Below are 55731 nucleotides of genomic sequence, written 5' to 3' on the forward strand. Positions count from 1 at the left end.
TTGATTTGATCCAGTAATAGACAGACACATGTGCGCAAGCAGAAATGCAATCGCACAGACTAAGTCGCCTAGCTGGGACCAAATAAGTCATACACAACAATACACAGCTTGTACTTGCGCTCAAGTAGGCCAAAGGCCGGTAGCGCACATAAGGCGCTCAAGTAGGCCAAAGGCCGGTAGCGCACACAAAGCGCTCAAGTAGCCGAATAGGCGGTAGCGCACTTAAAATGTGACTTGGACAACACCGTTGCTTAACAAAGCAACACGATCTTTAGCCGTTTATTCGGTTTGGTGATCATAGCACGAGTGAAACACCCGGTCCCATCTCGAACCCGGCCGTTAAGCACCGTTGCGCCGATGGTACTGCATCTTAAGGTGTGGGAGAGTAGGGCATCGCCAAACCTAATAAACGACTAAAGATCAAAAACATCTCTCAAAACGATCACTCAAATAATACCCCTAGCGCGGGATGGAGCAGCCCGGTAGCTCGTCAGGCTCATAACCTGAAGGTCGTAGGTTCAAATCCTACTCCCGCAACCAATATTACCAAAACATATCAATACGATCGCGCCCCGAGGGGCGCTTTTTGCGTTCGCACCCAGACACCGCTGGAAGCACTGTGGAAGCAAACGAAGCCAAATCAAATCGTGGCCACAAGGCAACATCAGCAACGTAAATAAAACTTGAAAACTAAGGCCCATTCCGGACCTTCACCTACCTGTGGGCGTGCTGCAGTGCGGCCCGCATAGCGGACATTGCCCCATGGGCGCATTATTTCGGCATGCTTGACGGCTGCATCACGGGACAAAACAGCCGCTCATCTTGGCTCCGCCATGTCTGCTCTTGTCTGGCTTGGACTTCACGCCATATGTTTTTTAACATGCGATACATAGACATCTCATTTTTCCCACCAAGAGTGTCTCGCACCCATGAGGTCTGCGGGGCAGGATCGTATGTTTTTACTTTTGCGCTGTTGGCCCACTATGGTCGGCTTGGGTTGTGGATCCGAGAAGACTGGGATGTGCGGCGGGTTAACCCTACGGGCTTTTCTGATTTTCGGACCCTGCTCATTTAACCATCTGCAATGCAAATGATCAGTTCGAAACATTGGCTCTGGCCGAAGAAGCTTTGCGATCTGGGGCCGTTTCGCTGGTGGCGATGCAGTAGAGCCAACCTTAGGGCCTGACCGAAGGGCGGCGGTTGCAGCTGGCTGCGCGGGATGGGAAATCCACGGGGCTAGCCATTATTCCCGAAGGTATGGGCAGTAATGCTGCTGAAACGCGGTGGCACGGCATGCCAGCAGCTGACGCAAGCGCCGCGCAGGACTCGACTCTGCAGCCTTGGAAGATTAATAAGAACAAATAGGGAACATTTGGTATTTGGCATGTTCGATGGGATTCAGCGTCGTGTTGTCTCGCTTTGGTTTCCTCGCCTTGCGAGTGACCGGGTTCTGCGGCTGCGCCCGGTTGAGGGACCATTTGCAGTGACGCTGAAACACCAAAATGTCAACCGGATTTACTGCCTCAATATCGCCGCGCTGAAAGCGGGTTTGCATCCGGGCATGTCTTATGCGGATGCGCGGGCCTTTTGTCCTGATCTGCAAAGCTGCGTGGCAGCGCCGGACCATGATCTTAGGTTTCTTCAAACCCTGCGCCGATGGGCAACAGGCTATTGCCCTTGGGTGGGGCTGGAGGGTGCGGATGGGCTGATATTGGATGTGACCGGATCAGCGCATTTGTTTGGTGGTGAGGCGGCCATGCTGTCTGACATACACAACCGCCTGATGCGTCGGGGGATCTCAGTGCAGATCGGTCTAGCTGATACGCGCGGGGCTGCCTGGGCCTTGGCCCATTACAACCCAGGGATTGCACCGTATGGGAGGGCTTTGGAAACGGTAAAAACCTTGCCCGTGGCGGCGCTGCGCATTGATGAAAAAATGTCCATCGCATTACAGCGCTTGGGGTTGCGCAGCATTGGCGATTTGGCCGGGGCGGAACGCGCGCCGCTGGCGCGCCGGTTTGGCCTAGAGTTGCTGCTGCGGCTTGATCAGGCGCTAGGTGCACAGCCCGAAGAGATTTCCCCGCAGGCCGAACCGCCGCATTACGCGGTGCGGATGACGTTGCCGGAACCGATTGGCCTGCTTTCGGATGTGATGGCAGGCATAGAACGTTTGCTGCATCAGCTTTGTCGCAAGCTGGAAAGACAGGAGATGGGCGCGCGCAAATTATGCGTAACTCTGCGTCGTGTCGATCAGGACCATCAACAGGTGGAATTGCGCCTTGCCCGGCCTTTGCGTGATGCCAAACGCATTTTACCCCTGTTTGAGCGCGGCCTGGCAGGGGTCGATGCCGGGTTTGGCTTTGATATGCTGCGCCTAGAGGCCACGCAGGCCGAGGCCGTAGCTGTGCAACAGATCAGCCATGTATCGGGGGCAGGCAAAGACCAGCTGGATGATCTGATAACACGCTTGGGGACACGCATTGGGTTAGAGAATATCCAGCGTTTCCTGCCTGCTGACAGCCATATCCCCGAGCGTAGTTTCACCATCGCCCCTGCGGCCTATTCCGCACCCGCCCATGGCTGGAGTGTTGTTCAGCCACGACCAATTTGCCTGTTCCCGCCAGAACCTATTGCTGGCACAGGCGCAACCCCGCCCGCGCGCTTTCGTTGGCGGCGGATGTTCCTGACCGTGGGGCGTGCGATTGGGCCAGAACGGATCGCGCCGGAATGGTGGCTTGAGGATGACAATTGGCGCTCGGGTCTGCGGGATTACTGGCGTGTTGAAACCACGCAGGGGCGCAGGCTGTGGCTGTTTTTCACGCCGCAAAATCCGGGCTGGTTTGTGCAGGGGGAGTTCGCATGAGCGACGTGAAACTCCCCCACCGTCCGGGCGAAGCCACGCGCCGCGACCCGCCGAAAGCTGCGCCGCACTCGCAGGACTATGCTGAGCTCTGCGTGACCACAAATTTTACCTTTTTAACCGGCGCATCACACCCCGAAGAACTGGTCGTGCGCGCCGCCGAGCTGGGGCTGGCTGCGCTTGCGATCACGGATCGAAACTCTCTTGCAGGCGTGGTGCGAGCCTGGTCTGCATTGAAAGAGCTGAGGCATGAAACAGAGGGTGTGGTGCATATTCGCGCACAGCAGCGCATCGACTCCTCCTCGCGCCAGCAGATCGGAAGCGGGGAGACAATTGACAAGCCATTGATCACAAAACTGCCCAAGCTCATCGTGGGCTGCCGTCTTGTAGTGCAGGACAGCCCGGTGGAGTGGACTGCGCTTCCGCGTGATCGCAGGGCCTATGAACGGCTCACACGTTTGCTGACCTTGGGAAAACGGCGGGCCGAAAAGGGAGAGTGCATTCTATATACCAAGGATCTTCTAGAAGCCTGTAAGGGTATGATTTTGATCGCTTTACCCGGACAAAACCTGCGCCGGGCCATTGCGATCATTCAAAAATTTGCCCGCCAGTTTCCGAGCCATGTCTTTCTGGGGGCTGCACCGCGCTATGATGGCAGCGACCAAGCCTATCTGACCCTCTGCGCACAGGTTGCGCTGCGTGCCTCCACCCCTATGGTCGCCGTCGGAGATGTTCTGATGCATCGCGCAGGTCGCCGGCAGTTGGCGGATGTGCTGACCTGTATGCGCGAACATATCACGATTGATCAGATCGGTACCCGTGCGCTCGCAAATGGGGAACGGCGTCTGAAGGCAGGGCAAGAAATGGCGCGGGTCTTTCGCAATCACCCTGCCGCGCTGCGCCGGACAGTGGAGATCGCGGATAAATGCAGTTTTGACCTCGCAGAGCTGTCGTATGAGTACCCCCATGAGGAAACGGAAAGTGAAACGCCACAGGCCCGACTGGAGAGGCTCGCATATGAAGGGCTGGGGCGGCGATACGGTGATAACCCGCCAGATCGCGCCTTGGAATTGATGGCTAAAGAGCTTGCTGTCGTTAAAGAGTTGAATTTTCCGGCCTATTTTCTGACCGTGCATGACATTGTGCAATTCGCCAAATCGCAAGGCATTTTATGTCAGGGGCGCGGCTCGGCGGCCAATTCGATCCTTTGTTATCTCTTGGGTATCACGGATGTCAGCCCGGACATGATTGCCATGGTGTTTGAACGCTTCGTGTCAAAATACCGAGGGGAGCCACCGGATATTGACGTAGATTTCGAACATGAGCGCCGCGAAGAGGTGATCCAGTGGATCTATGAGAAATACGGTCGCCACCGTGCCGGGCTCTGTGCGACAGTCATCCATTTCCGCACACGCGCTGCAATCCGCGAGGTCGGCAAGGTCATGGGGCTATCGCAGGATGTCACTGCAGGTCTGTCCAGTCAGATCTGGGGTATGAGCGATGGCGGCGTGGATCTGGACCGCATTCGCGAACTTGGACTTGACCCGACGGATGGTCGCTTGATGCAGACCATTCGTCTGATTGGCGAGATCATTGGCTTCCCGCGCCATCTGTCTCAGCATGTCGGCGGCTTTGTCATCACCGCGGGGCGATTGGACGAACTGGCCCCAATTGAAAACGCGGCAATGGAGGACCGCACGGTGATCTGTTGGGACAAGGATGACATTGATGCCTTGGGGATTTTAAAGATCGATGTGCTGGGACTGGGCATGCTCAGCTGTATCCGCAAATCCTTTGAGTTGCTGGAGCAGCACGATAAAATCAAGCATGACATAGCATCGGTTCCACAAGGAGATACCGACACCTATGATATGCTCTGTCGCGCCGATGCGGTTGGCGTGTTTCAGGTGGAAAGCCGGGCGCAGATGAATTTCTTGCCCCGCATGCAGCCCCGAGAGCTTTATGATCTGGTGATTGAGGTTGCCATCGTTCGACCTGGCCCCATCCAAGGGGATATGGTGCAACCCTATATTCGCCGCCGCAATGGTTCAGAAAAACCCGAACCTTTTGGTTCTGCGTTGGAGGAGGTCACACGCCGCACTCTTGGCGTGCCACTCTTTCAAGAACAGGCGTTGCAAATCGCTGTGGTGGGGGCAGGGTTCACCCCAGAAGAAGCGGACCACCTGCGCCGCTCTTTGGCCTCTTTCCGGCGCATGGGCACGATCGGAAACTACCGCGAGAAATTCATCAAAGGCATGCTCAACAATGGGTACAGCCCCGAGGTTGCCGAACGCTGCTTTGGCCAGATCGAAGGCTTTGCAGACTATGGCTTCCCTGAAAGCCACGCTGCTGCTTTTGCCATGCTGGCCTATGTGTCGGCTTGGCTGAAATGCCATCACCCCGCGATATTCGCCTGCGCTTTGCTGAACTCCCAACCCATGGGGTTTTACGCCCCGGCCCAAATCGTGCGGGATGTGCGCGAACATGGCGTGGAAATCCGCCCGATCTGCGTAAACCGTTCTGAATGGGACAACACGCTTGAACGCCGCTCTGATGGTGCCTTGGCTTTGCGGTTGGGTTTGCGTCAGATCAAGGGTTTCAAACAAGAAGATGCAGGCTGGATTGTGGCAGCGCGGGGCAATGGTTATCAGGACCCCAATGCGCTCTGGCTGCGCGCGGGCCTGAAGCCAGATGTTCTGACGCGATTGGCAGAAGCGGATGCGTTTTCTGACATGGGCCTTACCCGGCGGGACGCACTTTGGCAGGTGAAAGCGATCAAGAGTTCCAAACCTTTGCCGCTGTTCAATGATCCCATCGATGGGGAGGCGATCACAGAACCGACTGTGCCGTTACCCAATATGCATCTGGGCGAAGAGGTGGTGGAAGATTACGTCTCCACCCGTCTGAGTTTGCGCGCCCATCCCATGGAGTTGCTGCGCCCCATGCTGCCCGGCCTCGTGACACATGCGTCTTTGCAAGACGTTGCCCTTGGCCGATACAGTGTTTGCGGCCTGGTCATCACCCGCCAGCGCCCCGGTACTGCATCCGGCGTGATTTTCATGACATTGGAAGATGAAACCGGGGTCAGCAACGTGGTGGTCTGGCCCAAGGTATATGAACGTTTTCGCCGGGTTGTGATGGGCGGGCGGCTGTTGCGCGTCACGGGCTATTTGCAACGCGAAGGGATTGTCGTGCATCTCATCGCGCAAGAGGTGGTGGACCTGTCACATAAACTGTCTGAATTGGGTCATCCTCAACCCGAAGCCCTCACCACCGAGGGCCCGCGTGCTGATGATACCCCCAAAAACACCCGCTACCCCACCCGCGCAATGCATCCCCGCGATCAGGCCAAACGACTGTTTCCAAGCCGGGACTTTCATTGAGAGCTGACATTTATGAAGTGCGCAGCACCAAGCACTTTGGGCTCGAACCGACCTGCGGCGGCGCAGAAATGCTCCCTGTTCCGGGCCCCTATGAGTGTCAGCTTCCTATGTTGAAGAGTTATCGGCTCCCACCTGCTTGGACCTGTCGCGGTTTGATGCCGCTCCTTTGATAGCATTTACTGCCCCAAAGGAGACTGACTATGGGACTGAAACGAACTGACGAATTCCGCCAAGATGCTGTGCGTATTGCGCTGACCAGTGGGCTGACGCGCAAGCAGGCGGCCGATGATCTGGGCGTTGGCATGTCGACGCTGAACAAATGGATCACAGCACATCGAGACACGAACGTGGTTTCACAAGAGGATTTAGAGCTGGCCAAAGAGAATGAGCGGCTTCGACGTGAGATCCGGCTTCTCAATGACTTGCAAGGATCAGGAAACAGTCTGGGGGACTGTTTCCCCGCAGCAAGAGGGAAATCCTAAAAAAGGCCACCCAGTTCTTTGCGGGCCTAAAGCAATGAGAATTAGGTTTGTCCAAGAGCATAGGGCCCACTTCCCAACCAACCGTTTGTGCGGTGTTGTCGGCGTCAGCACACGCGGGTTACGCGCATTCCGTAACCGTCCTGCCAGCCGAAGACAGCGGTCTGACTTGGTCACGCTTGCACATATCAAAGAGCAATCCCGTCTCAGCCTTGGCAGTTATGGTCGTCCTCGCATGACTGAAGAGTTGAAAGAGATCGGTCTGGATATGGGCCACCGCCGGGTTGGCAGATTGATGCGCCCGAATGGTATATCCGTCGTCAGAACCCGTAAACACGAGGTCACCACAGACAGCGATCATAAGTTCAACATTGCGCCGAACCTGCTGATCGTGACTTCACCGCCAACGCGCCGAACCAGAAATGGGCCGCTTACCCTCAAAACAAAGGCCATGGGCGGTATGACAATCTCGTTCAAGCCGACTGTCATTGTAATTCCAGCGCTAAGACACTATATACAGGGTACAAAGTTGTGGTTTTCTTCGGCAGAGGCGTATCGCCTGCCAGAGCGGACGACGATCTTCTATCATCAAAATTCAACTGTCACGTGCCACATCAAGGCAATGACGTTTGGGAAGGGTGCCGATGTTATCGCGCGCGACTGCATCGGTCTTGCCTTAAGTACATGCAACTTTGGCGGCTGCACTTGCCCCAGCATTGCGGCCACATATGAATAGCGCGGTGCCAATCAGCACAACGTCGATACGCCTCTGACACCAAATCGTGTCAGCGTAAAAATAGTGAGGCGGCGCTTTCCCCGTCAAAGGATCAAAAATGACTTTTCCAGAATGGACCAAACCAAGCATCTACGGTGCTCTGGTCGGGGCGATTGCGATTTCTATCATCGGCTTTACCTGGGGGGGCTGGACAACAAACAGCAACGCCCAAACCATGGCAAAGGACTTTGCGACTGACGAAGTGACGTTGGCCATGGTTCCGCTCTGCCTCGGCAATTCGGCGGCAGATCCCGAACGTACTGAAAAGCTCGCAGTTCTTCAGGGTCTCACTGGCTTTGGCCGTTTGAATGCCATGATGGACACCGGCTGGGCGATCCGCCCGGGCTCAGAGGCCTCAGACCGCCGACTTGCAGGCGCTTGTCTCGCGGGGCTTGAGTTGGATGCGTCATAATTCCAACGTGTCAGTTCCTTGGTCAGATGTCGCCTGCATGAGCCATGGGTTGACGGGGCTCACATTACCTTGCCGCTTTCTCTTTGGGCCAATTTTCGCGCTGTTGGCTTTCATCTTGCCTGCGATTTCCCAGACCATGCCCGAAAACGCCCGCGAACAAAGCTATGGCGACGGCTGGGAATGCAACATCGGATATCGACGGGTTGGCGACATTTGCGCCGCGATCGTGATCCCAAAAAATGCCTATGAGACAAACCGCACCTATGGGTCCGGATGGGACTGTCACCACGGTTTTAGCAAGGTCGATGAGGCCTCCTGCGTCGCCGTCGTTGTGCCCGAAAATGGGTTTCTAGATCCTTCGGGCAAGCGCTGGCACTGTTCGCGGGGCTTTTTCAAAACCGGCGAAAGCTGCCAAGAGGTTGTCGTGCCGGACAACGGGTATCTCATAGAGACGTCCGATGGGTCGGGGTGGGAATGTGCGCGCGGATTTGAACAGGTTGAGGACAGCTGCACAGCTATTGCGGTTCCGATCAACGGATTTCTAAATGGAACGCGCTATGGTCGCCGCTGGTCATGTGAGCGCGGTTTTTTCGAGAAGGATGGCCTTTGCGCGGCCGTCGTCATCCCGGAATTCGCATTTTTTGACGATGCATCTTACGGCAAAGGGTGGAAATGCCAGCGGGGGTATCAAGCATCTGGGACACGCTGCGAGGCGATCAATATCCCTGAAAATGCCCATCTGGACAGAACTGGAAACCGCTGGGAGTGCAACCGGAATTTCCAAAAATCCAGGGGTCTGTGCGTTCTAAATAACTGAGCGCACGACGTCCAATTCCTCGCTTCAACAGTCAGGCCGGCGACAGTCTCGCCTTCAAAAGGAAATACTATGAAATCCGAAATTCACACGGTAGATACCGGCCGCCGCCCCATCAGCGGTGATCAGGCTCTCCCCAGAACCGATGCCATATCGGCACAGACCAATGCGCTCACGCAGATCCCGACGGCGGTTGTGTTCTGTGAGGGCAACTTTGCCAAAGTTGATGGCAAGACGGCCAACGGGCTTGTGCGCCATTCAGAAGCCTACAGGATCGTCTCGGTCATCGACAGCACCCACAGCGGTGAGAATAGCGGCGCGGTTCTTGATGGTGTGCGCAACACCATACCCGTTCTCAAGGACCTGGATGCCGCCGTCGCCCACGAGAGCTTCATGCCGGATACGTTTATCTATGGAATGGCCCCGTCAACTGGGCGGCTTTCGACAGCGGATCGTGATGTTGTGCTGGATGCAATCGGACGTGGTATGAACATCGTCTCTGGCCTGCATGAGTACCTGAGTGATGATGCCGAAATTGCGCAAGCCGCATTGGAAAATCAGGTCACTATTCGCGACATCCGTAAACCTAAGCTCAGCAAAGACATGCGGTTGTTCGATGGCAGCGTCGCAAATGTTGAGGCGTTGCGGATCGCTGTTCTTGGCACGGATTGCGCCATCGGAAAGCGGACGACTGCGACGGTTTTGGCCGGTGCATTGAATGCGAAAGGCATCAAGACCGTGCTGGTTGGGACCGGCCAGACGGGTTTAATGCAGGGCGCAAAATATGGCGTGGCCATGGATGCGATCCCGCCCCAATTCTGCTGCGGCGAACTTGAGGGCGCGATTGTTGCCGCCTCGGAGGCCGAGCAGCCCGATGTCATTTTAATCGAGGGCCAAGGGGCGCTCAGCCATCCCGCGTTTTGCACATCCGCCTTTATCCTGCGCGGCAGCCAACCCGACGCTGTTATCCTGCAGCACGCCCCAAAACGCGCCCATCGCTGTGATTTTCCCAATATGCCAATGCCGACGCCCGCCAGTGAGATCGCTTTGATCGAAGCGTTTTCTGACACCAAGGTCATAGGCGTTACTCTCAATCACGAAGGCATGTCCGAGGCTGAGATCACAACCACGATTGCCAGCCAAACTGAAAAGCTGCGCCTGCCAGTAACCGATGCGCTCAGCAGGCCATCGGCACGTTTGTTGGCGCTGGTTGTTGATGCTTATCCCGGTCTGCAGCAACGAACGCCCGTGGCTGCAATTTGAATAGCCCGCGCCTGGAAATTGATCTGCAAAAGATACGCCACAATACGCGGACCATTGTCGAGCGGCTGAAGCGGCGCGGCATCCGTGTGACGGCAGTGACCAAAGCTGTATGTGGTCATCCGGCTATCGCCCGGGCCATGCTCGACGGTGGCGCAGAGGGGCTGGCTGACGCACGGTTGACCAATGCAAAACGGCTCCGCCAGGCAGGAATGACGTGCTCGATCACCCTGATCAGAACGCCGATGCTCAGTCAGGTCGATGACGTGGTGCAGGTTTGCGAGACGAGTTACAACACAGAGGGAGCGGTGATCGCAGCCTTGGCCATTGCAGCGCGCCAGCAAAACACGGTTCACGGCGTTATCCTGATGGTCGAATTGGGTGATCAGCGCGAAGGGATCAGGCCACAGGACCTTGGCGCTATGGCGCAGCATGTGGTGGATTTGCCCGGTGTGGCGCTAAAAGGCATTGGGGCGAACTTTGCCTGTCTGAGCGGCATTGCTCCGACTGCGGCGAAAATGCAGGCGCTGACTGCGCTTGCCAATGACATCGAGGGCCAGTGTGGCCCATTCCTTGAAACGGTCTCTGGCGGCAATTCTGCCACCTTGCCTTGGGCACTTGAGCGACATGCCATTGGCCGGATCAACGATCTGCGCCTTGGAGAAGCGATATTGCTTGGTGTGGACCCGGTCACAGGAGATCAGATTGGCGGCCTGTTTTCAGATGCCTGCACGCTTATCGCCGAAGTCATCGAGGTAGACGTTAAGCCGATGCAACCTTCCGAAAGCCTCGCTGACCGTCCAAAGGCAACCACTCAGCCTGCGCCCGACACATTCGGAACAACGCGGCTTATTCTTGCTATCGGGCAACAAGACTCGGATATGGCCGGGCTTTCGATGCTTGTTGGCACCACACTTATCGGCGCGACAAGCGATCACCTTGTTATCGGCATGAAAAATTCAGCGCTCAGCGTTGGATCGGAAATGCGATTTCAAATGGATTATGGGGCTTTGATGCGCGCCACGGCCGCCCCGGATATTCAGATACATTTACGCAATGACCGACCTGCGCAAAACGCACCTGGTGCCGGTGGCCCAGGCACACGCCTGGCATCGGTTTGAGCGCGCTGAATTACGCGCGCCCCAGATGAAACCAGAAGGAGAAACTCAAATGGCAAAGCTCACAAAATCAAGCCTGTTCAAAACGCAAATTCCCAAGGCGGAAACGGCGATGGATAAGACAACCCGGATCGTACGAAAAATGGTCGAAGAAGAGGCCCAGCAACGGCAAGCCAAAATCGACCGTTTGCGGATTGCGCGCCTCGAACGCGAAGCCAACACCCCGGCAAAGCCGACCCGATAAAGCAAATTCGTCTATCAAACGCGCGCTTGGCAATACCCTCCTAATGCATGTTCCCAGCTAACTTGGGCGCGCGATATCACGCGCAAAGGATCCACCATGCCGCGCGCAGACGAGAGCGCCACAAAAGTTCGCTATATCTGTCAGACATATACGGCATGACGGAGCACGCTCACCAAATATGGTTAGGTCATCAGTCCCCCCCCCCTTATTTCAATGTCCATCGCTGCGGGGCGTTGAAGACGGAAGGCCGAGCTAAAGCCTCTACACCTCCAAGAGCATCGCACACTGCCTAAATTCTAGGCAATGGGTCGCCCATCGCGGGGGGAGCAGACGTTCTGGCGGCAGGCAGAGGTGCCGTGTTGATTCAGCCCTTGAGGCAGGCGGGAGGTTTGGGTCAATTTGGGCAGTATGACTGCAGCACCACAGAACACGTTTGATGCCAAGCTGACCAAGCTTATCGGCCAGATCTATCCCGACATCGATGCCGCCCAACTCAAGCAGATGATTGTGGAGGCCTTTTGGCCCGGCGAGTCTGCGCCGCGCAAACGGGCACGGCGGCCGGGCAACAATCAGTGGAGCGAGCAAGACGCGCTGCTGATCACTTATGGCCATTCCATTCAGGACGGCGAGCATAAGCCGCTGGACCTCTTGCATGATTTCCTATTGCGCCGCCTCAAGGGCGTGCTGAACAGCGTGCATATCCTGCCGTTTTTTCCGTTCACCTCGGACGATGGCTTTGCTGTCACCGATTTTTACGCGGTGAACGCACAGCTGGGCGATTGGCCGGACATCAACCGTATTGCTGATGGTTTTCAGCTGATGTCGGATCTGGTGCTGAACCATGTCTCAAGCCAGGGGGCGTGGTTCAACGCCTATCTGCAGGATCAGCCGCCTTATAACCAGTTTTTCTTTGAGGCCTCGCCCGAGGATGATCTGAGTGACGTGGTGCGGCCCAGAACGACCCCTTTGTTGCAACAGGTCGAGACGATTAATGGGCCGCGGCATGTCTGGTGTACGTTCAGCCATGATCAGGTGGATCTTGATTTTCGCAACCCCGAAGTGTTGCTGGAGTTTCTGCGGATCATCCGCCTGCATGTCGACAACGGCGTGCGCATCATCCGGCTAGATGCGGTCGCGTTTCTGTGGAAAGAGGCCGGCACGCCCTCCATCCACATGCCGCAGACCCATGCGGTGGTGAAGCTGATGCGACTGCTGTGTGATTTCGCTTCGGAAAAGATCATTCTGCTGACGGAAACCAATGTGCCGAAAGCCGAGAATATGAGCTATTTCGGCGATCGTGACGAAGCGCATATGATCTATAATTTCCCGCTGCCGCCGTTGATCTTGCATGCGGTGCAGTCAGGCTCTGCCGAGCGGCTGCGCAAATGGCAAAGCGGCATGCCGCCGGCCCCGATGGGCTGCGCCTATTTGAATTTCACCGCCAGCCATGATGGCATTGGCATGCGCCCGGTTGAGGGGATTTTGCCCGCCGAGGAACAGGCCAAGATGATTGATACCATTGAGAAGGTGGGCGGGCTGGTGTCCATGCGCGCGCTGCCAGATGGCGGCGAAGCGCCCTATGAGATCAACACAACCTTCTACGAGGCCACCCGCCGCACCTTTGCCGGTGAGGATGCGCATCACTTTGAAAGGTTTCTCTGCGCGCAGACCATCCCTATGTCGCTGGAAGGGATCCCGGCCTTTTACATCCATTCGCTGCTGGCGACACCAAATGACCTGGATCAAGTGCAGCGGCGCGGGATGAACCGGGCGATCAACCGGCACAATTGGCATTACCCGGATTTGAACGCGCTGCTGGATGATCCGGACACACCGCAGGCGCGGGTGCTGGGCGCGCTTTCAGAACGTCTGCGCATTCGCAATCAGCAACCGGCGTTTCACCCGAATGCGACGCAGTTTACCCTGCCGCTGGAGGACAGTGTCTTTGGCGTCTGGCGGCAAAGTCTGGATCGGCATCAGTCGGTCTTTGCGTTGCACAATGTCAGCGCCGAAACGGTTGAGCTTTCGCATCTGTCGATGAACCTGATCGAAGATGAAATCTGGGTTGATTTGCTGAGTGGCGAGCCCGTGGATATGTCCAAGGGCACGCTCACTTTGGCACCGTATCAATGCCGCTGGATCACCAATCGCGGCTGAAGCTTAGAAGTCCGCCTCATCTGCGTGCGCTGCAGCCGTCAGATCCGCCAGGAAGGTCGGATCCGCGGAATGGACGCGGTTCCAGGTGGTGATAAAGGGGGTTTCATAGGGGTTGTCCAGAAACACCTGACCGGCGCGCATGATGCTTTCGGCGAAAAGCTCAATGGCTTGTTCTTCTTTGTGGCGATCCAGTTCAAGCCCGTTCAGGCGGGCGTCGTTGTAGTAGGCTTCCAAGAGGTCGAGTGCGCTGCGATAATAAGTGGCTTTCAAGGTGCGCAGGACATTGGGCGTAAAGACGGTGCCATCCGCTGCGAGTTTGCGGAAGATGGCTTTGCAGATGTCGGCGGACATCCGGTTGAGGCCCTTGGTGGCCTCTTCCGGCGACAGTTCCTGATGTTTGTGGTCATAGGCATCTGCGATATCCACCTGACAGACCGCCTTGGGGGCCAGATTGCGCCAGGCTTCAGACAGCACGCCGATTTCAAGGCCCCAGTCAGAGGGGATGCGCAGATCTGGCAGGATCGCGGTGCGCATGGCAAATTCGCCTGACAGCGGATAGCGGAAGCTGCGCAGATAATCGATATAGTCCCGATCGCCAATGACCCGCTTAAGCGCGATCAAAAGCGGGCTAACAAGCAGCCGCGTGACCCGCCCGTTCAGCCCGCCGCCGCCGATGCGCGGGTAATAACCTTTGGCCACCTGATAGGGGAAGGTCGGGTTCACAACCGGATAGACCAGCCGCGCCAGCAGCTCTTTGTTATAGGTGAGAATGTCGCAATCGTGGATCGCCATCACGGCGCTATCCGCGCAGCCGATCAGATAGCCCATCGAGGACCAGACATTTTTGCCTTTGCCCTTTTCGGCAGGCGCAAGGCCAAGCGCCTCTAGCCGCGCGCCAAGTTCCAGCATGCGCGGGCTGTCGTTCCAGATGACAATATGGTTTTGGTTGAGGCCCTTGAAGAACTCCTTGGCCTTGCGAAATTGCGCCTCATCCGCGGCGTCCAGACCGATGATGATCCGATGCAGGTATTTGACTTGCGCCAGCTCTGCCAAGATATTTGGCATGGCTTCGCCTTCGAGCTCGGAATAGAGGCAAGGCAGGATCAGTGAAATCTTGCGGCTGTCGCCAAAGGTCGTGAGCTCATGCTCCAGCTCGTCAAGGGACCGTGTGCGCAGATTGTGCAGAGTTGCGATATTCCCGTTTTGGTGAAAATCGGCCATAGTCCTTAAGTCCTCTTGATATTTAAGTCTTTGAGCTGCGCCAATACGGCAGCGTTCCAGCCGGTGGGTCCGGCAGCCTGCGTGCGCAGGATATGCCCCGCTTCTTCGCCGCGCAATTTTGGCAGGGGCGTGGCGTGCGGATTATGCACCACAACGGCGCGATCCGCGCTTTCTAGCATTTTGATGTCATTGGGGGCGTCGCCCAACGCCAAAGTATGCTGCGCCCCAAATTTCCGCGTGAGTTCGTGCACGCGATCGGCCTTGTTGCCACCAAAGGACAGCGTCACGAAACGTCCGCCTTTTTGGCCGATGATGCCGACCTCGGCCAGATGTGCAAGAAAGTCCTCTAGCGCAGCCTCCGTGCCGGACCAGGTGCCGGGTTCGGAGAAAGCGCGTTGTTTGGCGCGCGCGGCTTGGGCAGGCGGCAATCCGGTGCGTTCTGATAGCGCTGCGACGCTCTGGTCGCCAAACCCGCAGAATTTCGATCGCAGCGCGCGCGGCAAAGCATCAAGTTCAGTGCGCAGCGTGTCATATGTTGCGTCTGCGGCCACCGAATGTGTCCCGGCTGGCAAAATCCCGGCACCGTTTTCAACAATCGCTGGCCAGTCGTCAAACCCAATCGCGGCACGAATGTCGCAAATTTCGGGTGCGGTTTTGCTGCTTGCGAGGACCAATCCGGCCCCAACGTCGCGCAAGGCCCCAAGCGCCTCTGTTGCAGCGTTCCATTGGTAAGTCTCATGATCCAGCAACGTTCCATCCAGATCAGAAAAAACCAGCAGAGGAACCTTGTGCGTCATGTGTGGAAACTTAGGTGCGTCGGTTCTGAAGGGCAACCCAATGCCGCAACCGCAGCAGATTTGACCGCTTTTCAGGGATACCCCTTGAGGAATTGACCAAAAATTAGGCACGTGTCGGTTTCTTAATCGCGGTGGTTTGGGTGTCAAAATCCTGTCCAACCGTCGGCTGTTGCGCTAAACCAGAGGGGGCATGACGCAGGTTATCATCCATATAGGCACGCAGAAGACCGGGTCGACAGCGATTCAATCGGCTTTGTTTTCCAATGCAGAGGCGCTTGAGCCGCTGGGCTATCACTTTGTGAAAGCCGGGCGGCGCAGGGCGGCGCATAATCATATTGCTGTCAGCAGTCGCGGTCCTGAAATTGGTGCGCTTCTGGATGAGGTGGTCGCCGAAATTGACGCGGCCCCGGACAAGATTCACATTCTTTCCAGTGAAATGTTCTTTCGCACCAGTATCGCCGAAACGCTGGCCGCTGCTTTTCCTGACCGGCTGAAAGACAACATTAAGTTCATCGCTTATGTCCGGCGTCAGGATAAATTTCTGGAAGCGATGTACAAACAGCTGCTGAAAAACGGGCGGTTCCGCGGCACCCCGGCCGAATTTGTCGAGAAAAAACAGCACAGCGCCGCCTACACGCAGGTTCTTGATGTGTTTGCGCGGCATTTCGGCCAAGCGGCGTTATCGGTCAAACCCTTTGAACGGCGGCTGTTTGACGGCGGTGATGTCGTGCGCGATTTTCTAAAGGAATTGGGCGTGCCCGAAGCGGCCAGCGCCAGTTGGAGCTATGCGCATTCCAATGTCACCCTCTCGCGCGAAGCCTCGCAAATTCTGGGGCAGATGAGCCGAAACACCGACATCAATACGCGGCAGCTGATCCGCTTTCTGGCGCGCAAGCGTCCGGAGGGGGCGGTGCGGACCGGCGATTGTTTTCAACCTTCAGAGCGGCGCGCATTGATGCGGCTGTACCGCGAAGACAACGCGCAGCTGAAATCCAAATATTGCCCGCAGTTTGACCCGATGTTTGATGAAAGCGATATCGCGCCCGGCGTCCCAGATGAGGCCCCAAGCCGCGAAGAAACAGCGGCCCGCCGCGAGGCGGCCCTGCGGGCGGTCATGCGCGCTTTGGGCAAAACCCATACCAGCACAGTGCGCTAGTCGAGCGTCTGGATTTCAGGTGCAAGTTGATCACGCCCAGCAATTTTTCGCGTGGCTTCTGGTCAAAGCGTCCCGCGCAAGCTAAGGCTAGGGCAGTTTAGCAATTCACCTGGCAGAGAGGCTTCCATGGCAGACGGAACATTTGCAGCGCTACTCGTATTGGGTGGCCTTCTGGACATGAGCGCAAACCACTGCGGCACGGAAAATGGCTGTTTGGGGCGCAGCGACGTCACACCACGCTTTGCCATTTCTGCCGGCGAAGTGCTTGAGCGGCAGGCCATGCCCGCCGCAGAGCTTTACGTGCGCTACGATCTGGGGCATCGCAACGGGCCATTTGGCCATGCGGTTGGCTTTTCTATCGGCGAAAACGGCGAGCTATGGCTCGGTGCCGGTCAGACCTGGAAAATGGATCTGGGCCGCAACAGCCCGTTTTACACCGAATTGCACGCAATGGTGGGCCTTTATGAGCCAAACGGCGGCTTTGACCTTGGCGGACCAATTGAATTCCGCTCGGGCATCGAGGTGGGTTATGAGAACCAAGCAGGCTGGCGCTATTCAATCAGCTATGATCACCGCTCCAACCTGGAAATCTACAGCAATAACCCCGGCATCGAAACGGTGCAGGCGCGTGTGAGCATCCCGCTTAAGTAAAAATCAGCGCTGCCGCCGCATCAGATAGATATCCATGATCCAGCCGTTCGCCTCGCGGGCGGCTTTTCTTTGGGTGACGATGTCTTGGGCCACCTCAGCCAGTGGGCCCGCAACCAGAATTTGCTGCGGCATGCCCACATAGCCGCCCCACCAGATGTCGATGCCTTCGGGGGCAAGGGTCTGAAAGGCGCAAGCGCCATCCAGCATCACGGCAACGGTATCGGCTCCGTCGGGCCAGCCGTGATCGCGCAGCTGCCGCCCGGTGGTGATGATCACCGGCGCGCCCAGTTCATTTAGCGGGATAGCATGGGCTGCGGTCAGCATCTGCAGAGAGGTGATGCCCGGCACCACATCAACGTCTGTCTGCAAGCCATGCGCCGCCAGCCGCGCCGCAATCCGCAACGTGCTGTCATAAAGCGAGGGATCCCCCCAGACCATCAGCGCGACATGGCTGTTGTCGCCGCCATGGGTCTTGATCAGATCGGCCCAGATTGTGGCCAGCGCATCATGCCACTGATTGACGCCGTCCAGATATTTGGGCGCATCCGCATCGCGCACCGGATAGTCAAATTCCGCCACCTTTGGCGCGGCACGCAGCTGGTCGCGCAGCATCGTGCGGCGCAGCTCGGCCAGTGCGGATTTCTCCGCGCCCTTGCGCGGCAGCAGGATCAGATCAGCGGCCCCCAGCGTTTTAATCGCCTGCAGTGTCAGATGATCCGGGTTGCCAGAACCGATGCCCACAAGCGACAGGCGCATGCTCAACTCTCCGCCAATTCGCCGAAAAGGATCAGGCCGGGCGCGCTGCTGATTTCGCTCTTTAGCGTTTCCGCCAGCTCGGCCATGGTGGTCCGCGTCAGGCTTTGGTCGGCATGGCTGACGTTTTCGGCCAGCAGGGCCGGGCAGTCGCGACGCAGCCCGCTGGCAAAGAGTTTCTCGGCCAGCTCGGGAAAGGTGCGTTTGGGCATGAACAATACCGTGGTGGCCCCCGGATCGGCCAGTGCTTGCAAATTGAGATCACCAGGCAGGGCCCCGGCCACGTCGTGACCCGTCACAAATTGCACCCGCCGCGCCACCAGCCGCCGCGTCAGCGGGATCCCCGCCGCCGCAGCCGCCGCGCAGGCCGAAGTGACGCCTGGGATGATCTCGAACCCGACGCTCGCCGCTTTGAGCGCGGTCAACTCTTCTTCGAGGCGGCCAAAAATGCCGCTATCGCCGGATTTCAACCGCACCACATGCGCCCCGTCCTTGGCATAATCCACCAACAACTGGCTGACATGATCCTGTTTTGGCGAGGGGCGGCCCGCGCGTTTGCCCACACCAACAAGGTCGGCATCGGGTTTGGCATGTTCCAAAATCGCCCCCGCGCTCAGGTCGTCAAACAGGATGGCATCGGCCTTTTGCAGCCGATCCACCGCCTTGACGGTCAAAAGCTCGGGGTCGCCGGGACCGGAACTGACAAAGCTGACAAAGCCGCTCATGATGTTGCCTCAGAAATCAGGTGGAAAAACGTGCCGGTGACATGGCCGCGATGAGAACCGGTTTCAGGCACCGGGTTGCCATCCGCGTCGCCGACCTGCGCCAAGGGCGCATCTGGTTCTTCCAGAATGGTGGAATAGTGAAACTCATGCCCGCGCAGGCGCGCGACTGCGGCGTGGCCGGGCAGGGGCGCGTTGAGCACGGCCTGCCTATACCCGAGATGGAATTTGCGCTTTTCATAAGATGTGACAAGGCCGAGCAGGCCAAGCATCTCATGCCGGGTGCCGCTTTTGTCGATCAGCGCGCTGCCAAGCGCCATATAGCCCCCGCATTCGCCGTGCACGGGTTTGCTGGCCGCATGGCGGTGCATACCCGCCCGAAAGCCTTGCGCTGCCGCCAATGTACCCGCGTGCAGCTCGGGATAGCCGCCGGGCAGCCAGACCAGATCCGCCGTGGCATCCGGCGCCTCGTCTGCGAGCGGGGAAAACGGCAGAATTTCTGCGCCATGGGCCCGCCAGCCTTCCACAAGATGCGGGTAGGTAAAGCTAAAGGCGGCGTCCTGCGCCAAGGCGATGCGTTGCGCGGGCGGTTTGGGCAGTTGGCCCGCCGGGGCCGGGCGCGACGCAGCGGCTGCCTTGATGGCGGCCAGATCGACGTTCTCGCGCAGGAAGTCGGCATAGCCCTGAATGGCGGCCTCGAGGTCAGGGTGCTCCACAGCTTGGATGAGGCCCAGGTGCCGCTCGGGCAGGGCAAGGTCGCCGCGCCGCGGCAGCACGCCCAGGACATTCATGCCGGCCCTGTCCATGCCCAGACGGGCCAACCGTTCGTGCCGGGGGCTGGCGCAGCGGTTCAGGATCACCCCGGCAAACGGCAGATCTGGATTGTATGCGCGAAAGCCAAGCGCCGTGGCCGCCGCAGATTGCGCCTGCCCACCGATATCGAGCACCAGAACAACGGGCCACCCCATGGCCTGCGCGGTTTCGGCGGAGGAACCAAAACCGCATTCCCCGCCTGTGGCCACACCGTCAAACAGCCCCATGGAGCCTTCGGCCACGACGATATCCGCGCCCTGCGCCTCAGCGCTGATGCCGCCGATCAGACCCTCGGGCATCGCCCAGGTATCAAGGTTGAACGAAGGTCGCCCCGCAGCGGCGCGATGAAAGGCCGGGTCAATGTAGTCCGGGCCGGACTTAAACGGTTGGACCTTCAGCCCATCATCTGCCAGCGCGCGCAGCAGCCCCAGCATCACCGTGGTTTTGCCGGTGCCCGAGGAAGGGGCAGAGATCAGCAGCCCGGGGGGCATATCATGCAGCATGGTCAATCGTCCCCATGTTTCCAATCCGCCCAACTGCTGTCTGCCGTCTGGGGGCGATAGCGGCGGTCGTAATCTGCGGCGTAAAGGCAGCTTTCCTCAAACCCGTCGCCCGCCAATGCCGGACCCACCAGAATGAGCGCGGTGCGGCTGATGTGCTCTGGCACATCGGCCTGCAGGGTCGCAAGCGTGCTGCGGATGATCTCTTGGTCAGGCCAGCTGGCGCGATAGACCACCGCAACCGGACAATCGGACCCATACTGCGGGGTCAGCGCCGCCACCACATTGGCGAGATTGCCAATGGAAAGGTGAATGGCCAGCGTCGCGCCGGTGGCGGCAAAATTGGCCAGGGTCTCGCCCTCGGGCATCGCAGAGGCGCGGCCGGGCGTGCGTGTCAGCACCACGGATTGCGCCAGCCCCGGCAGGGTCAGCTCGCTGCCAAGCGCCGCTGCAGCGGCGGCAAAGCTGGGCACGCCGGGGGTGACAGAAACTGGGATGCCCTCCGCTTTCAGGCGGCGGATCTGCTCGCCCATAGCGGACCAGACCGAAAGATCGCCTGAATGGAGCCGCGCGACATCCTGCCCGGCGTCATGCGCCGCTTTGCATTCGGCGACAATCGCGTCAAGATCCAAGGGGGCTGTATTCACGATACGTGCGCCGTCAGGACAATGGCGCAGCAGCGCCTCGGGCACCAGTGACCCCGCATAAAGGCAGACCGGGCAGGCGGCAATCAGGTCACGCCCGCGCAGGGTGATCAGATCAGCAGCGCCAGGGCCGGCGCCGATAAAGTGAACGGTCATTTTTCGGTCCTCTGGGCAAGGGCGCATGTCGCCAGCCGATCACCAGAGATATGGCGCTTCGCCATCAAACGCGCGCCTGCACCGGCCGCCGCCAGCGCGCAGGCTTCGGCAACGCTGCCGGTGCCGCGTTTTTCCTGCACTTTTGCGGATTGCGTTGCGGTTGTCATCGCCTGCATGTCAGCGAGTGTGACCAGATGCACCGGCAAGCCAAGCGTCTCGGCCAATTGTTTGAAGCAAAGCGCGCCCGCCTTGTCATCCAAAACGGCAATCGCATCGGCATCGCCGCCTAAACGTTGATAGGCGTCACGCAGGCTGCTCGCGGTTGCCTCCTGCCGAAAACCGAACCCAGCGATGATCATAAGGTGACACTCCATTGAATGATGGGATAGCTGGCTTTCCAGCCCCGTTTGCGCCCCAGTGGTTGGCTTTCGCTTATCTCAATCCGCTGCAGCGTTCCAGCTTTGGCTGCATGCCAGTGCGTCAAAAGCGCTTCGGCTTCCAGTGTGACCCCATTGGCGACAAGCCGCGTGCCTTGGGGCAGCGCCTCCCAGAGATAGTCGAGCATCTCTGCGCTGATGCCGCCGCCGATGAACACCGCGTCGGGCAGGCGCAAGCCCTCTAGGGCCTCGGGCGCAACGCCGGTTGTCACCGTGAGGGGCAGGCCAAAGCGCGCGGCATTCCGGGTTATACGCTCGGCCCGCTCAGCGCTCATTTCGATAGCATCGGCGGTCATGTTTGGCGCGCTCATCAGCCATTCCAGCGCGATAGAGCCTGAACCGCCGCCAATGTCCCAAAGGTGTTCGCCGGGTCTTGGCGCAAGGGCCGAGAGCGTCAGCGCGCGCACTGGGCGCTTGGTGATTTGGCCATCGTGCTCAAACAGCCCGTCTGGCCGCCCGCTGGCCAGCGGCATAACAAGGCCGTCCCCCGCCACCTCAAGACCGACCACGACCGGGTGTTGCACGTCGGTGGGCACATCGGCGGCGGTGCAACGGCGGCAACGTTCGCGCGGCCCGCCCAGCGCTTCGAGAATATGCACCGTGGTTGCGCCAAATCCCGCGCCCTCAAGCCAGGCCGCGAGCGCAGCCACCGCAGGCCCGTCGCGCAGGGTCACAAAGATCTGTGCGCCGGGATAAAGCGCGCTGCGCAATTTGGCAAAGGGGGCGGCATGCAGGCCAAAACAGCGGGTGCGCTCCAGCGGCCAGCCGAGCCGCGCGGCGGCGAGTGACATAGAGCCCGCCGCTGGCAGCGCGCGCCATTCGGAGGGCGCGAGCTCTTGGGTTAATGTGCTGCCCGCGCCGTGCCAAAACGGATCGCCGGAGGCAAGGGCCACAACCCTGCGCCCGCGCAGGGCCATCAGCTGCGCGACCCCCTTGGCATAGGGGACCGGCCATGTGACCAGCTCGGCGTCAAGGGGGGGCAGAAGCGCGATGTGCCGCGCCGCGCCCATGATGATTTCGGCGTTTTTCAAAGCCGCAAGGCTTGCAGGCGGCAGCCCATCCGGGCCATCTTCGCCCAAACCGACGATGGTTAACCAGGGCGTATCAGACATGGCGCAGCATCTCCTCATTCTGGGTGGCACCAGCGAAGCCAGCGCGCTCGCCGCGCGGCTGGCACAGGAAAATGTGCCCGCGATTTTCAGCTATGCGGGCCGCGTGGCGCGCCCGCGCGCACAGCCCCTGCCGACACGACATGGTGGGTTTGGCGGTGTCAAAGGCCTCGCAGCGTTTCTGCGCGATAACGCCATCAGCCATGTGGTCGATGCCACACATCCCTTTGCGGCGCAGATGAGCTGGAATGCCTATCACGCTTGCGCCGAGCTCGGCGTGCCGCTTGCGGCGCTGACCCGGCCGGCGTGGCAGCCCCAAGCGGGCGATATGTGGCAGCAGGTGCCCGATATTCCGGCGGCGGTTGCCGCGCTTAGTGGCCCGGCTGAGCGGATCATGCTGGCGCTGGGCCGGATGCATCTGGCTGCGTTTCAGGGCCAGCCGCAACATCACTATGTGTTGCGCCTGGTGGATGCGCCCGACGCGCCGCCGCCTTTGCCGCATCACACTGTCACCGTGGCGCGCGGGCCGTTTGCCGTGGCCGATGACATTGCGCTGTTTCGGGAGCATGGGATCGACCGTATTGTCTGCAAAAATGCCGGCGGCAGCGGGGCGGAGGCCAAGCTGCATGCCGCGCGGGCACTGGGCCTGCCGGTGGTGATGATCGACCGGCCCGGCCTGCCGCCGCGCGATGAACTGGCAACCCCGGGGGCGGTTATGGACTGGCTGGCGGATCACCCGGCCACCGAACGCGGCGTGTAAACCAGCGGTGCGCCATCGCGCGGGATGATCCGCGTCTGGGAAGACCCCAGCAGCACGACCGTGCGCATATCAGCCATCTCGGCTGTGGCCGCGCTGAGCGGCACAATGCGAATGCTTTGATCAGGGCGCGAGACATTGCGGGCAAAAATCATCGGGCGGTCATCGCCGCAGGCCGCCTGCAGCGTTGCCAGCGCCTTGCCAAAGCCTTCGGGGCGAGATTTTGAGCGCGGGTTGTAAAACGCCATGGCAAAATCTGCCTCCGCCGCAAGGCGCAGGCGCTTTTCGATCAGGGCCCAGGGTTTCATATTGTCCGACAGGTTGATGGCGCAAAAATCATGGCCAAGCGGCGCACCGCAGGCCGCCGCAGCGGCCAGCATGGCGGTGATGCCGGGCAGAACGCGAATATCAAGATCGCGCCAGCCCGGATCGCCATGTTCCACCGCTTCCAGCACCGCAGCAGCCATGGCAAAGACCCCCGGATCACCAGAGGACACCACCACAACGCATGCTCCCTCTTGCGCGAGGCGCAGCGCATGTTCGGAGCGATCGATTTCTACGCGATTGTCCGACGGATGCAGCCGCAGACCCGGGCGCGGCGCAATGCGGGCCACATAGGGGATATAGCCGATAATATCCGTGGCTTGGGCAAGCGCTGCGCTGACCTCGGGTGTGATCAGCGCCTCATCGCCGGGGCCAAGGCCCACCACGGTGACAGATCCGCTCATGGGCGTCGCCCCTGACCATGCACAATGATGATCGAGAAATAGGGCGTTACTTTTTCGGTCGACTCAGAAAGTTTGCAGACGCTCTGCTGCCCCATCGTGGCATATTGCACCAGATAGGCCGCGTCATATTTGCCGCCCGCCTTGAGCGCGCGCACGACCTTGTCAAAATTGGTGCCAATTTTCATGATCACCAGCGCATCGGTGCCGCGGATATGTTTGGTCAACACGTCTTCGCTATGGGTGCCCATCAGCACGGTCAACACGTCATCCCCCCAGGTCACGGGCTGGCCCGTCGCCGTCCAAGCCCCGGACATGCCGGTAATGGCCGGGATCACTTCGACCGGAACCTGGTCTTTGACCCGCGTGTAGATATGCATGAAAGAGCCATAAAAGAACGGATCCCCCTCGCAGAGCACCACAACATCTTCGCCCGCTTTGGCCAGGGCAATCAGATGGGCGGTGATTTCGGCGTAAAAGGCCGAGAGCATTGCGTTATAGCGCGGATCATCCAGCGGAATTTCCGTTGTCACCGGATATTCCATGGCAAATTCCACGGCCTCAGCCGGGATCATACCCTCAACAATGCTGCGCGCCTGACCCTTGCGGCCCGCCTTGCGGAAAAAGGCGATATGCTTGGCATTTCGGATCAGCCGGTCCGATTTGACGCTCATCAGCTCTTGATCGCCGGGGCCGAGCCCCACACCATAAATTGTGCCGGTCATGGTCATTCCTTTCGGCTGGCGATGGCATTGATCGCGGCGACGGTCATGGCCGAGCCGCCCAAACGCCCCTCCACGATCATGCAGGGAACGGGCTGAGCCGCCCAAAGCGCGTCTTTGCTTTCGCGCGCGCCGACAAAGCCGACGGGCAGGCCGATGATCGCGGCCGGGCGCGGGCAGTCGGGATCTTCCAGCATGTTCAAGAGGTGAAAGAGCGCGGTAGGGGCATTGCCAATGGCGACAATCGCACCCTCAAGCCGGTCGCGCCACAGCTCCAGCGCGGCGGCCGAACGGGTATTGCCGATTTCAGCGGCCAGCGCATGGATGCCCTCGGCATGCAGGGTGCAGATCACCTCGTTGTCTGCGGGCAGACGTGGGCGGGTGACGCCGCCTGAAACCATGCGCGCATCACATAAAATGGGCGCGCCATTTTCCATTGCCCGCCGCGCCGTGGCCACCATGCCGGGGGTGAATCTCACGTGCTGCTCCAGCCCGACCATGCCAGCGGCGTGGATCATGCGCACGACCACCTGTTCTTCGTCCGCGTCAAACCGGGCCAGATCCGCTTCGCGCCGGATGGTGGCAAAGCTTTCATCATAAATGGCTTGGCCGTTCTTTTCGTATTCATAGGGCATTAGAGGGCTCCGGTCTCGCTTAGGCGGGTCAGAATTTCGGTATCGGTCAGGCCGCGATCGTCCGGGTCATCCCATGGCAGGCCATCGCGGACAAGATCAAACCTACCGTCGTGCCCCACCAGAGTCGTGCCCGCGCGGCGGGGGTGGGCGCAGCCTTTGGCACAGCCGCTGATATGCAGACGGCCGCCCGGCAACTGCGGCGCTTGGGCCATGCGCCGTGCCAATGCATGTGTTTGCACCGTTGCACTGGCGCAAAACGGCGCGCCGGGGCAGGCATGGAGGCGGCGCAGCGGATCGCTTTCCTGGGTCAGAAGCCCCGGGGGAGGGTCGGCCAAAGGCGCTGCGTCTTCGGTCACGATGAGCCGCCAGGGCGTCACACGCAGCGCGCGGCAGGCGCTTTTCTCGATGAGATCCGCGAGCGCGGCAGCGTTGATCTGCCCAAAAGCGACGCCATAGGCGGTGCCGCCGGGGCTCAGGCCAGCGGCCAAGGGCGCGCGCGGTTTCAAAGGCGCGTCGCCTTGCCATTCGGGCGGAAGCTCTGTGGTGGTCAGGTGCCGCGCCATCCGCTTTGCGTCTTGCCCGCCAGAACCAGCAAACCAATGCGCAAGCGCTATCAGTTGATCAATGGCATTGGCCTCGGTGACCGCGCGCCCTGTGGCGCAACCCTCGGCGCGCAGGATCAGCCCGCTGCCAGCGCGTTCAATCCGAAGGTCAGCAGAGGCGTCGCCCAGCATAGGGGCGGCGTCCGCCTCAATTGAGAAGCCGAACTTGGCTGGCAATGCGGGCAGGTCGGTCAGGCGTGTGATCAACTGTCGGGCCAGCCGTTCGGTCAGGCCGCCCTCGGGCCAATCGGGGGCGACAAGGATATTGCGCCGCGCTTCGATGGCGGGATCGTCTGGCAGCAAATCCAAATCCACCAGTGCGGTCAGCAGCGTGTCATGCTGCGCCGCATCAACGCCGCGCAACTGGATGTTTGCGCGACTGGTGACGTCGATAATGCCCGAGCCATAGCGCTGCGCCAGCCCGCAAAGCCCCAGGGCCTGCGCCCGCGTCAGCCGCGCGAGGATGGGGCGAATGCGCACCACCAGCCCATCGCCGGACAACATTGGCTGATAGGCACCCGGGCACCAGCCTTTGGCGGTCGGGCGACTCATGGGGTTGCGTCCAGCGTGGCGATGATGGAATTGCGGCGGCTCTGCCACACCCCGGCGGCATGGAGCGCGGCAAAGCGGGCCTGCATCGCGGCCAGCGCGCCGGGATTTTCTGATTTGAGGAACTCCACAACCTGCTCATTGCCCAGCGTCGCCTCATGATAGGCGTCAAACAGCGCCGGGTGTACAGCGTCCGCCAGATGGGCGAAGGCGGCCATGTTTTCAAGCGTGGCGGCAATCTCGGCCCCGCCGCGAAACCCGTGGCGCATCATGCCCGACAACCAATCGGGGTTGGTGGCGCGGGCGTGCACGACGCGGGCGACTTCTTCGTCCAGGGCGCGGGCGCGCGGGCGGCTGGGTACGCTGCTGTCCAGATGATAGAGCGCGGCGCTGCCGCCGGTCACGGATTGCGCCGCGGCAAATCCCGCCTCATGGCTGGCATAATCCAGCGACAAGAGAATATCGGTTTCCGGCAGGTCCTGCAGATGAACAAAACTGTCGGCGGCGGCCACACGGTTGCGAATGCCGGCAGCATCCTGACGGGGGTCCTGCTGGTCCAGCGCCCAAGAGGAGGCGTTGAGCCAAGCCTCCCCCGCTTCGGACTGCGCGGCGGGGCCATAATCTGTCAGCTGCCCCATGCCCAGCCCATAGCTGCCCGGCGCTGGGCCATAGACACGTGGGGCGGGGAATGCGCCAAAAAACGGGTTCCAGTCCGCAGCTTCCTCGCGCTCAGAAAGCGCCCGTACGGCTTGCGAAAACAGGGCCGCAAGCCCCGGAAAGACATCGCGGAACAGGCCGGAAACGCGCAGGGTCACATCTATGCGCGGGCGCTCCAGCAAGGATATGGGAAGGATTTCAACGCCCGACACCCGTTCTGATCCGTCATCCCAGACCGGCTTGGCCCCCAGCAGGTGCAGCGCCATGGCGAATTCTTCGCCCGCCGTGCGCATGGTGGCGCTGCCCCAGAGATCCACGATCAGGTTGCGCGGGTAGTCGCCTTCGTCCTGTAGGTGACGGCGCACCAATTCTTCGGCCAGTTTCACGCCCTGCGCATAGGCGGCGCGGCTCGGCACTGCGCGGGGATCGGTGGTGAAGAGGTTGCGCCCGGTGGGCAAAACGTCGGTGCGCCCGCGGTACGGCGAGCCTGCCGGGCCTGCCGGGATTCGCTGCCCCTCAAGCGCGCTGAGCAAGGCGGCACTCTCAGCGGTGGCGGAGGGCGCGGCGTCAAAAGCAGATTGGTTCTGGGGCGGACGGCCAAAGACATGCAGCCCGTCGCCGAACTGGCTTTCTTTGATGTCACAGACAAAGGTGTCGATGCGGGTGATGGCCTCGGCCAAAGTGGTGGCCGCATCCATCCCAAGTTGATCCGCCAGCCCAAGCGCCTCGGCTTCAGCGCGAATGTCATCTTGCAATCGGTCGCGGCGTTTTGGGTCCAGCCCGTCGGCGTTGGAAAACTCATCCAGCAGGTTTTCCAGATGGGCAAAGCGGGCAGGGGCCGCGCTGTTTTTCAGCGGCGGGGGAACATGGCCCAGCGTGAGCGCGCCAATGCGCCGCTTGGCCTGCGCGGCTTCGCCGGGGTCGTTGACAATAAACGGGTAGATGACGGGGAGATCCGCCGTCAGAACCTCGGGCCAGCAGTCGCGCGAGAGGGCAACTGATTTTCCCGGCAGCCATTCCAGCGTGCCATGCGCGCCGACATGTACCAGTGCATGGATGCGTTGCTGTGTGGTGAGCCAAAGATAGAAGGCAACATAGCTGTGGCGCGGGGTGCGCGCGAGGTCATGATAGCTGTCGACCCGGTCGTGTGCTGCGCCGCGTTCGGGCTGTAGGGTGACAGTGATCTTGCCGCGCGTGAGCGCCGCGAATTCAAACGCGCCTTCCCGGCAAAGTGCATCCTCTTCCGGTGCGCCCCAAGCGGTGCGCAGATCTGACTGCAGGGCGTCCGGCAAGGTGGCCAATGCAGCCAAATAGTCGCTGAGCGGCCAGCGGTGCTTGGCAGATTGTAAACCGTCCGCAAGGCGCGGGCCGCTGGGGACGTCATAGCCAGTTTTGGCCAGATCTTGCAAAATCGCGTCGCCACTGGCGAGGGCATCCAGCCCCACGGCATGGGCCATGTTCCAATCCCCGCCGGGATAAGTCGATAAAACACAGGCTATGCGCCTTTTGCGCGATGGCGTTTGCGCCAGCGTGACCCAATGGTCAACCTTGCGCACGCAGGCGCTGATCCGATCTGCCAGCGGACGATGGCCAAAGCGCGCATATTCCAACTGCGCATCTTTCTTGCCAGGCTCCTTAAAGCTGGTGACACCGGCGAACAGCCGCCCGTCCACTTCGGGCAGCACGACGTGCATCGCCAGATCCGCTGGTGCCAGCCCACGGTCGCTGTCTTGCCAGGCTTTTTCGCGGCTTGTGGCCAGCGCGATCTGAAAGACCGGTGCGTTGGTAACATCGAGCGGCGAGGTACCATCAGCGCCTTTACCGGAAAAGGCAGTGGCATTGACGATGGCGGCTGGCGCGAGCGTTTTCAGTGTTTCGGCGATCCAGCGCGCGGCTTTGGGGGCCTTGAGACTTGGCGCATAGATGCCCAAGACCTCATAGCCACTGGCGGTGAACTCCGCGGCCAATGCTTCGATCGGGGCCATGTCAGCCGCGCTGAGGTAGGAGCGATAAAACGTCAAAACAATCAACGGCCTACCGCTCGTCGCCACGGCCTCACACGGGCCAACATCAGGCCGCCAAGCGCCAAAGTCGGGCAGGGCTTTGCTGCCGGCCACAGGTTTTGCCGCCAATCCGGCGGCCAGCGCCAATTGCGCCAGCGCGGCTTGCGCGGCGACCGCGCCGCCGGTGTCACAAAGGTGGGCGAGCCGGGTGAGCGTTGATTTTGGCAGGGTTGAAACGTCATCCAGTCGGGAATCTGGCCGCCCATCGGCAGGCAGCACCGCCAAGGCAACACCCTTGCGGCGCGCGAGATCCTGCACTTGCTGAATGCCATAGGACCAATAGGGCAGCCCGCCAATCAGCCTCACCAATATCGCCTTGGCCCCCTCCAAGGTCTGCTCGACATAGGTGTCGACCGATAGCGGATGTTTCAATGCGGCCAGATTTGCCAGCCGCAAGGACGGCAGCTCGCCCTTGGCGCGATGCCAGCCTGCCGCGAAAGCCCCCAGATCACTGTCAGAAAACGACAGCACCACCAGATCAGCCGGGCTTTGGCCCAGATCCATGGGGGTGTCGGTTTCCTCTAACCCGTGGCTTTCGCGAAAGACGACATGCATCGTGGTTAATCCACCAAGGCGGCGCAGATGGCGTCTGGCTTGATGTCATCGTGCTCGGCAATGACAACAACGCGGCCCCGGCGGCCCTCTTCGGGTTTCCACGGGCGATCAAACTGGTGGCGTACCCGCGCCCCTACGGCTTGTACCAAGAGACGCATGGGTTTGCCTTTAACCGCTGCATAGCCTTTGACGCGCAGGATGTTCTGGTCTTTGGCCAGCCGTTCGATCCGCTCTGCAAAACGGGCGGCATCAACCTGTTCTGGCAGATCAATCACAACGCTTTCAAAATCATCATGTTCGTGATCGTGATGGCCATCGTGATGCGAGGGGCGGGCCTCCATGTCGTCTTCGGCGGCCGCATTCAGGCCTAAAATGACGCGCGGGTCCATCACGCCTTCGGCCACTTCGACCACCGGAATGGGTCGCGGGGATTCCGCGGCGATGACCTCTTTTGCCTTGGCCACGCCGTCCGGGCCAGCCAGATCGGGTTTGGTCAGCAGGATGATATCGGCGCAGGAAATCTGATCTTCAAAGACTTCGGACAAGGGCGTTTCATGATCAATACTGTCATCAGCCTCGCGCTGGGCGTCGACCTTGGCGACATCGGTGGCAAAGCGGCCGGCGGCGACAGCCTCGGCATCGGCCAGCGCGATCACGCCATCCACGGTGATTTTTGATCGGATATCCGGCCAGTCAAAGGCCTTAAGCAGCGGTTTGGGCAGCGCAAGGCCCGACGTCTCGATGATGATATGCTCTGGGCGTGGCTCCAGCGCCATCAGGGCTTCGATGGTGGGGATGAAATCATCAGCGACAGTGCAGCAGATGCAGCCGTTGGCCAGCTCCATGATGTTTTCTGCCGGGCAATCGGGAATGGCGCAGGATTTCAGGATGTCGCCATCCACGCCCACGTCGCCAAATTCATTGACCACAACCGCCAGACGTTTGCCCTGCGGGTTCTGCATCAGGTTGCGCACGAGCGTGGTTTTGCCCGCGCCCAAAAAGCCGGTGATCACAGTGACGGGGAGTTTTTCAAGAGTGCTCATTCAGGGATCTCCAGCGGCGGGATGCGCGCGATACAGTTTTTGCGAAAATGGATGGAACGTTCGCGCCAGGGCACAAGGCCGTTGTCAGTCGCGGCGTATTTAACGATGCCGTCATGCACCAGTTCGGCATCATCGGCGCCGGTGAAATTGCCATAGACATAGGTCCAGCGATCTTTGCCGCCGCGCACCGCCACCGAACAGCCGCTGTCGCAATTGGACAGGCATTCGACAGTTTTGACCGTGACATGGGCGGGCCAATCCCGCTCGATCAGGGCGGCGGCCAATTGTGCGCCGGGGCGCGGACCCTCGATATCGGTCGGTTGCCCCGCGCGGCAGGTCGCACAGACCAGCAGCTCTACGGGCGCGAAAGTCTCGGTCAATTTGTCTCTCCAGCTCGGAGGACAAGGGCGAGTGGGCGGGGACGTGCATACGTTTTCCCGACACCGGAACACCCCGTCCGGTTTCATGTCATATGTGCGGGCAGGTCTCCCGGCTTACGGATCTCAAGGCCTTAGCCTTAGCGCTCATCCAACCTTCCCGGCCATTTGGCCAGTGGTTTTATGGATGACCTTTCCGGTCACGGTCGCGGGGGCGGCTGCGCTTTTGGGGTATCCCCTTGTCGCATTCCCTTTTCACCTGCATTAAAGCAGGAACCAGCCCGTTGGGAATGCGCGATAGGGCGGAGTGAGTCAAGCAAAGAGGAATGCCGCGTGAGCGATAACACTGACCAAAACGCCCGTCATGCCGAGAAAATGAAGAAAATCAAAGCAGCGCGCGACCGGCTGATGGCCACCAAGACCGAAGAAAAAGGTCTGATCATGGTGCACACCGGGCCGGGTAAGGGCAAATCTTCGTCTGGATTCGGCATGATCATGCGCTCGATCTCACATGGGATGCCCTGCGCCGTGGTGCAATTCATCAAAGGCGCGATGGCAACCGGCGAGCGGGACTTTCTGGAAACCCATTTCCCCAAAGAGTGCAAATTCTATGTGTCGGGCGAGGGCTTCACCTGGGAAACCCAAGACCGGGAACGCGACATCGCCAAAGCCGAAGCTGGTTGGGAGTTGGCCAAACAGCTGATCCGGGATGAGAGCAACCGCTTTGTCTTGCTGGATGAAATCAACATCGCCCTGCGCAATGATTATCTGGATATCGACGCGGTGGTGGACTTTCTGCTGACGGAAAAACCCGCGATGACCCATGTCTGCCTGACGGGCCGCAACGCCAAGCCGGAACTGATCGAAGCAGCGGATCTGGTGACAGAAATGACGCTGATAAAACACCCGTTTAGGGATGGCATCAAAGCGCAGAAGGGTGTGGAGTATTAACCGCGTCTTTTGTGCGTATGACCAACTCATTCCGTGCCAATCAATGCGCCAGTAATTAATGAGGCCCCAAATGACCAAAGCCATCATGATCCAAGGCACCGGCAGCAATGTCGGCAAGTCGATGTTGGTTGCAGGACTATGCCGGGCGGCGGTGCGGCGGGGGCTGTCGGTTGCGCCGTTTAAGCCGCAGAATATGTCAAATAACGCGGCGGTCACGGCGGATGGCGGCGAAATCGGGCGTGCGCAGGCCTTGCAGGCCCTTGCGTGTAAAATCCCGTTGACCGTGCATATGAACCCGGTTTTGCTTAAGCCTGAATCTGATGTCGGGGCGCAGGTGGTTGTGCAGGGTAAACGCTTTGTCACCGCCAAAGCCCGCGAATATGCGGCGCTGAAACCACAGCTTTTGGCCAAGGTGTTGGAAAGTTTTGAGCTTCTCAAAGCGCAGCATGATCTGGTGATTGTCGAAGGCGCGGGCAGCCCGGCAGAGGTGAACCTGCGTGCGGGCGATATCGCCAATATGGGGTTTGCCGAGGCCGCAGATGTGCCGGTTGTCTTGGCGGGCGATATCGACCGGGGCGGCGTGATTGCGCAGATCGTGGGTACACAAGCGGTGATCAGCCCCGAGGATGCGGCGCGGGTAAAAGGCTTTGTCATCAACAAGTTTCGCGGCGATCCCAGCCTGTTTGACGACGGCTATGCGCTGATTAGCGCCCACACAGGTTGGCGCGGCTTTGGCGTCTTGCCCTATTTTGACGATGCCTGGCGACTGCCTGCCGAAGACGCGCTGGATCTGCGCAGCAGCGACAAGACCGCGGGGCTGCATATCGTCTGCCTTGGTCTGTCGCGGATTGCGAATTTTGATGATCTTGATCCCTTGGCGCAGGAGCCGGGCGTGCGCCTGACTATGCTGCGCGCCGGGCAAGTGATCCCGGCGGATGCCGATCTGGTGATCCTGCCGGGCAGTAAATCGACACGCGGTGATCTTGCGTTTTTACGGGCGCAGGGCTGGGATGTTGATCTGATGGCGCATGTGCGGCGCGGCGGCCATGTGCTGGGTATTTGCGGAGGCTACCAGATGCTCGGGCAAACCATTGCTGACCCCGACGGCATCGAAGGTGCCGCTGGCACCACCGAAGGGCTGGGCTTGCTGGCTGTCGACACGGCTATGACGGCCGACAAACGCCTGACTGAAGTCGCGGCGCAGCATGTCGCCAGCGGGCAGGGTTTCAGCGGCTATGAAATTCACATTGGCCGCACGCATGGCACAGATTGCACGCGCCCATTTGCCTTGGTGGACGGGCGGGCCGAGGGCGCGCGATCGGCCGATGGGCGCATAGAGGGCAGCTATCTGCACGGGATGTTCGGCGATGACATGTTTCGCGCCGCCTTTCTGGCGCAGCTAGGCGCGGCCCCTTCTGGCGCGCGCTATCAGCAGGGTGTTGAGGCAACATTGGATGCGCTTGCGGCCCATCTTGAGGCGCATCTGGATGTTGCGGGTCTCTTAGCGCTGGCGCGGTAGAGCCGCAGATGGCTTGCCTTGGGCTGGGGCATCGGGAATAGTGCCCAAACCTAGCGGAGCCCACCTAACGTGCGTCAATTGCTGAATTTCCTGCTGGCCCTCTGCGTCAGCGCCACGGTGGCGCAGGCTGATACAAAGGTGTTTGCGGCCGCCAGCCTTAAATCGGCGCTGGATGAGGTGATTGCCGCCTACGGCAAGCCCGTCACGCCGGTCTATGCCAATAGCGCGTCGCTCGCGCGGCAGATCAGTCAGGGCGCGCCAGCGGACGTGTTTATTTCGGCAAATCAGCAATGGATGGATGTGCTGGACGCGCAGAGCCTGCTGGTGCCGGACACCCGCCGCGATCTGCTGGGCAATCGTTTGGTATTGATCGCACATACACCTGTGACGGACTTTGATTGGGCAGCGTTTCCGGCGCAGTTGGCTGAGGCGCGGCTCGCCATGGGGCTGGTTGCGGCGGTGCCCGCTGGCATTTATGGCCGCGAAGCGCTGACCGCCATGGGGATATGGCACGATGTTGCGCCGCGTGTGGTGCAGACCGATCACGTACGCGCGGCCTTGCGGCTTGTGGCTTTGGGGGAGGCGGAATTTGGGCTGGTCTATGCAAGTGATGCGCACGCCAGTGATCGCGTGCATGTGGTTGCTCTGATCGACGCGGCGCGTCACACGCCGATCCGCTATCCGGTGGCCCTGATCAATGCCCGTCCAGAAGCGCAGGATTTTGTGCAGTTTCTGACCGGGGACGCAGCGCGCGACATTTTTGCCGACCATGGGTTTCAAACCGGCGACCTGGCGGCGTCTGGGGGCGCGCAATGAGTGCGTTTGCTGATTTTTTGGAGCCGGAGGGCTGGCAAGCGGTGATCCTCTCGCTCAAAGTGTCGTTTTGGGCCACATTGCTCAGCCTGCCATTGGCCGTCTGGGTGGGATATGTGCTCGCGCGCGGGCAATTCTGGGGCAAACAGCTGCTGAACGGGCTTGTGCATCTGCCATTGATCCTGCCGCCGGTGGTCACGGGATATGTGTTGCTTGTGGTTTTTGGCCGCCGCGCCCCGCTGGGGACCTGGCTAGAAGAGGTTTTTGGCCTTGTCTTGGCGTTTCGCTGGACTGGCGCGGCCCTTGCTGCGGCTGTCATGGCCTTTCCCTTGATGGTGCGCGCCATACGTTTGGCCGTTGAAAACACAGAGCCGGGGCTGGAGGCGGCAGCCGCCACGCTAGGGGCCTCAAAACCCTTTATCTTTGTCACGGTGACACTGCCGTTGATCCTGCCCGGCATCCTGACCGGAGCCATTCTGGGCTTTGCCAAGGCTGTGGGCGAATTTGGCGCGACCATCACATTCGTGTCCAGCATTCCGGGCGAGACGCAAACGCTCCCCTCGGCGATCTATGCCGCTCTTCAGGTGCCGGGCGGCGAAGGGCAGGCCGCGCGACTTGTGATCATGTCGCTTGTGCTGGCGTTGGGGGCCCTGATTATTTCTGAGGTTCTGGCCCATCGCATGGCGCGCAAGAGGACAGCCAGATGAGTTTGCAGGTCGCCTTTCAGCACAGATATCCAGGCACCTCGCTGGATGTCCGCTTTGAAGCCCCGCAGGGGATCACCGCGCTTTTTGGGCCGTCGGGGGTCGGCAAAACCTCTGTCATTAACGTCGTCGCTGGTCTGCTGCGCCCGGATCAGGGCCGCATCGCCTTGGGGGATCGACTGTTCTTCGATCATGCGGCGCGGGTGGATTTGCCCACGCGCAAACGTCGCGTCGGCTATGTCTTTCAGGATCATCGCCTGTTCCCGCATATGACAGTGCTGCAAAACCTGACCTATGGGCGGCGGGCGCAACGTTTGCCGGTTCAGGCCGCTGACATTGATCCGGTGGTGCAAATGCTGGGGCTGGCGCAGCTTTTGCAGCGCATGCCGGAGGCGCTTTCGGGCGGCGAGACACAGCGCGTTGCGATCGGGCGGGCATTGCTCGCAGAGCCAGAGCTGCTCTTGCTTGATGAACCTCTGGCCGCCCTTGATCAGGCGCGGCGACAGGAGATCATGCCCTATCTGGAACGCCTGCGCGATCAGGCCGCAATGCCCATGCTGTATGTCAGCCATTCCGTGTCCGAAGTGGCGCGGCTCGCCACGACGGTGGTGGCCATGAAAGACGGGCGCGTTGCGCGGGTCGGCCCTGTGGCCGAAGTCTTCGCAGATCCGGTGGCCGCTGATGCTTTGGGGGATGCCGCGATGGGGGCCATTCTTAGCGCCCGGGTCGTGGCGCAGCACGCGGACGGGTTGACCGAACTTGCTGCGGCGGGCGGCACACTTTGGCTGCCCTATCCGGATGTGGGCGCACAGCGCAATGTCACCGTTCGGGTGCGCGCACAGGACGTGATGCTCAGCTTGACGCGCCCGAGTGGTATTTCGGCGCTGAATGTGCTGGAAGGGCGCATTCGCAAGCTGCACCGTCGTGAGGCCGGTGGCGTCATGGTTCAATTGCAATGCGGCAACGCGCATTTGCTGGCGCGCATTACCGGGCGCTCTGCCGCAGCAATGGCGCTGAGCGAGGGGGATCAGGTCTTTGCGGTTGTGAAAACCGTGGCCGTCGCCGAAGCCGAGGTCTTTGGCCGCTGACCGCGTGGGTATCACAATTCTTGATTGGTCACGCCGCAGACGCTTGGGCATAAGCCGCCTATGGAATTATGGATCTTTCTCGCGCTGGCCGCAGCGTTTTTTCAAACCCTGCGGTTCATGCTGCAAAAGCACTTAAGTCAGGTCAAACTGTCTGCGTCTGGGGCGACCTTTGCGCGGTTTGTCTATTCTGCGCCCCTCGCGGTCTTGGCGGCGTCGGTCTATCTGGGGGTGCGCGACGTCCCCGTGCCGCTGATGCCTGCCGGGTTTTGGGCCTATGGGTTCGTTGGCGGCATGGCGCAAATCACCGCCACGGTCTGTGTTGTGATGCTGTTTGGCCGCCGCAATTTCGCCGTGGGGCTGACGCTTAAGAAAGTCGAAGTGCTGCTGACAGCCCTGATCGGCTTTGTTTTGTTGGGGGACAAGATTTCGGTTTTTGCCTTGCTTGCCATTCTGATTGGCCTGACCGGGGTGATGGTGCTGTCGGGTAAGATCGAAGGTAACGGCCCCTGGTGGCAGCGGATCGTCAGCCCGAGCGCGGCATTGGGTCTTGCGGCGGGGGCGCTGTTTGGCGTGTCCGGCGTCTGTTATCGCGGCGCCTCGCTGCTGATTGAAAGCGCTGATCCCTTTGAGCGCGCACTTGTCACGCTGGCCGCAGTGACATCGATGCAGTTGGTCAGTATGGCGCTGTGGCTATACCTGCGCGACCGCGCCGAGATTAGCCGCGTCCTCAGCGTCTGGCGCACCGCAGGTTTTGTCGGGCTAACCAGCCTGGCGGGCAGTTTTGGTTGGTTTGCCGCCTTCACGCTGCAAAACGCCGCCTATGTCAAGGCGGTGGGGCAGGTAGAGCTGATCTTTGGGCTGCTTGCGACAACGCTGTTTTTCAAAGAAAAGATTTCTTTGCGCGAATATTTCGGGATCGCGCTGATTGCGGTCAGCGTGATCGTATTGGTTTTGGGCAGCTAAGCCCCCAGGTCATCTTTGCGCGGCGGGCGGCCATTGAGCCGTTTGAAATAACCGGCCTCGTCGTCGTTCTTGAAAAACGGAATGGTTGCAGGCGGGGCAAGATCATGAATGTATCCCGCGATTTCGGCCAGAACCACCTCTGTGATAAACGGCAGGTCAAATTGGCGCGCTTGGGCGAGCGGCACCCATTGCAGATGCGACAGCTCATCGCTGGCGGCGGAAAAATCGTCGATATCCCCGGACAGCGCTGCGGCGTCCAGCAGGAAGAAACGCGCATCAAAACGGCGCGGCCTGCCGGGGGGCGTAATGGCGCGGAACACAAATTGTAGCGCCTCGGCGCTGGGGCGATGCCCGGTCGCGGCATAGTCTGCCCAATCTCGAGGCGGCGTCGACCAGGCGGCTTTGCTGCCAAGCACCAGCCCGGTTTCTTCCCAAAGCTCGCGGATCGCGGCGACGGGCAGGGCGGTGGTGACATCCGGCCGCGTCTCTGGGCGCAGATCCTCTTGCAGCCGGTCCGCACAGCGTTTTTGCAGCGGCGTTTGCAGCGTGATGGCATAATCGTCTGCATCAACGGCCCCGCCGGGGAAGACGAACTTATTCGGCATAAAGGCCGCTTTGGCCCCACGCTGCCCCATCAGCACCTGCGGGTTGTCAAAGCGGTTGCGCAGCACAATTACGGTGGCCGCATCGCGTATCGCGGATTTGTCGACGGTCATCTGCGGCCTCATTTTTCGGATTTCTCCCTAAATCTGCCCCGCGGCGGCGCAATGTTCAAGCCCAGCGGCGTGTGACGTGGCGAAAGATTTCATATTTTTATTTATTTAAAGTCAGTGACTTACAAATTATCGACGCTTTTTTTGCGCGTTGGGCGACGGAAAGCTGTGGCCTCGGCGTTTGACCTTATGAAAACGGGCAGCAAGCCGGTTTTGATCTTAGGCAAAGAAACCGAAAGGAACGACATAATGAAACGTGCAGTAGTGATCTCTGGTGTGACAGCTCTGGCATTGGCGCTGGGCGCAGGTGTGGCGTCGGCGAAGGGCGGCGGCAAAGGCGGCCACCATGGTGCGCGCATCAACTTTGAGCAATTGGATGCCAATGGCGATGGGCAGATCACCAAGGAAGAAATGGCAGCGCACGCCCAGGCGCGCTTTGCCGAAGTGGACACCAATGGCGATGGCATGCTCTCGGCAGAAGAACTGGCCGCCGCGTCCGAGCGCGCCACAGCAGAGCGTACCAAACGTATGATCGAGCGCAAGGATGCCAATGGCGATGGTGTGCTGAGTCTTGAGGAAATGCAGCCGGAAAGTGACCGTGCGGACCGCATGTTTGAGCGGTTGGACACAGACGGTGACGGCGCAATCAGCCAGGCAGAGCTGGACGCTAAAAAGGGTAAGCGCAAAGGCAAACGCGGAGACGCTGACGAAGGCTGATCCCAATCGCTTGCCTCAGGCTTGCGCGCTGATCCCCCGACCAGCGCGCAAGTCGATTGCCTAACCCCTGATTAGTGTTTACTCCGACAGGACGATGGAGATGCCGCGAGACAGCTTTGAGGATGCCAGCGACGACGCCCTGTTGGTGCTTTATGCCAACGGCGATGTTGCGGCTGCGCGCAGTCTGACGGCGCGGCTGACACCCAAAGTGTTTGGCCATGCCTTTCGCATGCTCGGGGATCGCGCCGAGGCGGAGGATATCGCGCAAGAAGCGTTGATCCGCCTTTGGAAACAGGCCCCCAACTGGCGACAGGGGGAGGCCAAGGTGACAACCTGGCTTTATCGTGTTGTTGCCAATCTCTGTACGGACCGACTGCGCCGCACGCGCGGCGTGGCGCTGGATGCGGTGCCAGAGCCCGAAGATGATGCTGTCAGCGCCGCTGAAGCGATGCAAAATCAGGCCCGCACCGATGCGCTGCAATTGGCGCTTAACCAGCTGCCGGAACGGCAGAAACAGGCGGTGATCTTGCGGCATATCGAGGGGCTGGCAAATCCCGAGATTGCCGAGATTATGGATGTGGGTGTTGAAGCGGTCGAAAGTCTGACCGCGCGTGGAAAACGCGCCTTGGCCAAGCTGTTGGCCGGGCGCAAGGATGAATTGGGGTATTCAGATGGCTGACAAAGATCCAATGGACGACATGCTGAACAATCTATTTGAAGAGGCGCGCGGTGCCCCCGATGCCGCCCCTGGCGACGATCTTATGGCGCGGGTCTTGGCAGATGCGATCGCGTTGCAACCGGTCCCGGCTGTTGTGGCAGATCGGCCGCGGCGTAGTTTGATGCGGGCAATTTTTGATGCCGTCGGGGGCTGGCAAGGCACCTCTGGGCTTGTGGCTGCAACCATGGCCAGCGTCTGGATTGGTTTTGCCGGCACGGATACGTTGACCCTTGAAGGGCTTCAGGCTGTGGTCGGCGGCGACACGGACTATTATCTCTCCGATTTGGGCGGGGATTTCAGCTTTACGATTGAGGAAGGGTAAAGGCATGGCGCAAGACAAGATCACACCCCCGCCACGCGCGCCCATGCGGCCCGGCTTGCGCGCCCTGCTGATTGGATCGCTGGCGGTCAACCTGATTGTGCTTGGCCTCGCGCTCGGGGCGGTGTTCGGCCAGAAACAGGGTGGGGATCGCGCGCCACGGGATGCGGATTTCATGGGGGCCTATACCCGCGCGCTGCCGGACGACACCCGGCGCGACATCGGGCGCGCGATCCGGCGGCACCACCGCACGAGCGGCATCAGCCGTGATGCCGCCCGCGCCGCCTATCAAGAGATGCTGAGCCTGATGCGGGCCACACCATTTGACGTTGAAGCGATCAAGGCGCAATTGGATGCCCAAGCACGCGCGTCTTATGACCGGCGCGACGCGGCGCAAGAGATCTGGTTGAAGGCGGTTTCAGAAATGAGCGATGCGGAACGTGCTGTCTATGCTGACGAGATAGAGCGCCTGTTGACTCGGCCAAAATCCGGCAAGCCCGCCCGCAACTGAGGTCGGGCCGGGCGGCTTACGCGGGGAGCGACGCGAACAAGACGCGATCACGCCCGGCGGTTTTGGCGGCATAAAGCGCCTGGTCGGCTTCTTTCATGATTTCATCTGTGCTGCGCGCCAATGTGCCGCCCCCAAGGCTCGCGCCGATGCTGATGGTGACCGGGACCTTTGCGTTGCTGGCGCAAATTTCGATCGGCGAGTCGCGCAGCGCCGCGCACAGACGCCGTGCCGTCTGGGCCGCATCCTTCTGACTGACATCTGGCAGGGCGATCAGGAATTCTTCCCCACCGATCCGCGCCAGCAAATCCACCGCGCGCAGGCTGTTGCGCAGGCGCTGCGCCGTTTCGGTTAACACCACATCGCCGGCGGCATGGCCAAACCTGTCATTCACCGATTTGAAATGGTCGATATCGGCAATGAGCACGGCAAAAAATCGACCGCGATCCTGTGCCTGCTGCGCAATGCGGCTGAGGTGCGGCAGCGCATAGCGCCGGTTGAACAGCCCGGTCAGCGGATCGGTCAGCGCCGCCTGTAGCCCATGCGTGACCGTGTTGCGCAGCCGGTCGGAATAGCGCTTTTGCGCCACCAGCGTCGCAAGGCGCAGTGTGATCTCTTCGGTATCAAACCCGTCTGGCATGATGTCCTGTGCGCCCAGATCCAGCGCGTCGATCATCACTTGCCGGTCCGGGGCCAGCATCACCATCAGGATGCCGCTATAGCGCGATGTGGCGCGCGCGCGTATTTCCGCCAAAAGGCGCAGCGCTGGCGCTGGCTGGCTGGGATCAATGGCAATGACAAAGACATCCGGTGCCGAGTCGCTGGCCAGTTTCTGCAGGACTGACTCCTGTTTTTGGCAGGATATCTGATAGGGAGAGAGCGCTTTCAACTGACTTTGCCAGCGCACACCCAGCGGTTTTTCAGGGACGACCAGCATCACTGACGGGCGTTTGGCAAAGGGATCGGCAGTTTCGGCAAGGCCAAAAGTTTCTTTGGTGCGTTCGCGCAATTGGTATTCTTCGCGGGTTTCGCGGTCGCGCAAGAGGCTGCGCAGACGCGCCAGCAGCACCAAATCGTCAATGGGTCGCGCCAAAACCGCATTGGCACCGGCGCGCAGCGCGGCAATGCGGGTCACGCGGTTTTCCATTGCGGCAAGCACAACAATCGGCAGGTCTCGCGTTTGCGGCGCGGCGCGCAGATCCGTAATGAAACCAAGGGCATCGCCGTCCGAAAGCTGTTCGTTGATCAGGATCATGTCCGGCTTGTCGTGCTTTAGAAGCGTCTCTGCCTCCTGCAGAGTTGCGGCTTGGGAAACCTCGTAAAATGCCCCTGAAAGCCGAACTTTCAAAACGATCCGGTTTGTGGCAATGCTATCAACTATCAGCAGTTTGCCGGGCATCTGACTTGTCCTTGTTAGTGGTTCGAGTCAGCTTGCGTCGTGATGGTTAACAAACCCTTTAGAAAGCAGATCAAAATGTCATTAAATTCTGAGGCCGCAGAAACCATCGGGTTGCAGGCCCTTGGTTGGTTGGCCAGCAATGAGGAGCTGTTGCCGGTTTTTCTTGGGGCCAGCGGTGCGTCGGTCTCGGATCTGAAATCGCAGGCCGGTGATCCGGCTTTTTTGGCGTCTATATTGGATTTTGTCACAATGGATGACGCTTGGGTTGTCGCGTTCTGTGACAGCGCGGGTCTGGATTACGCGCACCCGATGGCCGCGCGACAGGCGCTGCCCGGTGGGGCGCAGGTGAATTGGACCTGAGCTATGGGATTTGAAAAGGCACCAAATCGCGCGTCACAGGTCAGCCTGACAGCTTCGGCAGTGCTGTTTGACAAAGACGGCACTTTGTTTGATTTCAATGCCACCTGGAACGGTTGGACCATTGGCATTATCGACTATTTTTCCGGTGGTGACGCCGATGTTGCATCGCGGATCGCCGCCGCGATTGAATTTGATCTTGGCAGCCGTCAGTTCCTGCCGACGAGCCCGGTGATCGCGGGCACCAACCGCGAGGCTGCGGAGCTGGTGGCTTCGGCCCTGCCGGGGCAAAACGTGGCCGAGATTGAGCAGCACCTTGCCATCAGCGCCAGCCGCGCAGACATTGTGCCCGCCGTGCCGCTTTCGCCCTATCTGAACGATCTCAGGTCACGCGGCCTTAAGCTCGGGGTGATGACCAATGACACAGAAATGGGCGCAAAGGCGCATTTGGAGGCCGCTGGCGTCATCGATCGCTTTGACATGGTGATTGGTCATGACAGCGGCTTTGGGGCCAAGCCGGACGCCGCGCCCCTGCTGGCGTTTGCGCAGCACATGGGGCTGGCGCCGCATGATGTCATCATGGTGGGCGACAGCACCCACGATCTGCTCGCCGGGCGACGGGCAGGCATGAAAACCATTGGCGTATTGACCGGTCTGGCCACCGAAGACACGCTCGCCCCGCTTGCGGATATTGTGCTGCCGCATATCGGGCATATCCCCAGTTTGCTGTAATCTCTGCGTGTTATTTGTGCCCTCTGGGCAAGCGCTTTGTCTGCCAGTAGGCTGAGGAAAAATAACACGACAGGTGCGCGATGACACAAGACCACATGGCGGAAACGGGCGAAGCGCCCATGGCACCACGGGTGTACATGAGCCTTATCGGGGCCTGCGCCGGCTGCGCTGCCTGGCTTTTGGTGCATGTCCTGCCAGATCAGCTGTCTGACCAGCGATTTTTGCTTTGGACGGCAAGCGCAACAGGCGGGTTCTTTACGGTCTTGTTGGCGCTGCTGGGCCCTTTGCGGTTGCGCCACGCGCTTGGCGTGGCCTTGGTACTGGCGTTTTCCGCCGCGGCGCTGCTCTTCTGGCATAGCGCCGGGTTTGAAACGGTGCGGGCACAATTTGACACGGGCCTCGCGCCGCTGGCTTGGGCGCTGATGCTTGTGGTGGGGGCTCCCTTTGGGGCGGCGCTGGTTGACGGACGAGCACAAGATTATGCCTATCTCTTTGATACCGCGTGGAATATTGTCGTGCGCTATGCTGCGGCAGCGCTGTTTGTCGGGCTGTTTTGGGGCGCTCTGTTCTTGTCTGATGCGCTGCTGGGGATCGTCGGGATCACGCTGATTGACGATCTGATTGATCAGGAACCCGTGCCTTATGTGCTCTCTGGTCTGGCGCTGGGGCTGGCGTTGTCGGTGGCGCAGGACATGCGGGCCTATGTCTCCCCTTATCTTCTGCTGCGCCTCCTGCGCCTGTTGATGCCGATGGTGTTGCTGGTCACTGTGGTGTTTCTCTTGGCCTTGCCGCTGCGCGGGCTGAGCGGATTGTTTGGTGATTTTTCTGCGGCGGCGGTTCTGATGGGTATGGCTGTGGTCACGATCACGCTGGTGACATCGGCGCTGGACCGCGATGATATCGACGCGATTGCCAACCGCTGGATGCGGCGTGTTGCGCAAGCCATGGCGCTGTTGCTGCCGGTGCTTGCGGGCCTTGCGCTCTGGGCGATTTGGCTGCGCGTTGCTGACTATGGCTGGAGCCCGGCGCGCATTGCCGCGACCCTCGCCGCGCTGCTGATATCTGGGTATGCGCTGCTTTATGCGATTGCGGTGCTGCGCGGCGCGCGCTGGGCTGACCATATCCGTACGTCCAATATTATGATGGCGGTGATCAGCTTTGCGCTTGCGGCGCTTTGGCTCTCGCCGCTGCTGAATGCGGAACACATCGCATCCCAAAGTCAGTTGGATCGCTACCTTGCCGGCGCGGTGCCCGCAGACGAGGTGCCGGTCTGGGAGTTGCAGCATGACTGGGGACTGGCAGGGCAGGCGGTGGTTGACCAAATAGCCGCGCTGGACGGTGTTGCGCACGCCGAATTGCAGCAAAACACTGAGCGTGCAGCGGAGCTTTCGCGCTGGGAATTTGACAGCGGGCAGGGCGAGCGCGCCGCCTCAGACATGTCCGCAGACTTGGTGCCGCTTGTGGCCGTCTGGCCCGAAGGCCGCCGCCTTGCGCCAGATGCCTTTGCTATGATCTTTCATGCGCAACTCAAGGCGTGGCTAGACCTCTGCGCTTTGCCCGAAGCCCCGCGCTGTTCGCTGGTGTTTGGCCCCTTTGGCCGGGCGGGCGAAGAACGGGCGATTTTTGTGGTCCCCGGCACCACGCATAATGCCGGGGCGTTTGTCATGCACGGCACCGCGGCGGGCGGGTTTGACGGGGCCGGGGTGATCCGCGCGGCGCGCGGGGAGGGTCAGCTGAGCGCTGCGCAGATCCGGCAGTTGGGTGAGGGTGGTTTTCGTATTGGCCCCTCGCGTCAGCAATCGCTGTGGATCGGAGATTTTGAGCTGAGTCCGAGATTTTGAGCGCGTTTGAAAAATCTTAAGGCCCTCCGCGTAGCCTGCCTTCGTAACGAAAGCGAGGACACGCATGCATGGTCTGATAAACCGCGCGCTGCAGTATTTTGTCACCGACACCTACGGATCAGACCGTTGGGAAGAGGTGGTGCGCATTGCGCGGCTCGACTTCGCTGAATTTGAGGCGATGTTGCATTATGAAGATGCACTGACAGAACAGGTCATTGCTGCCATTGTAAAAACGCTGGGGGTGAAACGCGCGATGGTGCTCGAAGATATCGGCACCTATCTGGTGACGCACCCCAATGTTGAGGCTTTGCGCCGCCTGCTGCGATTTGGCGGCGAAAGCTTTCCTGAATTTCTGCAATCGCTTGATGATCTGGCCGACAGATCCCGGCTTGCGGTCGAAGACCTTGAGTTGCCAGAGCTTGAACTGGATGACCTTGGCGACGGGGCCTACAGCCTCAGCTGCCGCCATGTTCACGGCGGGTTCGGCTATGTGCTGATGGGGCTCTTGCGCACAATGGCTGATGACTACGGGGCGCTGGCGCTGCTGGATCATGCCTTTGGGCAAGAGGGGGAAGAGATCATAGATATCAAGCTGGTGGATGCTGATTTCAGCCCGGGCCGGGGCTTTGACCTGGGGGCACATGTCGCGTGAGCGAAACGCATGATATCACTGCTATGGCGGATATGTTTGATGTCATTTGCCCGATGCATCTGTTGGTGAATGCCGACCAGACCATCGCGCATGTGGGGCCGACGCTGGCCAAGCTCAGCACCGGGGGGCCGCCCAAGGGGCGGGCGTTTTTCGACATGTTTGAAATCACCCGACCAAGCCGTCTGAAAATGAGCCACGCGATTTTTACCGAGACCAGCACCCGCGTGCATCTGCGCCTGCGCCATGCCCGCGATGTCAAACTGCAGGCCATTGTGGCACCGGCACCGATGGCTGGCATGCATATCGTCAACCTTGGGTTCGGGATCAGCCTCCGCGATGCTGTTCGGCGGTTTCACCTGAACAGCAGCGATTTCGCCCCCACGGATCTGGCTGTGGAAATGCTCTATCTGGTTGAGGCGAAATCAGCGGCAATGGAAGCCTCGCGCAAGCTTAATCGTCGTCTGCAAGCCGAAAAGGCCGTTGCCGAAACGCAGGCCTATACCGATACGCTGACCGGGCTGAAAAACCGGCGCGCGGTCGATCATATTCTGCAGCGGTTTCTTGCGGCGGGCGTCGGATTTGCGCTGATGCAGCTGGATTTGGATTTCTTTAAGACGGTGAACGACACGCGCGGCCATGCCGCGGGGGATTATGTTTTGCAACAGGTGGCGCGGATCCTGCGTGAAGAGACCCGCGCATTGGATGAGGTGGCGCGCATTGGCGGCGATGAATTTGTCCTGCTGTTTCAGGGCAACGTTGATGAAACGCTGCTGACCTCGATCGCTGAGCGGATCATTTCGCGGGTGCAGGAGCCGATCTTTTTCAAGGGCGACACCTGTACGATTTCAGCCAGTATCGGGATTGCGCCGGTGCGGGCGGGCACCGTTTTGACCGCGCAGCAGGTGTTTGCGAATGCGGATCTTGCGCTGTATGCCAGCAAGGAAAATGGGCGTGGTCGGTATACAGTCTTTACCCGTGCCTTGCGGCGCAAGGCGCAGATCAAAAAGGCCGAAGATGCGCAGAAAGATGCCAGCGATGCTGCATGAACAAATCGCTTCAGATCGCTGTAATGTCAGAGAAAATGGCAGCCCGTAGGGGAATCGAACCCCTCTTTCCAGGTTGAAAACCTGGCGTCCTAACCGATAGACGAACGGGCCATCATCTGCTGTGCAGGGCGAATTTTCCAGGAAAATTCTAGCTTCGGTGGCAGCCCGTAGGGGAATCGAACCCCTCTTTCCAGGTTGAAAACCTGGCGTCCTAACCGATAGACGAACGGGCCGTGCCGAAGCGTGAGGCGGTATTTATGCAAAGCGCCTTTGGCGCGCAAGTGGAAAATCGCGGGCCGATGAATTTTTTCCTGTGACACGGCACGGGGCGCGATACCGCACGGTCAAAGCCCTGTGCAGCCGCGAAAAACCAGACCTAGGCGTGTGTTATGCCGGGGCGGCATCCTCAAGCCTCAGTTGCACCGACTGACGTCCGCCCCATGTGTTGATGTCAAGGCGTCCAGCCAGGTGAAACCGCTTGCCGCCGTGATTCTCAAGCGCGGCACCGAGCGGTGTGTCAAAAGCGCCAAAGCAGATCGCATCGAGGCGCGCACTCATGCCATCCCCAAAGGTCAGTTTCAGGTGGCTGTCGCCAATACGTTTGGCAAAGCGGATCTCGGCCTCGGGAAAGGCAAAGCGCGGGGCCGGTGCGCCTGCGCCAAACGGCCCGGCGGCTTCGATCTGCTGCACCAGATCAATGGATGCGCCGCCGGGCATCAGCATCCCGTCAAGTTTCAGGTCAGCCGGGCCAATGTCACCCGCGCCCTGTTTCTCCAAAAGTTCTGACAGGCGCGCCATCGCTGGCTCAAGCTTATCGCGCATCACCGTCAGCCCGGCGGCCATTTTGTGACCGCCGCCTTTGACCAGCAGTCCTTCGCTGGCCAGGCGCTGGATGGCTGCGCCCAGATCAATACCGCTGACCGAACGACCCGATCCTTTGCCTTCATCGCCGTCAAAGCCAATGACCACCGAGGGACGATTGCTGGATTCTTTCAGGCGGCTGGCGACAATGCCCACAACACCGGGGTGCCAGCCTTCGCCAGCGGCCCAGATCAGCGGTGCATCAAGCCCGCGCTCTTCGGCCTGCGCCGCCGCCGCCGCGCGCACGCCGGCCTCGATATCGCGGCGCTCGGTGTTGAGCATGTCAAGGCGCTCGGCGAGCGCTTGTGCCTCATGCATGTCCTCGGTCGCCAAGAGGCGCGCGCCCAAGTCTGCCTGACCAATACGGCCCCCTGCATTCACACGTGGCCCCAGCAGAAAGCCAAGGTGATAGGTGCTGGGCGCGGTGTCCATCCTGCTGACATCCGCCAGCGCCACCAGCCCGGGGCGGGCACGTCGCGCCATGACCGTCAAACCCTGACGCACCAATGCGCGATTGACGCCAATAAGCGGCGCAACATCGGCCACCGTCGCCAGCGCGACAAGATCCAGCATGGCCATGAGGTCTGGCCCCTGCGCGCCGTCCTCGCGCATTTGGCGATTGGCCTCGACCAGCATCAGAAATACCACTGCGGCGGCACACAGATGCGCCAACGCGCCATCTTCGTCCTGCCGGTTCGGGTTCACCACGGCGTGGCAGTCCGGCAGGGTTTCCCCGCCCAGGTGGTGATCCAGAACGATCACGTCCGCGTCTTTGGCAGCGGCAATCGGGCCGTGCGAAAGCGTGCCGCAATCCACGCAGACGATCAGGTCATGCCGCGCCGCCAGCTCAGCCATGGCCGCGTCGTTAGGGCCATACCCTTCGTCGATCCGATCGGGCACATATAGCGTTGCCGCGCGCCCCATCGCGCGGAGCCAAGTGACCAAAAGCGCGCCTGAACTGCCGCCGTCCACATCGTAATCAGCAAAAATCGCAATGCGTTCGCGGTGCTTTACGGCCTGTAAAAACCGCGCTGCCGCCCGCTCCATGTCACGCAGGCTGCGTGGGTCGGGCAAAAGGTCCCGCAGGGCAGGTGCCAGAAAGCTCTCGACTTCAGAGGCGGGCACGCCGCGACGCGCCAGCACCTGACACAGCGCGCGGGGCAGGTGGGTATCTTGGGCAAGTGCTTCGGCAGCACGGTCAATTTCAATGCTGGGGCCAACCCAGCGTCGCCCGGTCAGAGAACTGGAAACATTCAGAAAATCAGACATGTGCCCCCGCGGTTGACCGGCCTAGGCGTCAGTGTTTGGCGTGCGATAGGTCATGCGGCGCACCGACCCGGATTTGGAGCGCATCAGAAGCGTTGTCGTCTCAAGCCAGCCCGGAGAGCGTTTGATCCCCGGCAGAAGCGAGCCGCCGGTGACGCCGGTGGCGGCAAAGATCACATCCGCCGTGACCATTTCATCGCGGGTATATGTGCGGTCAAAATCGGTGATGCCAGCCTTGCGGGCGCGGGCGCGTTCATCGTCATTTCGGAACAGCAGACGCCCCTGGATCTGCCCTCCCATGCATTTCAGCGCGGCAGCGGCCAGCACCCCTTCGGGTGCGCCGCCAGAGCCCATGTACATATCAATGCCAGTGGTCTCGCTATCAGCGCAATGCATCACGCCGGCGACGTCGCCATCGGTAATCAGGCGGATCGACGCCCCGGTGCTGCGCACTTCGGCGATCATATCCTCATGGCGCGGGCGCTCAAGGATACATACGGTGATATCTTTGGGCAGGCAGCCCTTGGCCGTAGCGAGCGCCGAAACCCGGGTGGCGGGCGGCATGTCCAGCGTTACGATGCCTTCTTGAAAACCGGGCCCGATGGCCAGTTTCTCCATATAGACATCAGGCGCATGCAGCATGGAGCCGCGTGGGCCCATGGCGATCACGGTCAGCGCGTTGGGCATATCTTTGGCGGTCAGCGTTGTGCCTTCTAGCGGGTCCAGCGCGATGTCCACGCCCGGGCCATTGCCCGTCCCAACCTCTTCACCGATGTAGAGCATTGGCGCTTCGTCGCGTTCGCCTTCGCCGATCACAACAACCCCGGCGATTTCCAAAAGGTTCAGTTGTTCGCGCATGGCGTTGACCGCTGCCTGATCTGCGGCCTTTTCATCGCCGCGCCCCACCAGGCTGGCAGAAGCAAGGGCCGCCTGCTCTGCAACGCGGGCCAGTCCGAGAGACAAAAGACGGTCGTGAAATTCGGGCTGGCTGGTCATGTGAAAGGTCCTTGCATCTTATTGTTGTGCTTTAGGTGTAGCGGTCCGGGCGGGCGCAAACAAGCGCGGCCTGGCCCGCTGCCATGTCAATCAGACGGATTCAATGCGCAATGCCACCGGCTCGGCTGCGAGAACGCCGGTTTTTTGCATCATTTCAACAGCTTCCCTTAGTGCGCTTTGCTGCGTCTTATGGGTGACGATCAGCACGGGCGCTTCGTTGCCCACATGTTTGCCTTGCCGCATGCGGTCAATGCTGATGCCGGTTTCGCCCAGAATAGTGGCGATTTTGGCCAGGGCACCGGGGCGATCGAGCAGCGACATCCGCAGATAATATGGGGCAGGCGAATTGGAATAGGCTTGCTGTGGTTCTTTTAGATCTTTTGCCGGCACGCCAAAGGTTGGCAGACGCAGACCGCGTGCCACATCGCAGATGTCGCCGACAACCGCGCTGGCTGTGGGGCCTTCGCCCGCGCCGGGGCCACGCAAGACAACCTGTTCAACCGCGTCGCCCTCGATCACAACCATATTGGTGCCACCTTTGAGCTGCCCAAGCGGGCTGTCAGCAGGGACCAAGCAGGGGGTCATGCGTTGCTCCAGCCCGCGGCCCGTCATCTGGGCCACCCCCAAAAGCTTGATCCGATAACCCATGTCTTTGGCCTGACGGATATCGTCGATGGAAATGCGCTGAATGCCTTCCAGCTGCACCCGGTCAAAGGCGACCTGCGTGCCAAAGGCAATCGAGGCCAAGATCGCCAGCTTGTGCCCAGCGTCGATGCCGCCGACGTCCAGATTTGGATCCGCCTCAAGATAGCCAAGGGCATCGGCTTCGGCAAAAACCTCGTCATAGGGCAGTTTGGCGTCTTGCATGCGGGTCAGGATGTAATTGCAGGTGCCATTCATCACCCCCATGACGCGGGTGATCTCATTGCCTGCCAACCCCTCGGTCAGCGCCTTGATCACCGGGATGCCCCCGGCCACGGCCGCCTCATAGCGGATCACGCAACCCTTGGCTTCGGCGGCTTCGGCCAGCGCCTGACCGTGATGCGCCAGCAGTGCCTTGTTGGCTGTGACAACATCTTTACCAGCAGCGATGGCCGCTTCGATCGCGGCCTTGGTGGTGCCGTCGTGCCCCCCCATCAATTCGACAAAGACATCGACATCATCGCGCTGTGCCAATGCCACGGGGTCATCTTCCCAGGCGTAATCTGACAGCACCACGCCGCGGTCTTTGTCGCGACTGCGGGCGGAAACAGCAGTGATCACCACAGGGCGCCCGGTACGGGCCTCCAGTAGCTTGGCTTTTTGGCGGACAATTTTCACCACGCCAATTCCGACGGTGCCAAGCCCGGCAATACCCAGGCGCAAGGGGGTCGTCATGACATTCTCCTTTGACTTCACTGCTGCCTTGCCGTGTAGCGCTTTCGGTGCGGGGCTGCAATCGGCGGATGACCGTTGAAAGAGGCTCGGAACCAAGTTTTGACGATTAGCTGCGCGTGCCCTAGATTAATAGAACAAGTGTTCACTTTTTTGACGGCTGAAAATGGCGCGCACCTCAGGATCGCATTCCGAAATCACTGGACCCAAAATTCTGCAAGAGGCGCAGGCGCTGTTCGCGCGTCACGGGTACGCCGCCGTCTCAATGCGTCAGATTGCGCAGGCCGTCGGGGTGCAGGCCGGGGCGCTCTATAATTATACGCCTGACAAGCAGAGCCTGCTGTTTGGGCTGATGCAAAGCCACATGCAAGATTTGACCGCGACATGGGCGACGCAGCCGCAGACTGGCAGCGCGATGGAGCGGCTGAAGCGGTTTGCCGAGTTTCACATCAGTTTTCACCACGCGCGGCGAGATGCGGTTTTCATCGCTTATATGGAGCTGCGCAACCTCACGCCCGAGAATTTTAGCACCATCGAAGCGCTGCGGCGGCGCTATGAAGATGAACTGGAGCGGATCTTGAAGGATGGCGTCGCCAGCGGGGCCTTCGGCGTGGCGGATACAAAGATCACCGCCATGGCGTTGATTGCGATGTTAACCGGCGTGAACACATGGTTTCGCGAAACAGGGCGGCTGTCGCTGGCTGAGGTGCAGGCCATCTATTGGGATATGGCGCGCAAGGCGGTGGCGGCCTGATCGACCGCCACCGAGGCGATTTAATGCGCAGGTTTGATAAATGTCCCGTTGTTCAGCTCTGCAAAGGCTTGCTGAAGCTCGGCGCGGGTGTTCATCACAATTGGGCCGTGCCAGGCGACGGGTTCCTGAATGGGCGCGCCGGAAATCAGCAGAAAGCGGATGCCCTCGGGCCCGGCCTGGACCGTAACCTCGTCGCCGGTGCCAAAGCGTACCAACGTGCGGTTGCCGGACATATCGCGAATGTTCAATTCCTCGCCCGCCACTTCCTTTTCGAGCAGAACGCCACTGGGCGCACTGGCATCAGCAAAGGCACCAGACCCCTCAAACACATAGGCAAACGCCCTGCGATAGGTATCAACCGGAAAGGTTTTCTTGACGCCGGGCGGCACAAAGATATCGAGATACTGCGGGTCAGCGGCAATGCCATCAACCGGCCCGGTCTTGCCCCAGAAGCTGCCGACCACAACCTTTACCCGCGTGCCGTCATCTTCGAAAATTTCTGGAATTTCAGTGCCTTGCACGTCTTGATAGCGCGGCGCGGTCATCTTGAGCGAGGCAGGCAGGTTGGCCCATAGCTGAAAGCCATGCATCTGACCTTGCGCGTTTCCTTGCGGCATTTCCTGATGCAGAATGCCGGATCCGGCCGTCATCCATTGGATGTCGCCTGCGCCAAGCTGGCCGGAGTTGCCAAGGCTATCGCTATGCTCAACCGTGCCGGACAGCACATAGGTGATGGTTTCAATGCCGCGGTGCGGATGCCAGGGGAAGCCGCGCTCAAAATCCTCGGGGCGGTCATTGCGGAAATCATCAAACAGCAGGAATGGGTCCAACTCCGAAGGGTCATGAAACCCAAAGGCGCGGTGCAAATGCACGCCGGCCCCCTCCATCGTGGGCTGCGCGCGGCGTGTTTCTAATGTGGGTCGCAGAGACATGATGTTCTCCTTTCTGCATTGAAAGTAGGGGCGGCGCGACTTATGGCCAAGGGGGACCGCTGTGCATGGCGGCACGGGGTCTGTGCGCCCTGTTAGGGGAATTGCAATTATAGGGAGAGTTGCGCGATGTCGGATGAGCGCGATGCATTTGGCGAGGCGCGGTCCGCGCTGCAGTCCCATCTGGGGTATAATCTGACCGCCTGGAGCGCCGGTCAGGCCGAGGTGCAGTTGCCGCTTGCCCCGTATTTGATGAACCGCGCGGGCATTCCCCATGGCGGAATTTACGCGACCTTGCTGGATACGGCGATGGGATATGCGGGGTGCTATACCGGGGACGAAACCCAGAAAACCTATGCGTTGACCGTTTCGATGACGGTGAATTTCTTGGCGAGACCCACGGGCAAGCGATTGATTGCGCGCGCGCAGGAAACCGGCGGCGGGCGGTCGCTGTTTTTTGCAGAGGCGCAAATTACGGATGAAAATGGCACCGAAATTGCCCGGGGGTCGGGTGCGTTCAAGCGCAAAACAGCGCTCTGACGGAGCGCGTGCGCGCATTCTCTGCCGGAATAAATTTCAAATTGCAAACTTATCGGGGTGAAATTCCGGCGCGAAAGCGCCTGCAATTTTCAAAATTCACACAATTCTTAAATTGCCCTGAAAAATGCAATCAATTTCTTGGGCTTTCCAATGGCGTCTTGCGGATTGTCGGATGTAGGGTTGAGTTAAGATAAAATTATATATTTCAATAATTTGATGCCGTAATTGAATGTGATTTTCTTGTGCATATTAAACGTAGCTACGCTCTGCGGTGGAACGTCTTTCGGGTCTTCACGCTTTTGTTGTCATTCCAGCGCTGCGGGCTGTGGATAAAACATTCTGCAAATCATCCACAGCGCCTGTCTCATCGCTTATGCTGAGTTTCAGCGGGTTAACCGCAGCCCCTTATGTGCTGTGCTGATGATGTCCACAGGATATCCCTAAATTCTCCACAGGGTCGCCTGCCTCTAGCTGCGCAATCAGCGCTGGAACGGCTGTCAGAATGGCGTCCACGGTGGCGTCGTCCATCAAATAGCTCAAGTTGAACCGCACAAATCCGGGTTTGTTGCTGTCATTGCCCAGCAGGATTTCGCGTCGTAGCAGGGCAGATTGCGCGCTGTTGATATGCAGCAGCCGATGCACATAGGGCCCCGCGCAGCTACAGCCACCGCGGGCCTGAATGCCGTAATGGTCCGAAAGCGCGGTGGTGAAGGCCTTGTAGTTCAGCGGGCGGCCATTCTGGGTGCGGGGCGCAAAAGAAAAGATCGGCAGCCTGAGGCGTTGCCGCGGCGCAAGCAGCCCAATTTGTGGATGATCATGCCAAGCATCAAATGCACGTTTGCACAATTTCTGGTTGATTTTGCTGATGCGCTCCTGGCCGATCACGTCTTTGACAATCAGCGCCAAAGCCGCGCGAATGTCGCCGATGACATTGGGGGTGCCGCCTTCCTCGCGTTGCTCAAGCCGTGTCACATAGTCATGGCGCTCTGCGTTCACAAAGGACACTGTACCGCCCCCCGGGCGGCTGGGTGTTGTGCTTATCGCGGCGGCGCGCCGGACGATCAAAACGCCGGATGCCGCTGGACCACCGATGAACTTATGCGGGCTGAGCACGATGGCATCCGCCATCGCGCCGCCGGGCTGCATTGAGATCGGCAAATACGGGCCACCACCGGCGTAATCCCAGATGATGCGCGCGCCATGCGCGTTGAAGAGCGCCGTAATCGGGGCCGGATCTGTGCAAACCCCGGTGACATTGGAGGCCGCAGAAAAGCTCCCGATAACCATGCCCTTGCGACTAAGGGTTTTCAGGCGCTGGGCAAGTGCATCCAGATCAACACCGCCGTCTGGGGCTTCGGGCAACTCAATGACCTCGGCACCGCTTTCGCGCCACGGCAGCAGGTTTGAGTGATGTTCGTAGGGGCCGGTCAAGACGAACACGTGTTGGCCCGCGCGCAGCGCCGCCTTGATGCCAAAGAGATGCACCAGTTGATTAAGGCCGGTGGTCGCGCCTGCGCCGCCGAAAATTACCGCATGCTCTGCCGTGGTTGCCCCGCATTTTTCGGCGATGATCCGCCGCGCCTGCTCGCGCATGTGCGTCATGCGCGCGCCGCAATAGCTCTGCTCGGTATGAGAATTGGCGTAATAGGGCAGCACTTCGGACATCACAAAATCTTCGACCTGCCGCAGGGCGCGCCCCGAGGCGACATAATCCGCATAGATGAGCTTCTTGGTGCCTTGCGGGGTGACGATGGTGCGGCCTGCGCCAATCAGGCCGCTACGAAGAGCGGCGATCGGGTCAGGCTGCGCGCGCAGATCGTTTTCAAATTTCAACAGGGCAGAAGGAGAAGAGAGCATGATCGGCCTTTGATGTGATTTCCAAAATATTAGACCGAAGAAATTCAAAATTTTGCCCAATAAGATCTGGATATTTCTAAAAAGGTGTGTCATTTGATATACAGAATGGAGAAAATAGACGAAACTGATCGCAGAATACTCGACGCCATTCAACGCGATGCCGGGCTGTCACAGCGCGGAATCGCGGAGAAGGTTGGGTTGAGTCAGAACGCCCTATGGCGGCGGTTAAAACGTCTTGAAGAGGCTGGTTTCATGCAGGGCGAGCGGATGCGCCTTGACGCGACGCGGCTGGGTCTGGATCTGACGGTGTTTGTCATGATCCGGACCCGCAACCATTCTGTCGACTGGGCCGAAAAATTCAGGGCGCATGTCGCGCGCATCCCCGAAGTCGCCGAAATGCACCGCATCGGCGGGGATTGGGACTATATGCTAAAGGTCGTGACCCGGGGCATGGCGGGCTATGACCGCGCCTATCGCCGGATCACCACTGGGTTTGAGTTGGATACCGTCACGGGATTGTTCAGCATGGAAACCATGCTAGAGGATCGGCCGCTCAGCCTGCATGGCTGACCGCCTGTCATGAAAGTTTCACACAACAAAAATTGACGCGCCGCGCATATATCGATAATTCGCGATATATGGATAACACTTCAGCCCTTAATGCGTTCAGCGCCCTGAGCCAGGCTTCGCGTCTGGAGGCCTTTCGCTTGCTCGTGCAGGCGGGGGAGGCCGGGATGCTCGCTGGGGAAATTGCCGATGCACTGGACGCGCGGCAGAACACGATGTCTTCCAATCTGGCGATCCTGCTGGGCGCAGGATTGGTGCGCAACATGCGCGAAGGGCGCGCGATCCGATATTTCGCCAATATGGATGGGCTGTCCGGGCTGTTGTCCTTCCTTTTGCAAGATTGTTGCGGCGGGCGGCCAGATCTGTGTGACCCGTTGATCGCGGGGCTTTCCGGCGGCTGC

Annotated in this window: 52 protein-coding genes, 3 tRNA genes, 1 rRNA gene, 1 pseudogene and 1 riboswitch (1 of these 58 only partly in view); of the genes and pseudogenes, 33 read left to right on the forward strand and 24 right to left on the reverse strand. The window is 60.0% G+C overall.

Translation table 11 applies throughout. The features are described 5' to 3' along the window. Nucleotides 1–287: 287 nt before the first annotated feature. The 11 genes and pseudogenes from rrf to N6L24_RS00060 all read left to right on the forward strand — a co-directional run bounded on the left by rrf (nt 288) and on the right by N6L24_RS00060 (nt 13502). Nucleotides 288–402 (forward strand): 5S ribosomal RNA (rrf, locus tag N6L24_RS00005). A 61-nt stretch (nt 403–463) separates the two neighbouring features. Then, a tRNA-Met gene (locus N6L24_RS00010) sits at nt 464–540 on the forward strand. 844 nt (nt 541–1384) lie between these two features. Continuing rightward, nucleotides 1385–2863 (forward strand): Y-family DNA polymerase, encoded by a 1479-nt coding sequence (locus N6L24_RS00020; protein ID WP_271842592.1) that lies wholly within the window; start codon nt 1385–1387, stop codon nt 2861–2863. Further along, nucleotides 2860–6243, forward strand: a complete 3384-nt coding sequence (locus tag N6L24_RS00025; RefSeq protein WP_271842593.1) for an error-prone DNA polymerase — start codon at nt 2860–2862, stop codon at nt 6241–6243. The genes N6L24_RS00020 and N6L24_RS00025 overlap by 4 nt, the downstream gene beginning before the upstream one ends. Nucleotides 6244–6443: 200 nt before the next feature. Continuing rightward, a pseudogene (locus N6L24_RS00030) lies at nt 6444–7151 on the forward strand (IS3 family transposase); the annotation flags it as partial. 404 nt (nt 7152–7555) lie between these two features. Then, a complete protein-coding gene (locus N6L24_RS00035; protein ID WP_271842594.1) occupies nt 7556–7909 on the forward strand; it encodes a hypothetical protein in 354 nt (117 codons plus the stop codon). Nucleotides 7910–7946: 37 nt separating this feature from the next. Then, nucleotides 7947–8726 (forward strand): hypothetical protein, encoded by a 780-nt coding sequence (locus tag N6L24_RS00040; protein ID WP_271842595.1) that lies wholly within the window; start codon nt 7947–7949, stop codon nt 8724–8726. A 69-nt stretch (nt 8727–8795) separates the two neighbouring features. Beyond that, nucleotides 8796–9986 (forward strand): DUF1611 domain-containing protein, encoded by a 1191-nt coding sequence (locus N6L24_RS00045; RefSeq protein ID WP_271842596.1) that lies wholly within the window; start codon nt 8796–8798, stop codon nt 9984–9986. Continuing rightward, a complete protein-coding gene (locus N6L24_RS00050; RefSeq protein ID WP_271842597.1) occupies nt 9983–11104 on the forward strand; it encodes an alanine/ornithine racemase family PLP-dependent enzyme in 1122 nt (373 codons plus the stop codon). The genes N6L24_RS00045 and N6L24_RS00050 overlap by 4 nt, the downstream gene beginning before the upstream one ends. Nucleotides 11105–11153: 49 nt before the next feature. Continuing rightward, nucleotides 11154–11345 carry a hypothetical protein gene (locus tag N6L24_RS00055; protein WP_271842598.1) on the forward strand — a complete coding sequence of 64 codons (192 nt, stop codon included), beginning with the start codon at nt 11154–11156 and terminating at the stop codon, nt 11343–11345. 408 nt (nt 11346–11753) lie between these two features. Then, nucleotides 11754–13502, forward strand: coding sequence for an alpha-amylase family glycosyl hydrolase (locus N6L24_RS00060; RefSeq protein WP_271842599.1), 1749 nt, complete (start codon nt 11754–11756; stop codon nt 13500–13502). Between the two features lie 3 nt (nt 13503–13505). On the opposite strand, the gene N6L24_RS00065 is transcribed toward N6L24_RS00060, so the two are convergent. Beyond that, nucleotides 13506–14723 carry a glycosyl transferase gene (locus tag N6L24_RS00065; RefSeq protein ID WP_271842600.1) on the reverse strand — a complete coding sequence of 406 codons (1218 nt, stop codon included), beginning with the start codon at nt 14721–14723 and terminating at the stop codon, nt 13506–13508. Between the two features lie 5 nt (nt 14724–14728). Next, on the reverse strand, nt 14729–15520 hold the full coding sequence (locus tag N6L24_RS00070) for an HAD-IIB family hydrolase (RefSeq protein WP_271842601.1): 792 nt from the start codon (nt 15518–15520) through the stop codon (nt 14729–14731). A gap of 190 nt (nt 15521–15710) precedes the next feature. Between N6L24_RS00070 and N6L24_RS00075 the strand changes: the two genes are divergently transcribed. Beyond that, nucleotides 15711–16676, forward strand: a complete 966-nt coding sequence (locus N6L24_RS00075) for a hypothetical protein (RefSeq protein WP_271842602.1) — start codon at nt 15711–15713, stop codon at nt 16674–16676. Between the two features lie 126 nt (nt 16677–16802). Continuing rightward, nucleotides 16803–17327, forward strand: a complete 525-nt coding sequence (locus N6L24_RS00080; RefSeq protein ID WP_271842603.1) for an acyloxyacyl hydrolase — start codon at nt 16803–16805, stop codon at nt 17325–17327. A 3-nt stretch (nt 17328–17330) separates the two neighbouring features. Here N6L24_RS00080 and cobF read toward each other — a convergent pair whose 3' ends face one another. Genes cobF through cbiE form a run of 6 tightly spaced genes read right to left on the reverse strand, consistent with a single transcriptional unit; the run spans nt 17331 to nt 22464 of the window. Beyond that, nucleotides 17331–18083, reverse strand: coding sequence for a precorrin-6A synthase (deacetylating) (gene cobF, locus N6L24_RS00085; RefSeq protein WP_271842604.1), 753 nt, complete (start codon nt 18081–18083; stop codon nt 17331–17333). 2 nt (nt 18084–18085) lie between these two features. Next, nucleotides 18086–18805, reverse strand: coding sequence for a uroporphyrinogen-III C-methyltransferase (gene cobA / locus N6L24_RS00090; protein WP_271842605.1), 720 nt, complete (start codon nt 18803–18805; stop codon nt 18086–18088). Next, nucleotides 18802–20118, reverse strand: coding sequence for a cobyrinate a,c-diamide synthase (locus N6L24_RS00095; RefSeq protein WP_271842606.1), 1317 nt, complete (start codon nt 20116–20118; stop codon nt 18802–18804). Before N6L24_RS00095 ends, cobA begins: the two co-directional genes overlap by 4 nt. A 2-nt stretch (nt 20119–20120) precedes the next feature. Then, nucleotides 20121–20915: a precorrin-4 C(11)-methyltransferase gene (gene cobM, locus N6L24_RS00100; RefSeq protein ID WP_271842607.1), complete on the reverse strand. Its 795-nt coding sequence runs from the start codon at nt 20913–20915 to the stop codon at nt 20121–20123. Next, the gene (locus N6L24_RS00105) at nt 20912–21274 is read right to left on the reverse strand and encodes a cobalamin biosynthesis protein (protein WP_271842608.1); all 363 of its coding nucleotides are present in this window, start codon (nt 21272–21274) and stop codon (nt 20912–20914) included. Before N6L24_RS00105 ends, cobM begins: the two co-directional genes overlap by 4 nt. Next, nucleotides 21271–22464 (reverse strand): precorrin-6y C5,15-methyltransferase (decarboxylating) subunit CbiE, encoded by a 1194-nt coding sequence (gene cbiE / locus N6L24_RS00110; protein ID WP_271842609.1) that lies wholly within the window; start codon nt 22462–22464, stop codon nt 21271–21273. The genes N6L24_RS00105 and cbiE overlap by 4 nt, the downstream gene beginning before the upstream one ends. Between cbiE and N6L24_RS00115 the strand changes: the two genes are divergently transcribed. Continuing rightward, nucleotides 22463–23221 carry a cobalt-precorrin-6A reductase gene (locus N6L24_RS00115; protein ID WP_271842610.1) on the forward strand — a complete coding sequence of 253 codons (759 nt, stop codon included), beginning with the start codon at nt 22463–22465 and terminating at the stop codon, nt 23219–23221. The two genes, cbiE and N6L24_RS00115, sit on opposite strands and share 2 nt — an antisense overlap. Here N6L24_RS00115 and cobJ read toward each other — a convergent pair. From cobJ to N6L24_RS00150, 7 genes are read right to left on the reverse strand one after another with little or no spacing between them, the layout of a single operon-like run. Further along, entirely contained in the window at nt 23194–23946 is a 753-nt protein-coding gene (gene cobJ, locus N6L24_RS00120) for a precorrin-3B C(17)-methyltransferase (protein ID WP_271842611.1), read from the reverse strand. The genes N6L24_RS00115 and cobJ overlap by 28 nt on opposite strands. Next, the gene (gene cobI, locus N6L24_RS00125) at nt 23943–24668 is read right to left on the reverse strand and encodes a precorrin-2 C(20)-methyltransferase (RefSeq protein WP_271842612.1); all 726 of its coding nucleotides are present in this window, start codon (nt 24666–24668) and stop codon (nt 23943–23945) included. The genes cobJ and cobI overlap by 4 nt, the downstream gene beginning before the upstream one ends. Nucleotides 24669–24670: 2 nt before the next feature. After that, complete coding sequence (locus N6L24_RS00130) at nt 24671–25300, reverse strand: precorrin-8X methylmutase (protein ID WP_271842613.1); 630 nt, start codon at nt 25298–25300, stop codon at nt 24671–24673. Then, entirely contained in the window at nt 25300–26454 is a 1155-nt protein-coding gene (locus N6L24_RS00135; protein WP_271842614.1) for a cobalamin biosynthesis protein CobG, read from the reverse strand. Before N6L24_RS00135 ends, N6L24_RS00130 begins: the two co-directional genes overlap by 1 nt. Beyond that, nucleotides 26451–29726 (reverse strand): cobaltochelatase subunit CobN, encoded by a 3276-nt coding sequence (cobN, locus tag N6L24_RS00140; protein WP_271842615.1) that lies wholly within the window; start codon nt 29724–29726, stop codon nt 26451–26453. Before cobN ends, N6L24_RS00135 begins: the two co-directional genes overlap by 4 nt. 5 nt (nt 29727–29731) lie before the next feature. Further along, a complete protein-coding gene (gene cobW, locus N6L24_RS00145; RefSeq protein ID WP_271842616.1) occupies nt 29732–30769 on the reverse strand; it encodes a cobalamin biosynthesis protein CobW in 1038 nt (345 codons plus the stop codon). Further along, entirely contained in the window at nt 30766–31149 is a 384-nt protein-coding gene (locus N6L24_RS00150) for a DUF1636 domain-containing protein (RefSeq protein ID WP_271842617.1), read from the reverse strand. Before N6L24_RS00150 ends, cobW begins: the two co-directional genes overlap by 4 nt. A gap of 82 nt (nt 31150–31231) precedes the next feature. Next, a riboswitch (cobalamin riboswitch) is annotated at nt 31232–31442 on the reverse strand. Nucleotides 31443–31479: 37 nt separating this feature from the next. Between N6L24_RS00150 and cobO the strand changes: the two genes are divergently transcribed. The 6 genes from cobO (at nt 31480) to N6L24_RS00180 (ending at nt 37184) form a co-directional block, all read left to right on the forward strand. Next, nucleotides 31480–32097: a cob(I)yrinic acid a,c-diamide adenosyltransferase gene (gene cobO, locus N6L24_RS00155; RefSeq protein WP_271842618.1), complete on the forward strand. Its 618-nt coding sequence runs from the start codon at nt 31480–31482 to the stop codon at nt 32095–32097. A gap of 70 nt (nt 32098–32167) precedes the next feature. Then, the gene (locus N6L24_RS00160; RefSeq protein WP_271842619.1) at nt 32168–33616 is read left to right on the forward strand and encodes a cobyric acid synthase; all 1449 of its coding nucleotides are present in this window, start codon (nt 32168–32170) and stop codon (nt 33614–33616) included. A gap of 69 nt (nt 33617–33685) precedes the next feature. After that, on the forward strand, nt 33686–34432 hold the full coding sequence (gene modA / locus N6L24_RS00165; RefSeq protein WP_271842620.1) for a molybdate ABC transporter substrate-binding protein: 747 nt from the start codon (nt 33686–33688) through the stop codon (nt 34430–34432). Then, a complete protein-coding gene (modB, locus tag N6L24_RS00170; protein WP_271842621.1) occupies nt 34429–35136 on the forward strand; it encodes a molybdate ABC transporter permease subunit in 708 nt (235 codons plus the stop codon). The genes modA and modB overlap by 4 nt, the downstream gene beginning before the upstream one ends. Continuing rightward, entirely contained in the window at nt 35133–36221 is a 1089-nt protein-coding gene (modC, locus tag N6L24_RS00175; protein WP_271842622.1) for a molybdenum ABC transporter ATP-binding protein, read from the forward strand. Before modB ends, modC begins: the two co-directional genes overlap by 4 nt. A gap of 60 nt (nt 36222–36281) precedes the next feature. Next, a complete protein-coding gene (locus N6L24_RS00180) occupies nt 36282–37184 on the forward strand; it encodes a DMT family transporter (RefSeq protein WP_271842623.1) in 903 nt (300 codons plus the stop codon). Here the strand turns inward: N6L24_RS00180 and N6L24_RS00185 are convergent. After that, entirely contained in the window at nt 37181–37900 is a 720-nt protein-coding gene (locus tag N6L24_RS00185) for an NUDIX hydrolase (protein ID WP_271842624.1), read from the reverse strand. The two genes, N6L24_RS00180 and N6L24_RS00185, sit on opposite strands and share 4 nt — an antisense overlap. A gap of 246 nt (nt 37901–38146) precedes the next feature. On the opposite strand from N6L24_RS00185, the gene N6L24_RS00190 reads away from it, so the two are divergent. From N6L24_RS00190 to N6L24_RS00205, 4 genes are all read left to right on the forward strand, one after another. Further along, the gene (locus N6L24_RS00190; protein ID WP_271842625.1) at nt 38147–38614 is read left to right on the forward strand and encodes an EF-hand domain-containing protein; all 468 of its coding nucleotides are present in this window, start codon (nt 38147–38149) and stop codon (nt 38612–38614) included. A 94-nt stretch (nt 38615–38708) separates the two neighbouring features. Next, nucleotides 38709–39293 (forward strand): RNA polymerase sigma factor, encoded by a 585-nt coding sequence (locus N6L24_RS00195; protein WP_271842626.1) that lies wholly within the window; start codon nt 38709–38711, stop codon nt 39291–39293. Further along, complete coding sequence (locus tag N6L24_RS00200; RefSeq protein ID WP_271842627.1) at nt 39286–39654, forward strand: hypothetical protein; 369 nt, start codon at nt 39286–39288, stop codon at nt 39652–39654. Before N6L24_RS00195 ends, N6L24_RS00200 begins: the two co-directional genes overlap by 8 nt. 4 nt (nt 39655–39658) lie before the next feature. Next, complete coding sequence (locus tag N6L24_RS00205) at nt 39659–40162, forward strand: periplasmic heavy metal sensor (protein ID WP_271842628.1); 504 nt, start codon at nt 39659–39661, stop codon at nt 40160–40162. 16 nt (nt 40163–40178) lie between these two features. Here N6L24_RS00205 and N6L24_RS00210 read toward each other — a convergent pair whose 3' ends face one another. Further along, nucleotides 40179–41558, reverse strand: a complete 1380-nt coding sequence (locus N6L24_RS00210; protein ID WP_271842629.1) for a diguanylate cyclase — start codon at nt 41556–41558, stop codon at nt 40179–40181. A 75-nt stretch (nt 41559–41633) separates the two neighbouring features. Here N6L24_RS00210 and N6L24_RS00215 point away from each other — a divergent pair, with 75 nt between their 5' ends. The 5 genes from N6L24_RS00215 (at nt 41634) to N6L24_RS00235 (ending at nt 46186) form a co-directional block, all read left to right on the forward strand. Further along, the gene (locus tag N6L24_RS00215; RefSeq protein ID WP_271842630.1) at nt 41634–41918 is read left to right on the forward strand and encodes a DUF3572 domain-containing protein; all 285 of its coding nucleotides are present in this window, start codon (nt 41634–41636) and stop codon (nt 41916–41918) included. Between the two features lie 3 nt (nt 41919–41921). Further along, nucleotides 41922–42647, forward strand: a complete 726-nt coding sequence (locus tag N6L24_RS00220; protein ID WP_271842631.1) for an HAD family hydrolase — start codon at nt 41922–41924, stop codon at nt 42645–42647. 80 nt (nt 42648–42727) lie between these two features. Continuing rightward, complete coding sequence (locus N6L24_RS00225) at nt 42728–44488, forward strand: DUF4153 domain-containing protein (protein WP_271842632.1); 1761 nt, start codon at nt 42728–42730, stop codon at nt 44486–44488. Between the two features lie 64 nt (nt 44489–44552). Further along, entirely contained in the window at nt 44553–45140 is a 588-nt protein-coding gene (locus N6L24_RS00230; protein WP_271842633.1) for a heme NO-binding domain-containing protein, read from the forward strand. Continuing rightward, nucleotides 45137–46186: a GGDEF domain-containing protein gene (locus N6L24_RS00235; protein ID WP_271842634.1), complete on the forward strand. Its 1050-nt coding sequence runs from the start codon at nt 45137–45139 to the stop codon at nt 46184–46186. Before N6L24_RS00230 ends, N6L24_RS00235 begins: the two co-directional genes overlap by 4 nt. Before the next feature lie 36 nt (nt 46187–46222). On the opposite strand, the gene N6L24_RS00240 is transcribed toward N6L24_RS00235, so the two are convergent. The 5 genes from N6L24_RS00240 to N6L24_RS00260 all read right to left on the reverse strand — a co-directional run bounded on the left by N6L24_RS00240 (nt 46223) and on the right by N6L24_RS00260 (nt 50686). Next, nucleotides 46223–46297 (reverse strand) — tRNA-Glu (locus N6L24_RS00240). 47 nt (nt 46298–46344) lie between these two features. After that, a tRNA-Glu gene (locus N6L24_RS00245) sits at nt 46345–46419 on the reverse strand. 154 nt (nt 46420–46573) lie between these two features. Then, nucleotides 46574–48316: a single-stranded-DNA-specific exonuclease RecJ gene (recJ, locus tag N6L24_RS00250; protein WP_271842635.1), complete on the reverse strand. Its 1743-nt coding sequence runs from the start codon at nt 48314–48316 to the stop codon at nt 46574–46576. Nucleotides 48317–48337: 21 nt separating this feature from the next. Then, entirely contained in the window at nt 48338–49309 is a 972-nt protein-coding gene (gene glpX, locus N6L24_RS00255) for a class II fructose-bisphosphatase (protein ID WP_271842636.1), read from the reverse strand. 90 nt (nt 49310–49399) lie between these two features. Then, a complete protein-coding gene (locus N6L24_RS00260; RefSeq protein WP_271842637.1) occupies nt 49400–50686 on the reverse strand; it encodes a homoserine dehydrogenase in 1287 nt (428 codons plus the stop codon). A 163-nt stretch (nt 50687–50849) separates the two neighbouring features. Between N6L24_RS00260 and N6L24_RS00265 the strand changes: the two genes are divergently transcribed. Further along, nucleotides 50850–51437 (forward strand): TetR/AcrR family transcriptional regulator, encoded by a 588-nt coding sequence (locus N6L24_RS00265; RefSeq protein ID WP_271842638.1) that lies wholly within the window; start codon nt 50850–50852, stop codon nt 51435–51437. Nucleotides 51438–51457: 20 nt separating this feature from the next. Here N6L24_RS00265 and N6L24_RS00270 read toward each other — a convergent pair whose 3' ends face one another. Continuing rightward, the gene (locus N6L24_RS00270) at nt 51458–52369 is read right to left on the reverse strand and encodes a pirin family protein (RefSeq protein ID WP_271842639.1); all 912 of its coding nucleotides are present in this window, start codon (nt 52367–52369) and stop codon (nt 51458–51460) included. Between the two features lie 126 nt (nt 52370–52495). Between N6L24_RS00270 and N6L24_RS00275 the strand changes: the two genes are divergently transcribed. Further along, a complete protein-coding gene (locus N6L24_RS00275; protein WP_271842640.1) occupies nt 52496–52906 on the forward strand; it encodes a PaaI family thioesterase in 411 nt (136 codons plus the stop codon). A gap of 405 nt (nt 52907–53311) precedes the next feature. Here N6L24_RS00275 and N6L24_RS00280 read toward each other — a convergent pair whose 3' ends face one another. Beyond that, on the reverse strand, nt 53312–54763 hold the full coding sequence (locus N6L24_RS00280) for an aminotransferase class V-fold PLP-dependent enzyme (RefSeq protein WP_271842641.1): 1452 nt from the start codon (nt 54761–54763) through the stop codon (nt 53312–53314). 105 nt (nt 54764–54868) lie between these two features. Here N6L24_RS00280 and N6L24_RS00285 point away from each other — a divergent pair, with 105 nt between their 5' ends. Together N6L24_RS00285 and N6L24_RS00290 are read left to right on the forward strand one after the other, a co-directional pair. Then, nucleotides 54869–55333, forward strand: a complete 465-nt coding sequence (locus N6L24_RS00285) for an Lrp/AsnC family transcriptional regulator (protein ID WP_271842642.1) — start codon at nt 54869–54871, stop codon at nt 55331–55333. Between the two features lie 68 nt (nt 55334–55401). Further along, nucleotides 55402–55731 carry the 5' portion of an ArsR/SmtB family transcription factor gene (locus N6L24_RS00290; RefSeq protein WP_271842643.1) on the forward strand. 42 nt of this gene lie beyond the right edge of the window, so only the first 330 of its 372 coding nucleotides appear in the window; its start codon is at nt 55402–55404; its stop codon lies off the right edge, out of view.

Origin of the sequence: Cognatishimia sp. SS12 (assembly GCF_028369055.1) — a bacterium.
Taxonomy (GTDB): domain Bacteria; phylum Pseudomonadota; class Alphaproteobacteria; order Rhodobacterales; family Rhodobacteraceae; genus Cognatishimia.

Excerpts from the sequence above, each read along its gene's own strand:
- N6L24_RS00265 (WP_271842638.1), top strand. The coding sequence starts at position 50,850 with ATGGCGCGCACCTCAGGATCGCATTCCGAAATCACTGGACCCAAAATT.
- recJ (WP_271842635.1), bottom strand. The coding sequence starts at position 48,316 with ATGTCTGATTTTCTGAATGTTTCCAGTTCTCTGACCGGGCGACGCTGG.
- cobI (WP_271842612.1), bottom strand. The coding sequence starts at position 24,668 with ATGACCGGCACAATTTATGGTGTGGGGCTCGGCCCCGGCGATCAAGAG.
- modC (WP_271842622.1), top strand. The coding sequence starts at position 35,133 with ATGAGTTTGCAGGTCGCCTTTCAGCACAGATATCCAGGCACCTCGCTG.
- N6L24_RS00220 (WP_271842631.1), top strand. The coding sequence starts at position 41,922 with ATGGGATTTGAAAAGGCACCAAATCGCGCGTCACAGGTCAGCCTGACA.
- N6L24_RS00160 (WP_271842619.1), top strand. The coding sequence starts at position 32,168 with ATGACCAAAGCCATCATGATCCAAGGCACCGGCAGCAATGTCGGCAAG.
- N6L24_RS00065 (WP_271842600.1), bottom strand. The coding sequence starts at position 14,723 with ATGGCCGATTTTCACCAAAACGGGAATATCGCAACTCTGCACAATCTG.
- N6L24_RS00215 (WP_271842630.1), top strand. The coding sequence starts at position 41,634 with ATGTCATTAAATTCTGAGGCCGCAGAAACCATCGGGTTGCAGGCCCTT.
- cobM (WP_271842607.1), bottom strand. The coding sequence starts at position 20,915 with ATGACCGTTCACTTTATCGGCGCCGGCCCTGGCGCTGCTGATCTGATC.
- N6L24_RS00080 (WP_271842603.1), top strand. The coding sequence starts at position 16,803 with ATGGCAGACGGAACATTTGCAGCGCTACTCGTATTGGGTGGCCTTCTG.
- N6L24_RS00105 (WP_271842608.1), bottom strand. The coding sequence starts at position 21,274 with ATGATCATCGCTGGGTTCGGTTTTCGGCAGGAGGCAACCGCGAGCAGC.
- N6L24_RS00225 (WP_271842632.1), top strand. The coding sequence starts at position 42,728 with ATGACACAAGACCACATGGCGGAAACGGGCGAAGCGCCCATGGCACCA.
- N6L24_RS00035 (WP_271842594.1), top strand. The coding sequence starts at position 7,556 with ATGACTTTTCCAGAATGGACCAAACCAAGCATCTACGGTGCTCTGGTC.
- N6L24_RS00070 (WP_271842601.1), bottom strand. The coding sequence starts at position 15,520 with ATGACGCACAAGGTTCCTCTGCTGGTTTTTTCTGATCTGGATGGAACG.
- cobF (WP_271842604.1), bottom strand. The coding sequence starts at position 18,083 with ATGCGCCTGTCGCTTGTGGGCATCGGTTCTGGCAACCCGGATCATCTG.
- N6L24_RS00040 (WP_271842595.1), top strand. The coding sequence starts at position 7,947 with ATGAGCCATGGGTTGACGGGGCTCACATTACCTTGCCGCTTTCTCTTT.
- N6L24_RS00180 (WP_271842623.1), top strand. The coding sequence starts at position 36,282 with ATGGAATTATGGATCTTTCTCGCGCTGGCCGCAGCGTTTTTTCAAACC.
- N6L24_RS00260 (WP_271842637.1), bottom strand. The coding sequence starts at position 50,686 with ATGACGACCCCCTTGCGCCTGGGTATTGCCGGGCTTGGCACCGTCGGA.
- cobW (WP_271842616.1), bottom strand. The coding sequence starts at position 30,769 with ATGAGCACTCTTGAAAAACTCCCCGTCACTGTGATCACCGGCTTTTTG.
- N6L24_RS00275 (WP_271842640.1), top strand. The coding sequence starts at position 52,496 with ATGTCGGATGAGCGCGATGCATTTGGCGAGGCGCGGTCCGCGCTGCAG.
- glpX (WP_271842636.1), bottom strand. The coding sequence starts at position 49,309 with ATGACCAGCCAGCCCGAATTTCACGACCGTCTTTTGTCTCTCGGACTG.
- N6L24_RS00045 (WP_271842596.1), top strand. The coding sequence starts at position 8,796 with ATGAAATCCGAAATTCACACGGTAGATACCGGCCGCCGCCCCATCAGC.
- N6L24_RS00025 (WP_271842593.1), top strand. The coding sequence starts at position 2,860 with ATGAGCGACGTGAAACTCCCCCACCGTCCGGGCGAAGCCACGCGCCGC.
- N6L24_RS00210 (WP_271842629.1), bottom strand. The coding sequence starts at position 41,558 with ATGCCCGGCAAACTGCTGATAGTTGATAGCATTGCCACAAACCGGATC.
- cbiE (WP_271842609.1), bottom strand. The coding sequence starts at position 22,464 with ATGTCTGATACGCCCTGGTTAACCATCGTCGGTTTGGGCGAAGATGGC.
- modB (WP_271842621.1), top strand. The coding sequence starts at position 34,429 with ATGAGTGCGTTTGCTGATTTTTTGGAGCCGGAGGGCTGGCAAGCGGTG.
- N6L24_RS00075 (WP_271842602.1), top strand. The coding sequence starts at position 15,711 with ATGACGCAGGTTATCATCCATATAGGCACGCAGAAGACCGGGTCGACA.
- N6L24_RS00135 (WP_271842614.1), bottom strand. The coding sequence starts at position 26,454 with ATGAGTCGCCCGACCGCCAAAGGCTGGTGCCCGGGTGCCTATCAGCCA.
- N6L24_RS00115 (WP_271842610.1), top strand. The coding sequence starts at position 22,463 with ATGGCGCAGCATCTCCTCATTCTGGGTGGCACCAGCGAAGCCAGCGCG.
- N6L24_RS00205 (WP_271842628.1), top strand. The coding sequence starts at position 39,659 with ATGGCGCAAGACAAGATCACACCCCCGCCACGCGCGCCCATGCGGCCC.
- N6L24_RS00200 (WP_271842627.1), top strand. The coding sequence starts at position 39,286 with ATGGCTGACAAAGATCCAATGGACGACATGCTGAACAATCTATTTGAA.
- cobA (WP_271842605.1), bottom strand. The coding sequence starts at position 18,805 with ATGAGCGGCTTTGTCAGCTTTGTCAGTTCCGGTCCCGGCGACCCCGAG.
- N6L24_RS00060 (WP_271842599.1), top strand. The coding sequence starts at position 11,754 with ATGACTGCAGCACCACAGAACACGTTTGATGCCAAGCTGACCAAGCTT.
- N6L24_RS00270 (WP_271842639.1), bottom strand. The coding sequence starts at position 52,369 with ATGTCTCTGCGACCCACATTAGAAACACGCCGCGCGCAGCCCACGATG.
- N6L24_RS00190 (WP_271842625.1), top strand. The coding sequence starts at position 38,147 with ATGAAACGTGCAGTAGTGATCTCTGGTGTGACAGCTCTGGCATTGGCG.
- N6L24_RS00185 (WP_271842624.1), bottom strand. The coding sequence starts at position 37,900 with ATGACCGTCGACAAATCCGCGATACGCGATGCGGCCACCGTAATTGTG.
- N6L24_RS00095 (WP_271842606.1), bottom strand. The coding sequence starts at position 20,118 with ATGCTGCATGATATGCCCCCCGGGCTGCTGATCTCTGCCCCTTCCTCG.
- cobJ (WP_271842611.1), bottom strand. The coding sequence starts at position 23,946 with ATGAGCGGATCTGTCACCGTGGTGGGCCTTGGCCCCGGCGATGAGGCG.
- N6L24_RS00020 (WP_271842592.1), top strand. The coding sequence starts at position 1,385 with ATGTTCGATGGGATTCAGCGTCGTGTTGTCTCGCTTTGGTTTCCTCGC.
- N6L24_RS00130 (WP_271842613.1), bottom strand. The coding sequence starts at position 25,300 with ATGCCCTATGAATACGAAAAGAACGGCCAAGCCATTTATGATGAAAGC.
- N6L24_RS00285 (WP_271842642.1), top strand. The coding sequence starts at position 54,869 with ATGGAGAAAATAGACGAAACTGATCGCAGAATACTCGACGCCATTCAA.
- N6L24_RS00230 (WP_271842633.1), top strand. The coding sequence starts at position 44,553 with ATGCATGGTCTGATAAACCGCGCGCTGCAGTATTTTGTCACCGACACC.
- cobN (WP_271842615.1), bottom strand. The coding sequence starts at position 29,726 with ATGCATGTCGTCTTTCGCGAAAGCCACGGGTTAGAGGAAACCGACACC.
- N6L24_RS00195 (WP_271842626.1), top strand. The coding sequence starts at position 38,709 with ATGGAGATGCCGCGAGACAGCTTTGAGGATGCCAGCGACGACGCCCTG.
- N6L24_RS00055 (WP_271842598.1), top strand. The coding sequence starts at position 11,154 with ATGGCAAAGCTCACAAAATCAAGCCTGTTCAAAACGCAAATTCCCAAG.
- N6L24_RS00280 (WP_271842641.1), bottom strand. The coding sequence starts at position 54,763 with ATGCTCTCTTCTCCTTCTGCCCTGTTGAAATTTGAAAACGATCTGCGC.